49 protein-coding genes and 1 tRNA gene (1 of these 50 running past the window's edge) are annotated in these 57,671 nt (G+C 58.0%); 19 read left to right on the top strand and 31 right to left on the bottom strand.

The window, feature by feature from the left end; translation table 11 throughout:
- Positions 1 to 146: the 3' portion of an RNA-binding S4 domain-containing protein gene (locus tag OPU96_RS23920; protein WP_192298469.1), read on the top strand. The gene continues 262 nt to the left of window position 1, outside the view; only the last 146 of its 408 coding nucleotides appear in the window; its start codon lies beyond the left edge, outside the window; it ends in the stop codon at positions 144 to 146.
- A 24-nt stretch (positions 147 to 170) separates the two neighbouring features.
- On the opposite strand, the gene OPU96_RS23915 is transcribed toward OPU96_RS23920, so the two are convergent.
- Positions 171 to 968 (bottom strand): phosphatase PAP2 family protein, encoded by a 798-nt coding sequence (locus tag OPU96_RS23915; protein ID WP_226456725.1) that lies wholly within the window; start codon positions 966 to 968, stop codon positions 171 to 173.
- Between the two features lie 103 nt (positions 969 to 1,071).
- Here OPU96_RS23915 and hslO point away from each other — a divergent pair, with 103 nt between their 5' ends.
- Both hslO and OPU96_RS23905 read left to right on the top strand, forming a co-directional pair.
- Positions 1,072 to 1,974, top strand: a complete 903-nt coding sequence (gene hslO, locus OPU96_RS23910) for an Hsp33 family molecular chaperone HslO (protein ID WP_498559809.1) — start codon at positions 1,072 to 1,074, stop codon at positions 1,972 to 1,974.
- Between the two features lie 179 nt (positions 1,975 to 2,153).
- Positions 2,154 to 3,695, top strand: a complete 1,542-nt coding sequence (locus tag OPU96_RS23905) for a phosphoenolpyruvate carboxykinase (RefSeq protein WP_226456727.1) — start codon at positions 2,154 to 2,156, stop codon at positions 3,693 to 3,695.
- A gap of 57 nt (positions 3,696 to 3,752) precedes the next feature.
- Here OPU96_RS23905 and OPU96_RS23900 read toward each other — a convergent pair whose 3' ends face one another.
- The 6 genes from OPU96_RS23900 to OPU96_RS23875 form a co-directional block, all read right to left on the bottom strand.
- On the bottom strand, positions 3,753 to 4,604 hold the full coding sequence (locus tag OPU96_RS23900; protein WP_498559814.1) for an EamA family transporter: 852 nt from the start codon (positions 4,602 to 4,604) through the stop codon (positions 3,753 to 3,755).
- A 186-nt stretch (positions 4,605 to 4,790) separates the two neighbouring features.
- Positions 4,791 to 5,147, bottom strand: a complete 357-nt coding sequence (locus OPU96_RS23895) for a DUF1493 family protein (RefSeq protein WP_226456729.1) — start codon at positions 5,145 to 5,147, stop codon at positions 4,791 to 4,793.
- Between the two features lie 277 nt (positions 5,148 to 5,424).
- The gene (locus tag OPU96_RS23890) at positions 5,425 to 5,895 is read right to left on the bottom strand and encodes a hypothetical protein (RefSeq protein WP_226456730.1); all 471 of its coding nucleotides are present in this window, start codon (positions 5,893 to 5,895) and stop codon (positions 5,425 to 5,427) included.
- A 273-nt stretch (positions 5,896 to 6,168) separates the two neighbouring features.
- On the bottom strand, positions 6,169 to 6,489 hold the full coding sequence (locus OPU96_RS23885) for a hypothetical protein (protein ID WP_498559808.1): 321 nt from the start codon (positions 6,487 to 6,489) through the stop codon (positions 6,169 to 6,171).
- A 301-nt stretch (positions 6,490 to 6,790) separates the two neighbouring features.
- Positions 6,791 to 7,390 (bottom strand): putative adenosine monophosphate-protein transferase Fic, encoded by a 600-nt coding sequence (locus OPU96_RS23880; RefSeq protein ID WP_226456732.1) that lies wholly within the window; start codon positions 7,388 to 7,390, stop codon positions 6,791 to 6,793.
- A complete protein-coding gene (locus OPU96_RS23875; protein ID WP_017737561.1) occupies positions 7,390 to 7,560 on the bottom strand; it encodes a YhfG family protein in 171 nt (56 codons plus the stop codon). The genes OPU96_RS23880 and OPU96_RS23875 overlap by 1 nt, the downstream gene beginning before the upstream one ends.
- 175 nt (positions 7,561 to 7,735) lie before the next feature.
- Between OPU96_RS23875 and OPU96_RS23870 the strand changes: the two genes are divergently transcribed.
- The 3 genes from OPU96_RS23870 (at position 7,736) to OPU96_RS23860 (ending at position 11,536) form a co-directional block, all read left to right on the top strand.
- Positions 7,736 to 8,911 (top strand): tetratricopeptide repeat protein, encoded by a 1,176-nt coding sequence (locus OPU96_RS23870; RefSeq protein ID WP_192298459.1) that lies wholly within the window; start codon positions 7,736 to 7,738, stop codon positions 8,909 to 8,911.
- A 232-nt stretch (positions 8,912 to 9,143) separates the two neighbouring features.
- Positions 9,144 to 11,081 (top strand): RecQ family ATP-dependent DNA helicase, encoded by a 1,938-nt coding sequence (locus tag OPU96_RS23865; protein WP_498559807.1) that lies wholly within the window; start codon positions 9,144 to 9,146, stop codon positions 11,079 to 11,081.
- 23 nt (positions 11,082 to 11,104) lie between these two features.
- The gene (locus OPU96_RS23860) at positions 11,105 to 11,536 is read left to right on the top strand and encodes an acyl-CoA thioesterase (RefSeq protein ID WP_226456735.1); all 432 of its coding nucleotides are present in this window, start codon (positions 11,105 to 11,107) and stop codon (positions 11,534 to 11,536) included.
- A gap of 149 nt (positions 11,537 to 11,685) precedes the next feature.
- On the opposite strand, the gene OPU96_RS23855 is transcribed toward OPU96_RS23860, so the two are convergent.
- From OPU96_RS23855 to OPU96_RS23840, 4 genes are all read right to left on the bottom strand, one after another.
- Positions 11,686 to 12,159, bottom strand: coding sequence for a glycine zipper domain-containing protein (locus OPU96_RS23855; protein ID WP_017737565.1), 474 nt, complete (start codon positions 12,157 to 12,159; stop codon positions 11,686 to 11,688).
- Positions 12,160 to 12,501: 342 nt separating this feature from the next.
- Positions 12,502 to 14,850 (bottom strand): FdhF/YdeP family oxidoreductase, encoded by a 2,349-nt coding sequence (locus OPU96_RS23850; protein ID WP_226456736.1) that lies wholly within the window; start codon positions 14,848 to 14,850, stop codon positions 12,502 to 12,504.
- Complete coding sequence (gene fdhD / locus OPU96_RS23845) at positions 14,847 to 15,686, bottom strand: formate dehydrogenase accessory sulfurtransferase FdhD (RefSeq protein ID WP_226456738.1); 840 nt, start codon at positions 15,684 to 15,686, stop codon at positions 14,847 to 14,849. The genes OPU96_RS23850 and fdhD overlap by 4 nt, the downstream gene beginning before the upstream one ends.
- A gap of 97 nt (positions 15,687 to 15,783) precedes the next feature.
- Entirely contained in the window at positions 15,784 to 16,671 is an 888-nt protein-coding gene (locus OPU96_RS23840; RefSeq protein WP_226456740.1) for a LysR family transcriptional regulator, read from the bottom strand.
- A 131-nt stretch (positions 16,672 to 16,802) separates the two neighbouring features.
- Here OPU96_RS23840 and lysM point away from each other — a divergent pair, with 131 nt between their 5' ends.
- On the top strand, positions 16,803 to 17,243 hold the full coding sequence (gene lysM, locus OPU96_RS23835) for a peptidoglycan-binding protein LysM (protein ID WP_226456741.1): 441 nt from the start codon (positions 16,803 to 16,805) through the stop codon (positions 17,241 to 17,243).
- A gap of 109 nt (positions 17,244 to 17,352) precedes the next feature.
- Here lysM and yrfG read toward each other — a convergent pair whose 3' ends face one another.
- A complete protein-coding gene (yrfG, locus tag OPU96_RS23830) occupies positions 17,353 to 18,015 on the bottom strand; it encodes a GMP/IMP nucleotidase (RefSeq protein WP_192298452.1) in 663 nt (220 codons plus the stop codon).
- Positions 18,016 to 18,102: 87 nt separating this feature from the next.
- Between yrfG and nudE the strand changes: the two genes are divergently transcribed.
- Positions 18,103 to 18,669, top strand: a complete 567-nt coding sequence (gene nudE / locus OPU96_RS23825; protein ID WP_192298451.1) for an ADP compounds hydrolase NudE — start codon at positions 18,103 to 18,105, stop codon at positions 18,667 to 18,669.
- The gene (cysQ, locus tag OPU96_RS23820; RefSeq protein ID WP_226456743.1) at positions 18,666 to 19,502 is read left to right on the top strand and encodes a 3'(2'),5'-bisphosphate nucleotidase CysQ; all 837 of its coding nucleotides are present in this window, start codon (positions 18,666 to 18,668) and stop codon (positions 19,500 to 19,502) included. The genes nudE and cysQ overlap by 4 nt, the downstream gene beginning before the upstream one ends.
- A gap of 128 nt (positions 19,503 to 19,630) precedes the next feature.
- Here cysQ and OPU96_RS23815 read toward each other — a convergent pair whose 3' ends face one another.
- Genes OPU96_RS23815 through rfbB form a run of 7 tightly spaced genes read right to left on the bottom strand, consistent with a single transcriptional unit; the run spans position 19,631 to position 26,699 of the window.
- Positions 19,631 to 20,086, bottom strand: coding sequence for a YiiD C-terminal domain-containing protein (locus OPU96_RS23815; RefSeq protein ID WP_192298600.1), 456 nt, complete (start codon positions 20,084 to 20,086; stop codon positions 19,631 to 19,633).
- A gap of 20 nt (positions 20,087 to 20,106) precedes the next feature.
- A complete protein-coding gene (locus OPU96_RS23810; protein ID WP_192298449.1) occupies positions 20,107 to 21,483 on the bottom strand; it encodes a sigma-54-dependent transcriptional regulator in 1,377 nt (458 codons plus the stop codon).
- Complete coding sequence (locus OPU96_RS23805; protein ID WP_192298448.1) at positions 21,480 to 23,288, bottom strand: sensor histidine kinase; 1,809 nt, start codon at positions 23,286 to 23,288, stop codon at positions 21,480 to 21,482. The genes OPU96_RS23810 and OPU96_RS23805 overlap by 4 nt, the downstream gene beginning before the upstream one ends.
- A 36-nt stretch (positions 23,289 to 23,324) precedes the next feature.
- Positions 23,325 to 24,206 (bottom strand): dTDP-4-dehydrorhamnose reductase, encoded by an 882-nt coding sequence (gene rfbD, locus OPU96_RS23800; RefSeq protein ID WP_305391878.1) that lies wholly within the window; start codon positions 24,204 to 24,206, stop codon positions 23,325 to 23,327.
- Positions 24,203 to 24,748 carry a dTDP-4-dehydrorhamnose 3,5-epimerase gene (gene rfbC / locus OPU96_RS23795; RefSeq protein WP_305391879.1) on the bottom strand — a complete coding sequence of 182 codons (546 nt, stop codon included), beginning with the start codon at positions 24,746 to 24,748 and terminating at the stop codon, positions 24,203 to 24,205. Before rfbC ends, rfbD begins: the two co-directional genes overlap by 4 nt.
- Positions 24,745 to 25,620 (bottom strand): glucose-1-phosphate thymidylyltransferase RfbA, encoded by an 876-nt coding sequence (gene rfbA / locus OPU96_RS23790; protein ID WP_498559806.1) that lies wholly within the window; start codon positions 25,618 to 25,620, stop codon positions 24,745 to 24,747. Before rfbA ends, rfbC begins: the two co-directional genes overlap by 4 nt.
- Positions 25,617 to 26,699, bottom strand: coding sequence for a dTDP-glucose 4,6-dehydratase (rfbB, locus tag OPU96_RS23785; RefSeq protein ID WP_463983812.1), 1,083 nt, complete (start codon positions 26,697 to 26,699; stop codon positions 25,617 to 25,619). Before rfbB ends, rfbA begins: the two co-directional genes overlap by 4 nt.
- A gap of 151 nt (positions 26,700 to 26,850) precedes the next feature.
- On the opposite strand from rfbB, the gene OPU96_RS23780 reads away from it, so the two are divergent.
- From OPU96_RS23780 to OPU96_RS23770, 3 genes are all read left to right on the top strand, one after another.
- Positions 26,851 to 29,751: an aminotransferase gene (locus OPU96_RS23780; protein WP_498559805.1), complete on the top strand. Its 2,901-nt coding sequence runs from the start codon at positions 26,851 to 26,853 to the stop codon at positions 29,749 to 29,751.
- A gap of 121 nt (positions 29,752 to 29,872) precedes the next feature.
- Positions 29,873 to 30,979: an agmatine deiminase gene (gene aguA / locus OPU96_RS23775; RefSeq protein WP_192298442.1), complete on the top strand. Its 1,107-nt coding sequence runs from the start codon at positions 29,873 to 29,875 to the stop codon at positions 30,977 to 30,979.
- 234 nt (positions 30,980 to 31,213) lie between these two features.
- Entirely contained in the window at positions 31,214 to 31,426 is a 213-nt protein-coding gene (locus tag OPU96_RS23770; protein ID WP_192298441.1) for a hypothetical protein, read from the top strand.
- Between the two features lie 129 nt (positions 31,427 to 31,555).
- On the opposite strand, the gene OPU96_RS23765 is transcribed toward OPU96_RS23770, so the two are convergent.
- Complete coding sequence (locus OPU96_RS23765; protein ID WP_498559804.1) at positions 31,556 to 33,631, bottom strand: TonB-dependent receptor; 2,076 nt, start codon at positions 33,629 to 33,631, stop codon at positions 31,556 to 31,558.
- 410 nt (positions 33,632 to 34,041) lie between these two features.
- Between OPU96_RS23765 and OPU96_RS23760 the strand changes: the two genes are divergently transcribed.
- Positions 34,042 to 35,337, top strand: a complete 1,296-nt coding sequence (locus OPU96_RS23760; protein ID WP_192298439.1) for an OprD family porin — start codon at positions 34,042 to 34,044, stop codon at positions 35,335 to 35,337.
- 73 nt (positions 35,338 to 35,410) lie between these two features.
- Here the strand turns inward: OPU96_RS23760 and OPU96_RS23755 are convergent, their stop codons facing one another.
- Positions 35,411 to 37,540, bottom strand: a complete 2,130-nt coding sequence (locus OPU96_RS23755; RefSeq protein ID WP_498559803.1) for a M48 family metallopeptidase — start codon at positions 37,538 to 37,540, stop codon at positions 35,411 to 35,413.
- A gap of 1,197 nt (positions 37,541 to 38,737) precedes the next feature.
- Between OPU96_RS23755 and OPU96_RS23750 the strand changes: the two genes are divergently transcribed.
- The 5 genes from OPU96_RS23750 to OPU96_RS23730 all read left to right on the top strand — a co-directional run bounded on the left by OPU96_RS23750 (position 38,738) and on the right by OPU96_RS23730 (position 42,089).
- Positions 38,738 to 38,974, top strand: a complete 237-nt coding sequence (locus tag OPU96_RS23750; protein WP_498559802.1) for a colicin E3/pyocin S6 family cytotoxin — start codon at positions 38,738 to 38,740, stop codon at positions 38,972 to 38,974.
- A 9-nt stretch (positions 38,975 to 38,983) separates the two neighbouring features.
- On the top strand, positions 38,984 to 39,295 hold the full coding sequence (locus tag OPU96_RS23745) for a hypothetical protein (RefSeq protein WP_401328801.1): 312 nt from the start codon (positions 38,984 to 38,986) through the stop codon (positions 39,293 to 39,295).
- On the top strand, positions 39,268 to 40,224 hold the full coding sequence (locus OPU96_RS23740) for an ImmA/IrrE family metallo-endopeptidase (protein ID WP_498559801.1): 957 nt from the start codon (positions 39,268 to 39,270) through the stop codon (positions 40,222 to 40,224). The genes OPU96_RS23745 and OPU96_RS23740 overlap by 28 nt, the downstream gene beginning before the upstream one ends.
- Positions 40,225 to 40,486: 262 nt before the next feature.
- The gene (locus OPU96_RS23735; protein ID WP_498559800.1) at positions 40,487 to 41,383 is read left to right on the top strand and encodes a DUF2971 domain-containing protein; all 897 of its coding nucleotides are present in this window, start codon (positions 40,487 to 40,489) and stop codon (positions 41,381 to 41,383) included.
- Positions 41,384 to 41,459: 76 nt separating this feature from the next.
- Positions 41,460 to 42,089: a hypothetical protein gene (locus OPU96_RS23730; RefSeq protein ID WP_498559799.1), complete on the top strand. Its 630-nt coding sequence runs from the start codon at positions 41,460 to 41,462 to the stop codon at positions 42,087 to 42,089.
- Between the two features lie 305 nt (positions 42,090 to 42,394).
- Here the strand turns inward: OPU96_RS23730 and OPU96_RS23725 are convergent, their stop codons facing one another.
- From OPU96_RS23725 to OPU96_RS23680, 10 genes are all read right to left on the bottom strand, one after another.
- On the bottom strand, positions 42,395 to 44,944 hold the full coding sequence (locus tag OPU96_RS23725; RefSeq protein ID WP_498559798.1) for a DEAD/DEAH box helicase: 2,550 nt from the start codon (positions 44,942 to 44,944) through the stop codon (positions 42,395 to 42,397).
- Positions 44,941 to 45,915 carry a HamA C-terminal domain-containing protein gene (locus OPU96_RS23720; protein WP_498559797.1) on the bottom strand — a complete coding sequence of 325 codons (975 nt, stop codon included), beginning with the start codon at positions 45,913 to 45,915 and terminating at the stop codon, positions 44,941 to 44,943. The genes OPU96_RS23725 and OPU96_RS23720 overlap by 4 nt, the downstream gene beginning before the upstream one ends.
- A 188-nt stretch (positions 45,916 to 46,103) precedes the next feature.
- Positions 46,104 to 46,379, bottom strand: coding sequence for a hypothetical protein (locus OPU96_RS23715; protein ID WP_498559796.1), 276 nt, complete (start codon positions 46,377 to 46,379; stop codon positions 46,104 to 46,106).
- A complete protein-coding gene (locus OPU96_RS23710) occupies positions 46,376 to 47,347 on the bottom strand; it encodes an integrase domain-containing protein (protein ID WP_498559795.1) in 972 nt (323 codons plus the stop codon). The genes OPU96_RS23715 and OPU96_RS23710 overlap by 4 nt, the downstream gene beginning before the upstream one ends.
- An 896-nt stretch (positions 47,348 to 48,243) precedes the next feature.
- Positions 48,244 to 48,573 (bottom strand): hypothetical protein, encoded by a 330-nt coding sequence (locus tag OPU96_RS23705; RefSeq protein ID WP_498559794.1) that lies wholly within the window; start codon positions 48,571 to 48,573, stop codon positions 48,244 to 48,246.
- Position 48,574: 1 nt separating this feature from the next.
- Complete coding sequence (locus OPU96_RS23700; protein WP_498559793.1) at positions 48,575 to 49,909, bottom strand: tyrosine-type recombinase/integrase; 1,335 nt, start codon at positions 49,907 to 49,909, stop codon at positions 48,575 to 48,577.
- A 172-nt stretch (positions 49,910 to 50,081) separates the two neighbouring features.
- Positions 50,082 to 50,157, bottom strand: a tRNA-Thr gene (locus OPU96_RS23695).
- Between the two features lie 108 nt (positions 50,158 to 50,265).
- Positions 50,266 to 51,642, bottom strand: coding sequence for an HlyD family type I secretion periplasmic adaptor subunit (locus tag OPU96_RS23690; protein ID WP_226456766.1), 1,377 nt, complete (start codon positions 51,640 to 51,642; stop codon positions 50,266 to 50,268).
- The gene (locus OPU96_RS23685; protein WP_192298430.1) at positions 51,632 to 53,785 is read right to left on the bottom strand and encodes a type I secretion system permease/ATPase; all 2,154 of its coding nucleotides are present in this window, start codon (positions 53,783 to 53,785) and stop codon (positions 51,632 to 51,634) included. Before OPU96_RS23685 ends, OPU96_RS23690 begins: the two co-directional genes overlap by 11 nt.
- 45 nt (positions 53,786 to 53,830) lie before the next feature.
- Positions 53,831 to 55,183 carry a TolC family outer membrane protein gene (locus OPU96_RS23680; protein ID WP_192298429.1) on the bottom strand — a complete coding sequence of 451 codons (1,353 nt, stop codon included), beginning with the start codon at positions 55,181 to 55,183 and terminating at the stop codon, positions 53,831 to 53,833.
- 341 nt (positions 55,184 to 55,524) lie between these two features.
- On the opposite strand from OPU96_RS23680, the gene OPU96_RS23675 reads away from it, so the two are divergent.
- Positions 55,525 to 57,671: retention module-containing protein (locus tag OPU96_RS23675; protein ID WP_498559792.1), on the top strand; the 2,147-nt coding region annotated here is incomplete at its 3' end.

Here is a 57,671-nt window from a genome sequence, read left to right as displayed (position 1 = left end):
TCGAGACCGAAGCCAGCATCGCCAAGCGCGAGAATGCGGCGGCGATGCGCAAGGCCGGGGCCATGGGCCTGAGCACCGATGGCAAGCCGAGCAAGAAGCAGCGCCGCGATCTGTTCAAGTTTCGCGGCAGCGGCAATGACGACTAACCCCGGCTCGGGCAATCCTACGTATTACGGGTGCATGACGCTCAGGCGGCTGATCAGTGGCACGCGCTGAAACAGTCTGAAAACCGGCGCCGTCACCCGTAGCAACCCCTGCGATACTTTCGCCGCAAACGGTGTGTAATACCCCCACCCCAAAGCCAACAGCGCCAGCAATACACCACCGATGTAATCGTCCTGCCCCCAATGCGCGCCCGCCACCAGGCGCGGCATCATGAACAGCAGCGCCAGGCCCCAGATCACCAGCAGCTGGCCGATACGCTTGGTGAACACCGTCATGAACATCGCCCAGATCAACAGTACCGAGGCATGGTCCCCCGGAAAACTCTGGCTCGAACGGTCTTTGAGCTCCCAGGTCTTCTCCAGCCCGGGAAAGTAGTCGCTCATCTGAATGGCCCCGCTGATCACCATCGACGGGCTACTGTGTTGCCAGCCCATGTGTGCCGCGAGTTTGGAAAACAGCATGCGGATAAACAGCAACAGCAACAAAATGCCGACAAAACCTAACAGCGCCTGGCGTACCTGCACGGCGTTGAAGACCCAGTCGCCGCGAATCAGCAGCATCAGCAGAATCACGCCGACCACTGCATCAAACGGTCGCAAACTGGCCACGGCCCATACGTGCAGCCAGCTTGAGTGGGTTGCCAGCGGATCATTGAGCAGATGAAACAGCCATTCGTCGAAAACCACACACAGCATCTGGCCCGTGGGCCACAGCCAAAAACACAGCAGTCCGATTGCGAGTAGATTGCAAACGGCCCATCGCCCGAGGTTCCACTTGGCTTGGAACAAACCCGGATTGTTCATAAACTGTCCCCCATCGCTCTAAAAACCGCACCAAATTGGTGCTAAAGCGTTTAATTCTATAAACCTTGTAATCAATTTGTCATCAATTCAGATACCCAGACCTATGACTGATCTACCGGATACCGACTTCACCCAACGCTTCATCTTCGACGAGACCGACGCCCGTGGCGAACTGGTCTCGCTGGAGCGCAGCTACGCCGAAGTCCTCGCCAAGCACCCCTATCCGGAGCCGGTCGCGCAATTGCTCGGTGAGCTGATGGCGGCGGCTGCGCTGCTGGTGGGCACCATGAAGTTCGACGGCTTGCTGATCCTGCAGGCCCGTTCCGAAGGCCCTGTCCCATTGCTGATGATCGAATGCTCCAGTGAGCGCGACATCCGTGGCCTGGCCCGTTACGAGGCCGACCAGATCGCCCCGGACGCGACCCTGTCCGACCTGATGCCCAACGGCGTATTGGCGCTCACCGTCGATCCGACCGAAGGCCAGCGCTACCAGGGTATCGTCGACCTCGACGGCGAGACCCTGTCGGACTGCTTCACCAACTATTTCGTGATGTCCCAGCAAGTGGGCACCAAGTTCTGGCTCAACGCCGACGGCCATCGCGCCCGTGGCCTGCTGCTGCAACAACTGCCGGCTGACCGCATCAAGGACGACGACGATCGCGCCGAAAGCTGGCGCGGCCTCACCGCCCTGGCCGGTACGCTCACGGCTGAGGAACTGCTGGGCCTGAGCAACGAAACCATCCTGCACCGCCTGTACCACGAAGAAGCTGTGCGCCTGTTCGACGCACAGTCCCTGCGCTTCAATTGCAGCTGCTCACGCGAGCGCTCGGCCAATGCGCTGGTCAGCCTGGGCCTGGAAGATGCACAGAGTCTGGTGGTGGAACACGGCGGCAATATCGAGATCGACTGCCAGTTCTGCAATGAACGTTACCTGTTTGATGCCGCCGATGTAGCCCAATTGTTCGCTGGCGCAGGCATCGACACCCCTTCCGATACCCGCCACTAAAACGTTTAAGCACAGGTAAATCACCTGACAAACGCCGGATTAGCGCAGTTCTGACGGGAGGGCCCTACTTTTTTTGGGCTTTTCTGGCATAATCCGGCCCACTTTTTTCGCGGTAGTAGTGCGCAACTTTCTACTACAAAACGTTTGGAGCACTCGGCCATAGGCCGACGGGGAACCTCATGACGCAAGCCAATAACGCCGTATACACCGATCTGAGTGTTGACGATCTGGTCAAAGAAGCCCTGCAGCGCGGTGAAGGCGTGCTTGCCGATACTGGCGCGCTGGTCGTAGAAACCGGTCACCGCACCGGTCGTTCGCCAGTCGATCGTTTCATCGTTGAAGAGCCAACCACCCAGGACGCCATCGCCTGGGGCCCGATCAACCGCAAGTTCCCGGCCGACAAGTTCGATGCGCTGTGGGCTCGCGTCGAGGCCTTCAACAATGCGCAAGAGCATTTCGTTTCCCACGTTCACGTAGGGGCTGCCGAAGACCACTACCTGGCCGTGAAAATGACCACCCAGACTGCCTGGCAGAACCTGTTCGGTCGTTGCCTGTTCATCAACCCGGCCCAGTACAACCCTGCCGGTCGCGATGAATGGCAAGTGCTCAACGTGGCCAACTTCGAGTGCGTGCCAGAGCGTGACGGCACCAACTCCGACGGTTGCGTGATCCTCAACTTCGCACAGAAGAAAGTGCTGATCGCCGGCATGCGTTACGCCGGTGAGATGAAAAAAGCCATGTTCTCGGTGCAGAACTTCCTGCTGCCGGCTTCCGACGTGCTGCCTATGCACTGCGCCGCCAACATCGGCGAAGCGGGCGACGTAACCCTGTTCTTCGGTCTGTCGGGCACGGGTAAAACCACCCTGTCCGCCGACGAAAGCCGTTACCTGATCGGTGACGACGAACACGGCTGGGGCGAAGGCGTGGTGTTCAACATCGAAGGCGGTTGCTATGCCAAGTGCATCGACCTGTCCGAGAAGAACGAGCCGGTCATCTGGAAAGCCATCAAGCACGGCGCCGTGCTGGAAAACGTTGTCATCGACGACGCCAAGCACGCGGACTACACCAATGTCAGCCTGACCCAGAACAGCCGCGCAGCCTACCCGCTGGAGCACGTTGCCAAGCGTTCCGAGAAAAACCTGGGCGGCGAGCCAAACGCGGTGATCTTCCTGACCTGCGACCTGACCGGCGTTCTGCCGCCCGTGTCGATCCTCAGTGAAGAACAAGCGGCCTACCACTTCCTGTCCGGCTACACCGCACTGGTGGGCTCGACCGAAATGGGTTCCGGCGGCGGCATCAAGTCGACCTTCTCCACCTGCTTCGGCGCGCCGTTCTTCCCGCGTCCGGCTGGTGAATACGCCGAGCTGCTGATCAAGCGCATCCGCGGCTTCGGCTCCAAGGTCTACCTGGTCAACACCGGCTGGACCGGCGGCGGCTACGGCGTTGGCAACCGCTTCAACATCCCGACCACTCGTGGCGTGATCGCAGCGATCCAGAGCGGCGCGTTGGTCGGTGCACAAACCGAACACCTCGACACCATCAACCTCGATGTGCCACTGGCCGTACCGGGCGTTGAGACTGGCCTGTTGAACCCACGTAACACCTGGGCTGACAAGGCTGCCTACGACGAAGCAGCGAAGGCGCTGGCTGGCCTGTTCATCGAGAACTTCAAGAAGTTTGACGTGAGCGATGCGATCAAGGCTGCCGGTCCTCAGTTGTAAGATTCGGTAGTTGTGAAAAAGCCGCCTCTTGTAGGCGGCTTTTTTGTGCGCGACAGGTCAGTCGGCGATGTGCAAAACCACGGCCCCGACCAGCACCAGCACGACCCCCAGAATTTGCACGGCCGACAAGCGCTCCTTGAAAAACACAAACCCCAAAACTGCCGCAATCCCCCCCGACAACGTACTGATCACCGTCACCACCGACACCGACCCTGCCATCGCCCCCCACGAAAACGCCGAGAACCCACCCAGGTTCATCAAGCTCGCGCCGGTCAGCGTCGCACAGTTTTTCAGCGGCGGGATTTTCAGACCGTCCTTGATCTTCAGCACCATCACCACCAGCACGCACAGGCCCACCAGGTAACCCAACCACAACATGGTGATCGGCCCCAGCGCCGGTAATGTATAGCGGCCTTGCAGCCAGAAGCTGGTGCCGTACAGCGTTGCCGCGAGCATGGCGTAGATGATGGACAGCCGCGGGTTGTTGTGAGGGACGTCGTTGTCCTTGTGGATGCTGGAGAGGATCACGCCAATCACGCACAGCGCGATGCAGCCCAGTTGCGTCAGGCTGATGTGTTCACCGCTGGCCCAGGACAGCAGCGTGGTGACTACGCCGTAGGACGTCACCAGCGGTGCGACGATGGCAGCCTTGCCCAGGGCGAACGCCTTGGACAGTGCGAGAGCGCCGGAGACGGTGAGCAGGGCGGCGGTGATGCCCAGTAGCCAGACGCTCAGCGCTGCATCGAGGGATTTGACGAGGAAGGTCGGGAAGATGACCAGCAACAGGGTCATGATCAAAAAGCCCAGGGCCTGGCCGAAGTACACCGCGCGCTTGACCCCGACGGCACGGGCGTTGAGGCCCACGAGAAAGTCCGTGCCGCCCCAGAGCAGGGCGGCCAGCAGGCCCATTGTTACGTCCATGTAAGGTCCTTGTTGGTTCGTGCGCGGCTTGCCAGATTAGCGCAGATCGAATGTGGGAGCGGGCTTGCTCGCGAATGCTGTATTTCAGTTGGAGGTGTATCGGCTGACACTCCGTATTCGCGGGCAAGCCCGCTCCCACATTGGAACGTTGTTGTGCTTTGGGTCTGCGCTCAATCAGCTCAGGTTTTCCAAGGTCTGTGTGTCCCATCTTTGCGTCTTGATCGCCAGGTACAACATGCCGATGGTCAGCGGGATTTTGTCGCCGCGACCCTTGGCGCGATGCTTCAGGAATACATCGAACACCGGCGGGTTGAAGTAGCGATAGGCGTCGTAGTCGCCCATATCGAGAGCAAATTCCTCTTCAACGGCTTCCATGAACTGCTTGGCCTCTGCACCGTCGCAACCGAGGTCGAAGTTGATCGCGGTTTGCAGGCGCAGGGTCTTGTGTTTCGGCAAGCCGATTTCTTCGTGCAGCAGTTGCAGGAGTTGCTGCATCGCGAGGTCTTCGGGGAAGTCGGGGGCGAGGTTCATGGTGGGGGCACGCAGGAGTGGGTGAGGGGGATGGTCGCGTTGCAGGCGGTATTTGTTTCGGGTGATGAAGAGGGCCAAGCCTATCAAGAATACGAAGACAGGTAGAAAGGGCATTCTGAGAATCACCGCCACGTAGGGGAGTAGGAACGTCAAAGTGAGCCCGGTCACGAGAAATGTGAGTGCGAAACGCTTTCTGAGGGTGGGGTCTGTGATTTGGTAATGCAGCACCAAATACGTGATGAAAAAAAATACGGATTGAAGGTACATGGCCATGCAACTAAGGCTCTTCCGAGTAGATATGCATCGAGAGTGTTGAGTGCTGAGGGCCTATCCCTCCTTTCACGCTGGCCTCAAGACCTATGATGATGTCACCCGTGTGATATTTGCGAAGCTTGTTCGAAATCGTATCGCCAACAAAGCCAGCAGTTACCGCTGAAATGACAATTCCTGGCGTTGAAATAGCTCCGGAAATTATTTGTTTGATGAGGATGTTTTGGTCGTTTAACCGATCAGCTTGATTTCGTCTCAACGGATTCGAAATTGCGACTGTGATCTCGCATGGAAAATCCTTAGCCAGCATTTTTTCGTACAGATTGCGTATTTGATCGCGAACTTGCTGGGCTGCTGTTTTGGCTTCCGGTAGGCAAAGGTTGGCTAAAGCGTGTCGATTGCCAGGCAAAACAGTGAAGCGAATCACCTTGAAAATGACGCCATAGTGACCGATGTGTTGAGTCTTTTCGATGTGCATGAGGCCTTGCCCCGAAACTTTATAAGGCGCTAGTTTCGGTCAGGCAAAGGTGATTTTTGTAGAGCTAAGGAAGGGTGTTTTAAGCAGTTTCGGAGGAGGATGGCACGGCATTTGGCGGTTTCTTACAGGTGTTTCCGATTGCATGGTTTGACGTGAATCGTTTGGACGAAATTGGTTATTTGTGGGAGCCGAGTTTGTCCACGATGACGGTGGGACAGTTGGGGAAATACGGACCGATACACCGCCATCGCAGGCAAGCCAGCTCCCACAGATTTAGCTGTGTGGCTGGTTAGGTTGCTTTGGTGTTTCGGCCGCCGGTTGCAGCTGTACATGCTGTGCAGCTTCCAGCAAATCACAGCCATCCTGGACGAGGAGGTATAGCGCGTTTGTGATGTGGGATATGTCTTTGAGGTCGGCGTGTTCGAAGGTCATGCAGGAGAAGGTTTCCAGCAAGTCGGTGGCAGCGCGGATGCGTTGGTGGGCGGCGGACTGAATGTCTTCAGCGGTAGCTTGGGTGTCTATGAGTAGCGGATGAGTATCTGTGAAATTGGTACGCAACTGACGATAGCGGTCCATCGTTTCAATTATTTGCATTTGAAGGTACTCGGTTTGCTGTTGGGTAACCGACATCACCGTGGCCAAACGGTGGGTGGCGGACTGTGCGCGGGTTGGCCAGCCGGAAACAGCACTCCGACACGTCCGAAGACGTCCCCCACACAGCCGCCATAGCACTGCGATACGAGACGATAGACGTTCGAAGAGTAAGTAATGGCACTTATGTGTGCTGTTTTTCGGGTGACCAAACCCGGTCGCTGATTTGGCAGCGACGAAGCGAACCTTAGAAGTGAGTCAGTTTCCGGGCAATAAACAGATGGTTTAACTGGGCGGGGTTCGATCAGGCGCCAACAGGCCTGCTGATACACCGCTCAAAAATCGCCTCCAACCCCCGGTAATCACACGCCACCGCATCAATATTCGCCGGCACCCATGCGGCATGTTTCACCAGCCACCAGTTCACTGAAAACCCCGCATTCACGATGATCTGTTCAAACAAAATCCGCTGCGCCCGCCCGTTGCCTTCGCGGAAGGGGTGAATAACGTTGAGGTCGCCGTACGCCTCGGCAATCTGCGTCACCAGCTCGGACTGAGTCGCGCCCACGTACCAGTTGGCCGCTTCCATATGCCGGATGATTTTCGCCGCTTCCGGTGGGATACGTTCCGGGGTGCAGAACAGGGTGTCGCCTTTCTGGATGTTGACGCTGCGCAACTCGCCGGCCCAGTCGTAGAGGTCGTCGAACAGGATGTGGTGGATGTGCTGCAGGCGATCGAGGTCGTAGGGCGGAGGGAAGAGCGGGAGGTTGCCTACGGCGATTTCGGAGAGTTCCCGCTCAGCCTGGTGCAGGCGGGCTTCGTCGTGCAAATCGAGGCGGTTGCGCAGCACGCTGCTACCGGGATAGCAGTACGGGTCCTGGCCGACGCCATATTTGTCGAGCATCAGCGTGGGGTGTCGCGGTACTTGGCAAGGACGGCTTCGCGGGTCGGCAGGGGTTTGTCGACGTCGGCCGGTTGGGTGTCGAACCCTTCCAGGCGCAGGCTGGCCAGGTAATTGGAACGGCGGATCTTGTGGTAATGATCCTGTTTTTGCTCAAACGTCAGTTCGCTCATCGCAGCGTACTCCTGGGTAGCAAGGCTTGATTGTAGCGCAATGCTTCCGAGGGCAGGCGCGATAAAAACCACGTCACATTTTGTACAAATAAACTGCCAGCTCGCTGAATTCAGCGTATGTTGCAGCGCAAAATCTTGTAGGGCGATTCCGCCCACTACTTAAAGGGAGTTAAGCATGGGTTTGCTGCGTGTCGCTTCGGCGATGTCATTGTGTGCGGTAGCGTTTTCCGTCCAGGCCGAACAGTTGCCGATCGAAGTGCTCAGCGCGGTGGTCAAGGATCAGAAAATCGCTGACGCCGAAGTGCTGCTGCAACGCAACGGCGCACAGAACGTGGTGGGTCGTACCAACGCGCAAGGCCAGGTGACGCTCACCAGCGAAGGCGCCGATGATGGCAGCAGCCTGCTGATCATCAAGAAGCCTGGCTATTCCAACCTGGTGGTGAAGTGCCCGTGCAAGGGCATGACCTATGCGGTCAGCCCGGTGATGGAAAACCTCGACGGCCTGCGTGTGGTGCTGACGTGGGGCAAGACCCCGGAAGACCTCGATTCCCACATGATCTTCCCCGGCAACAATATCTACTTCGAAAACAAGCAAGGTACCGACGCCGAGCTGGACGTGGACGACGTTGACAGCTACGGCCCGGAAACCATCACCCTGCAGAAAAAACACTACGGCGAAAGCTACGTGTATGCGGTGCATGACTTCACCAACGGCAGCAATCCAAGCTCGCGCCAGCTGTCCAACAGTGAGGCCAAGGTGTTTGTGTATATGGGCCAATCGCTGGTACGTACCTACTACGTGCCGCAGAACCGCACCGGCAACCTGTGGACAGTATTCCGCATGACCGGCAGCGGCGACTTCCAGGACATCAACACCTTCACCGGCGTGACTGTGGACGCGGCGAACGTGCTGAACGAAGTCAAGCCGTTGCTGGATGACAGCGTGGCGGTCTCGGCAGTGGCGGTCAGCTCCTCCGCACAAACCGATGCGAAACGTCTTAACCTGCAAGGTGAAGCGGCCTACCAGGCTGGCAAGCTGGACCAGGCGATCGACCTGTTCCGCCAAGCCATCGAGCTGGACAATGGCTTCGGCAAGGCCTACGGCAACCTGGGCCTGGCCTATCAGAAGGCTGGCAACACCGCCGAGTCGATCTGGGCCAACCGCAAGGCCATCGCTTTGGCGACTGGTGCGAATGCCCCTACCGTGCGTGCAGGGTCTTACTACAACATTGCGCGGATCTATGAAGCGGCCGGGCAGTTCCAGGATGCGTTGCGTCACTACCAGTTGGCCAAGGAACAGAAAGCCAATCCGGTGTATGACACGGCGATTGAGCGGGTGAAAAACCGCTGATTCACCGGTAATACAGAAATACAGATCTAAACAATGTGGGAAGGGGCTGGCCCCCTCCCACATTTGGTTTGCGGTGCTCCTGCAAAACCTGGTGAAACATCCCACTTCGGCCCTGCGCCATCCCCGCCCTGTGTATCATCCTGTCTCTTTTTTCCATGCGACCTTTCTCGATGCGCTGAGATTTGCGGGCTATGTTTTTGAGCCTACTCAGCGGTCAATGGAGTGACAGCTTATGCACGACACCCTCCAGCAGGTCTTTGGTTATCCACAGTTTCGTTTGGGCCAGGAACAAACGGTCAGCGCCGTGCTGGCCGGTCGTTCTGCTGCCGCGATTTTCCCCACGGGCTCCGGCAAGTCCCTTTGTTATCAGCTGTCGGCAGTGCTGTTGCCGCACCTGACGCTGGTGGTGTCGCCGCTGCTGGCGCTGATGCAGGACCAGCTGGGTTTCCTGCAACGCCATGGCATTTCGGCGGGCAGTATCGATTCGGCCCAGAGCCGCGAAGACGCGAATGATGTGATGGCGCGTGCGCGTTCGGGTGAGTTGAAGATCCTGATGATTTCCGTGGAGCGCTTGAAGAACGAGCGTTTTCGCAACTTCCTGCAAAGCGTGCAGATCTCGCTGTTGGTGGTGGATGAGGCGCACTGTATTTCCGAATGGGGCCATAATTTCCGTCCGGACTATTTGAAGCTGCCGGACTACCAGCGTCAGTTCAATATCCCACAAGCCCTGCTGTTGACGGCTACGGCGACGCCCAAGGTGATTGCCGACATGCAGGCGAAGTTCGCCATTGCTGCAGACGATGTGGTCACCACGGGCTTCTACCGGCCCAACCTCAACCTGTTGGTGGAACCCGTCAGTGGTGCAGACAAGCGCCGCCGACTGGTGCAGTGGATGAGCGAGCGGGTGGGCCAGCCGAGCATCGTTTACGTCACCTTGCAAAAAACCGCCGAACAGATTGCCGAGCATCTCAATCGCCATGGTATCCAGGCCGAGGCGTATCACGCCGGTTTGCCCCACGATAAGCGCGAGGGTATCCAGCAGCGCTTCATGGGCGGGCGCTCCAATTGCATCGTCGCCACCATCGCGTTTGGCATGGGCATCGACAAGAGCGACATCCGCAATGTGGTGCATTTCGACCTGCCCAAGTCCATCGAGAACTACAGCCAGGAAATCGGCCGCGCCGGGCGTGATGGTCAACCGTCCGATTGCCTGGTACTGGCCAACCGCGACAGCCTCAACGTGTTGGAAAACTTCGTCTATGGCGACACGCCGGAGCGGGACGGCATTCGCCGTGTGCTCGACGAGCTGCAGGCCGCGCGGGGTGACGGGCAGTGGGAGTTCCTGCTGCGCTCGCTGTCGGACCACAGCAACATCCGCGAGCTGCCGCTGAAAACGTTGCTGGTGCAGTTGGAGCTCAAGGGCGTGATCGCGCCGCGCTATGCGTTTTATGCCGAATACCGCTTCAAGTACCTGATCGAACCCGAAGCCCTGCTGGCGCGTTTTTCCGGCGAGCGGCAGCAGTTTGTCGCGGCGATTATCCAGGTGTGCAAGCGGGCCAGGACTTGGGCGACGGTGGACTTCGACGCGCTTTATCAACAGCACAACGCCGGGCGCGACCGCGTGGTGAAGGCGCTGGATTACTTCCAGGAACAGGGCTTGGTCGAGCTGGAAAGCAAGCAGATGACCGAGGTCTACAGCCTGCTCGATACGGATTTCGACCCACAGGCCTTGAGCGCCGAGTTATACACAGGCTTCAAGCAGCACGAGATCGGTGAGGTGGCACGGATTCACGCCATGCTTGATCTGTTCGCCACCGAACGCTGCCTGGGGCAGCGCCTGGCGCAGTATTTTGGCGATGAAAACGCGCCGCAGCGCTGTGGGCATTGTTCGGTCTGCCACGGTGATGTGGCGCACTTACCGCCGCCGCCGGCCTTGCCGCCGCTTGTGGATAAAAACTTCATGGGGCTGTGCGGTGATTTTATCCACAGGCATCATCAGCACACCGGCCAATTGCCCGAAGCGGAACGCCTGACGCGGTTCCTCGGCGGGATCAGCGTGCCGTTGTTTACCAAGTTGAAAGTGCGGGGTATTCCGGGCTTTGCTGCGCTGGAAGATTATCCGTATGCCGAGGTACGCGAGTGGGCCGAGGTCCATTTGAATGCGCTTTGAACCCTTCTTTAGAGGTGAGCCCTATGCCTGATTCCGTGCCACAACGTGCCGATTACCTTCACTTCCAGCCGATCATCACGCGCTGGCACGACAACGATGTGTATGGCCATGTGAACAACGTGACCTACTACAGCTTTTTCGACACGGCGGTGAATACCTACCTGATCGAACAGGGTGGGTTGGATATTCACGACGGCGAAGTGGTGGGGTTCGTGGTGAGTTCGGCGTGTGATTACTTCGCGTCGATTGCCTTTCCCGAGCGCATCGACATTGGCTTGCGGGTGGGCAAGTTGGGCAACAGTTCGGTGCAGTACGAGTTGGCGGTGTTCAAGGCAGGCGAGGACGAAGCCTGTGCGGCGGGGCGCTTTGTGCATGTGTTTGTGGAGCGTGGGTCGAACCAGCCGGTGCCGATTGCGGGGGTGTTGCGCGAGGCGTTGCAGCGGTTGGTGGCCTGATCGCAATCTCGCGATCCGTGGAAATCAAATGTGGGAGCTGGCTTGCCTGCGATAGCGGTGGGTCAAGTCAAGCCGTATTGCCTGACTGTTTGCTATCGCGGGCAAGCCCGCCCCCACATGAATCGTGCTGTGTGCTCTAGGTCGCGGGCTTAGCGGTGACGGTAGTGATGCTTGTTCTTGCGATGCCCGTAAGCATGCCCACGGCCACGATGGTCATCACGATCATAACGACGGTTGTCACGCGAACGACGATCATCGTCATCGCTCTTGTTGCCCATGTAGTTGCCCAGCGCACCACCCGCGCCACCGCCGGCGGCTGCGCCGATCAGGCTGCCGGTGCTGCCGCCGACACTGCGACCCACAACGTTGCCGCCCGCTGCGCCCAACGCACCGCCGATGGCGGCTTCGCCACGGCTGCGTTTGTCGGCGCCGACCGCACTACCACCGGCGCCACCCAGGGCTGCGCCAATGGTCGAGCCGGTGTTGCCGCCAAGCTGCTGGCCAACAACCGAACCTAGAACCCCGCCCAATGCGCCGCCTACACCGGCTTCGGTGGTGCCACCGGCCATGGCTGCGCCACTGACCAGGCCAAGGGACAACAAGAGAATCGAGGAGAACTTCATTCAGGGAAACCTCAAGGGGATGACGGCGCGATCCTGAGGCTGTATCGGTATTGTGACAATAGAAATCCGACCAGTAACACGAGTTGTGCACAATTCGCTAAGTTACTGTTTTGACTAGGGAACTTAAGCTGGTTTTATGGGTCTTTAGCTACTTCGGAACGGCCGCTTTTATGCAAAAGCGGCCTTTTTTTTGCTCGCAATTGTAGTGAGCGGGCTTGCCCGCGCTGGGTGGCGAAGCCGCCCCAAATCCATACACCTGAGTCTTTCTGATGCACCGCGGCGTACCGTTTGGGGCGGCTGCGCCGCCCAGCGCGGGCAAGCCCGCTCACTACGAGGTGATGGTCAGGCGCTGCGGGCCATGATCAGGCCGTTGTCGCTCGCGGCTTCCAGCCGGATCGCCACGAATTTCGACGTCGGCGTATGGCTGCCATCCCCAGTGCTTTCCAGTGGCACCAGTGGGTTCACTTCCGGGTAGTAGGCCGCCGCCTGTCCTGCCGGAATATCGAACGCCAGCAAGGTAAAGCCTTTCACACGGCGTTCACGGCCGTCCTCCCACAGCGACACGATGTCGGCCTTCTGCCCCGGCTTGAAGCCCAGGCGGATGATGTCGGCTTCGTTGACAAACAGCACGTCGCGCTGGCCCTTGACCCCACGGTAGCGGTCGTCCAGGCCATAAATGGTGGTGTTGTACTGATCGTGGGAGCGCATCGACTGCATGATCAAGTCCGGCACCTTGCCGGTGGCGTGGGTGCGTTCGTGGATCAGGTCCTTGGGCAGGATATTAGCGCGGAAGTTGGCGCGGCCCGACGGAGTGTTCCAGCGCCGTGAGCCGGCGGAGTTGCCGAGGTAGAAACCGCCCGGGTGCTTGATCTTCTCGTTGAAGTCCTTGAAGCCCGGGATGGTGTCGGCGATCAGTTCACGGATGCGCCCGTAGTCGGCCACCAGCCAGTTCCAGTCCACTGGTTTGCTGCCCAGGGTGGCGGCGGCGATACCGGCCAGGATCGCCGGCTCGGATTTCATCAGTTTCGACAGCGGTTGCAGTTGGCCGTTGGAGCCGTGGACCATGCTGAACGAATCTTCCACCGTCACCGCTTGCGGGCCGTCGGCCTGGATGTCGATGTCGGTACGGCCCAGGCACGGCAGGATCAGCGCGTCTTTGCCGTGCATGAGGTGGCTGCGGTTGAGCTTGGTGCTGATCTGCACGGTCAGGTCGCAGTTGCGCAGCGCTTCAAAGGTGCGCGGGCTGTCTGGGGTGGCTTGGGCGAAGTTGCCGCCCAGGCCGATAAACACCTTGGAGCGGCCTTCGAGCATGGCGTGGATCGCTTCGACCACGTTGTGGCCGTTGGTGCGTGGCACCTGGAACTGGAAGCGCCGTTCCAGGGCGTCGAGGAACGCCACCGGTGGGCGTTCGTTGATGCCCATGGTGCGGTCGCCCTGCACGTTGCTGTGGCCACGCACCGGACACAGGCCGGCGCCGGGGCGGCCGATGTTGCCGCGCAGCAGCATCAGGTTGGCGATTTCCTGGATGGTCGGCACCGAGTGACGGTGCTGGGTAATGCCCATGGCCCAGCACATGATCACGTTCTTGCCTTTGGCGTACATGCGCGCCGCCTGCTCGATCTCGACCAGCGTCAGGCCCGATTGCTCGGTGATTTCATCCCACGAGGTGTCGTCGATCCTGGCCAGGTAGTCCAGCACGTTGGCGGTGTGTTCGTTGAGGAAGTCGTGGTCGAACACCGCTTCCTTGCCTTCGGCCTGGGCCTGGCGTTCCCACAGCAGCAGGAACTTGGCCATGCCGCGCAAAATGGCCATGTCGCCACCCAGGGCCGGGCGGAAGTAGGCGGTGTTGGTCGGTTTGTCGCCGTTGGTGAGCATTTCCAGCGGGTGTTGCGGGTGCTGGAAGCGTTCCAGGCCGCGCTCTTTGAGCGGGTTGATACACACCACCTGGGCACCACGGGTCACCGCTTCGCGCAGGGGTTCAAGCATGCGTGGGTGGTTGGTGCCAGGGTTCTGGCCCCAGACGAAAATCGCGTCGGCATGTTCAAAGTCGTCAAAGGTCACGGTGCCTTTGCCCACGCCCACGCTTTGCGCCAGCGCGACGCCGCTGGCCTCGTGGCACATGTTCGAACAGTCCGGGAAGTTGTTGGTGCCGTAGGCGCGCACAAACAGTTGATACAGGTACGCCGCTTCGTTGCTGGCGCGGCCCGAGGTGTAGAACTCGGCCATATCCGGGCTGGGCAGGGCGTTGAGGTGCTTGCCCACCAGGTCGAACGCGGCTTCCCAGCTGATGGGCTGGTAGCGGTCGGTGTCGGCGTCGTAGCGCATCGGCTCGGTCAGGCGGCCCTGGTATTCCAGCCAGTAGTCGCTTTGCGCCAGCAGCGAGGTGACGCTGTGCTTGGCGAAGAACGCCGCATCGACACGGCGCTTGGTGGCTTCCCAGTTCACCGCCTTGGCGCCGTTCTCGCAGAACTTGACCATGCCGCTTTCCGGCGAGTCGCCCCAGGCGCAGCCTGGGCAGTCGAAGCCGCCGTTCTGGTTGGTCTTGAGCATCATGCGCAGGTTTTTCAGCGCGTTGTCGCTGGTCAGCCAGGCCTGGGCCACGCTGATCAGTGCGCCCCAGCCGCCGGCTGCGCCCTTGTAGGGCTTGTAGCGCGGGGTTGGGGTTTGGTCGGCTTGATTATGGTTGCTCACGGCTGGTTCTCCATCGCGGGGCTGTAGACCCGCGGCGCACTTTTCTGCGGCAGGTGAATGAGATTGAGGTTATGCCGGCGCGCCCATTGCAGGGCCAGGCCGGTGGGCGACGACAGGCTGACCAGGGTCTGGATGCCCGCGCGCAGGACTTTCTGGATCAGCTCCAGGCTGCAACGACTGGTGACAATCGCCAGGCCGCCTTCGGTCGGAATCTTTTGGCGGATCAAGGCGCCGATCAATTTATCCAGGGCGTTATGCCGGCCGATGTCTTCGCGGCCCAGCAGCAACTCGCCCTGGCTGTTCATGAATACGGCGGCATGCACCGCGCCGCTGTACTGCCCCAACGGCTGGAACGCGCTGATGCGTTGGCGCAGGCCATCAAGCCATGCGGCAGGCGGCAAGGGTGCGCCGGGCAGCACTGGCAGGTCGGGCAGGGCTTGTTCCACCGCCTCCACGCCGCACAGGCCACAGCCGCTGGTGCCGGCCAATTGGCGGCGCTGCTGCTTGAGGTTCCAGAACGCGCGGCTGGAGATTTGCACCTGAGCATACTGCGCTGAGCCAGATCCGCTGAGTTTAAGATCATAAATGTCGCTAACGTCGGCGATAATGCCGCTGCCAATGCTGAAGCCGACGATAAAATCTTGCAGGTCGGTGGGCGTTACCAGCATCACCGCCTGGCTGATGTCGTTGTAGGCAATTGCCAACGCCACTTCTTCCGCCAGCGCGGTGCTGGCGACTTCCGTGTGTTCGAGATTGCAAAACTGGTAGCTCTGGCTGGCGGCCGGCGCGGGCGTATCAAGGGCGGGCGCCGCGCAGACTGGGCGCTTGGCGTTCATGGGGCAATACCACCGGCGGATTGATCAGTGTTTAGACTAGGCGCGACAAAGCGTCGCGTCTAATTGCCAGTACTGATCCGCCGATAGATGACGTCGATCAAGACTCGATTTGCGATTTCTGAAACAGCGCGAAGCACGCCTCGGCCAACGCCGAACGCGGCGCGCTACGGCGCATGATCAACCCCAGGCGCGCCAGGGTGTGCGCGTCTTCGATGGGTTGCAGACGCAGGTGCTCGGTGAGCGCATCGAGGCCGCCATCGAGCGGCATCACCGCGCAACACAAACCGCCATGCACCGCTTGCAACAACTGATGGACGGCATCGGTTTGCAGCAGCGGCTGCGGGTTGAGCCCACGGCTGTGGAAGTTATGGTCGATGGATTGGCGAAAGTGCATGCCGCTGGTGAGCATGCCCAGGGGCAGTTCGGTCAGCGCTTCCCAGCTCAACGGTTTGTCGCCGAAGCTGAAGAAGCGTTGGTCATAGAGTAGGCCCATGCGGGTTTCGCCCAGGGCCAGGGAGTCGAAACGCTCGGTGTCCAGGCGCTCCAGATAGGACACGCCGAGGTCCAGGCGGTTGCTGGCCAGCTGTTCGAGGATCTGTTCGGAGCTGAGTGCCGACAGCTCGAAGCGCAGGCTCGGGTGCTCCTTGTGCAGTTGCTGCATCAAGGCCAACGGATCAAAGCTCGACAGTGGCACCACGCCCAGGCGCAACGTACCGACCAGGTTGCCGCGACAGGCGGCGGCTTCAGCCTGCAAGCCGTCATAGGCGGCCAGGACTGTTCGGGCCCAGGCCAGCACGCGTTCACCGGGGGCGGTAAAGCCTTCGAAGCGCTGGCCGCGATTGACCAACGGCAGGTCCAACTCTTCTTCAAGACTGCGCAGGCGCATCGACAGGGTCGGCTGGGTAATGTGGCAACGCGCCGCCGCCTGGCCAAAGTGCCGGGTTTCGTCGAGGGCGATGAGGAATTTCAGCTGTTTGATGTCCATCTTCGCTCCGGGCTTATTCCAATGGCGGGGGGATTCTAGCGCGTTTGGGTCTTTGGCCGGGCTGGAACCCAAATCCTCGGGACTGGTCTAGTCTTGGGCATCTGGAACTCAAATCCCAAGGAGAGCGCACTATGAGCATTTTCAGCTTTATCAAGGAAGCCGGCGAAAAGATTGTCGACCTGTTGACGCCGGGTAATGCAAACGCCAGTGAGCAGTTGAAGGACCACGTGTCCAAAGTCGGTCTGGGGAATCCGAATGTGCAGACCACGGTGGACGGCGACAAGGTGACCGTGACCGGTGAAGTGGCCACCCAGGAAGAGAAAGAGAAGATCCTGCTGGCGCTGGGCAATATTGCCGGTGTGGCCAGTGTGGATGATCAGATCAAGGTAACCGGTCCGGTAGTGGCTGCCGCCCGTTTTGTCGTGGTGAAGAAGGGCGACACGTTGAGCGCGATTTCCCTGGCGGTATATGGCAACGCCAATCAGTACAACAAGATTTTCGAGGCGAACAAGCCGCTGTTGTCGCACCCGGACAAGATCTATCCAGGCCAGACACTGCGTATCCCTGAGTAATACGCACAGCAAAATGTGGGAGCGGGCTTGCCCGCGAAAGCGGAGTGTCAGTCACTGAATGTGTTTCTGATCCACCGCCTTCGCGGGCAAGCCCGCTCCCACATTGGGTTTAGAGTCCGGCAATGAGATCGCGGTAGTCGTCGACGGCCTCGAATTCCCCTGTGTCTTTGGCCCCTTTTTTACTGTCCGGCTCTTTGACCGCCAACAAATGCCCCACACCAAACGCCCGCGCACTGCGCAAAATCGGCAAGGTATCGTCGATAAACAGGCTGCGCGCCGGGTCGAAGCCGATGTCGGCTTGCAACGCATCCCAAAACTGCGGGTTTTCCTTGGCAAAACCGTAGTCGTGGGAGCTGATCAGGCGTTCGAAGTACGGTGCCAGCTCAATCCGTTCCAATTTCAGTGACAGCGAATCACGGTGCGCGTTGGTGATCAGGATCACACGCTTGCCGGCCCGTTTGATCGCCGCGAGGAAGGTGTCTGCATCCGCGCGCAGCGCTATCAGGTGGGCGGTTTCCAGCTTGAGTTCGCGTACCGGGAGCTTGAGTTCGGCGCTCCAGAAATCCAGGCAATACCATTGCAACTGCCCGGCGTTACGCTCGAACAGGGGCTGCAACTCCATCTCGGCCATGGCCCGGCTCACGCCGTGCAGTTCGGCGTAGCGTTGGGGCAGGTGCTCCATCCAGAAATGGTTGTCGTAATGCAGGTCGAGCAGGGTGCCGTCCATGTCCAGCAGGACGGTGTCGATGGCGTGCCAGGGCAAAGAGGGCATGGGGCGGTCTCTTGTAAGTTGAAATATCCGACACAGACAATCGGAAAAGCCACGGTATAGTAACCCGATCACGCCAAGGAGCCGCTTATGCGCCAGAAACCCACCGTCCTCGCCCGCGAAATAGTCGCCAGTAGCCGTTTGTTCCGCGTGGAGGAAGTGCAATTGCGCTTCACCAATGGCGTTGAACGGACCTACGAGCGCCTGGTGGGTCGCGGTGCCGGCTACGGCGCGGTGATGATCGTGGCGATGCTCGATGACGAGCACGCGGTGCTGGTGGAAGAGTATTGCGGCGGCACCGATGAATATGAACTGTCCTTGCCCAAGGGCCTGATCGAACCCGGCGAAGATGTTCTGGCGGCTGCCGACCGTGAGCTCAAGGAAGAGGCGGGCTATGGCGCACGGCAGTTGGAACTGATTACCGAGCTGTCGCTGTCGCCCGGCTACATGAGCCAGAAAATCCAGGTGGTGCTGGCCACCGATCTCTACGAAGAGCGTCTTGAAGGTGATGAGCCCGAGCCGATGCGGGTGGACAAGGTCAACCTGCGTGAGCTGTCGATGCTGGCGCAAAACGAGCAATTCAGCGAAGGCCGCGCCCTGGCCGCGCTGTACCTGGTACGAGACCTGTTGACCCAGCGAGGAGCGTTTAACGCATGAGCGAATTGTTTTTAGGCCACCCGTTTATCGCCCCCGTTATCGAGCTGGCTCGCCAGGCCGGTGAAGTGATCCTGCCGTACTGGCGCGCCGGGGTGGCCGTGACGTCCAAGGCCGATGATTCGCCGGTGACGGCGGCCGACCTTGCCGCTCACCACCTCATCCTCGCGGGCCTGACCGCGCTGGACCCGAGCATCCCGGTCCTGTCCGAAGAGGATGCCGACATTGACCAAAGCGTACGCGCCGCTTGGCAGCGCTGGTGGTTGGTGGACCCGCTGGACGGCACCAAGGAATTTATCGCCGGCAGCGAAGAGTTCACCGTCAACATCGCCTTGATCGAGCAGGGCCGCGTGGTGTTTGGCGTGGTGTCGATGCCGACCAACGGGCGTTGCTACTTCGGTGGTGCGGGCCTGGGCGCATGGCGTTCGGATGTGAATGAAGCGCACAAGCCGATCCAGGTGCGCACGGCCCCGGCGGCCGGCGAGGCGTTTACCGTGGTCGCCAGCCGTCGGCATACCAGCCCGGAGCAGGAGCGTCTGCTGGACGGTTTGAGTGAAGGCTTGGGAGCGCTGAAGCTGGCGAATATCGGCAGTTCGCTGAAGTTCTGCCTGTTGGCCGAAGGCAGTGCCGACTGTTATCCACGACTGGCGCCGACATCGCAGTGGGACACCGCCGCGGCCCAAGGCGTGCTGGAAGGCGCGGGTGGCGAAGTGTTGGAGTTGAGCGGCGTGCCGTTCAGTTATCCGGCGCGGGCGTCGTTGTTGAATCCGTTCTTTTTGGCATTGCCGGCCAAAGCGCCGTGGCGCGAACGCTTGCTGAGCCTGGCTCGGTCTTAGAACTACAGCAGATCAAAAGTGTGGGAGCGGGCTTGCTCGCGATAGCGGTAGATCAGTCAGAAATGTTCTAGCTGATACTCCGCATTCGCGAGCAAGCCCGCTCCCACAATTGTTTGGTGTTGTTGCGGTTAGCGGTGCAGGACGTACTGGCCGGTAAAGGCAACGGCGCGGTCCTCGCTGCCCTCATTCACAATCCACGTCTGCAGCGTCAACCGTGCACGACCATAGCGCTTGTAGGTCGCCACAAACCGCTTCCACACCTTCTCCTCCGGCGCCTGGCACACCACGGTCGCGTCGCGGGTGACGGGCAGCGGATAACTGATCTGCCCCTCCTGAATCACGATGTGCCCGTCTTCAATCCCTTCTTCACGCAACTGCAAGTGCAGCCAACCCCAACCCGCCAGTACTGCGCCGCAGTACAGGCTGCCGCCAAACATGGTGCTCTTGTGGTTGATATTGGCCTGCAACGGCAGGTGCAATTCCAGCCGCCCGTGCTGCCAGCCGCGCACCTTGAGGCCCATTTCCCGGGTCAGGGGGATGTCGTGGTGCAGGACGGATTCGAGGTATTGGCTGTCGCGGCTCATGGCGGTCTCTTTGGCGTGGGTCATTCGTCGTCGCCGCTTTGGTTGGCGAAGTTCAGGCCGTGCTTGCGCAGTTTGTCGTGCAGGGTCTTGCGCGGCACGCCGAGGGCTTCGGCGAGGCTGCGCATGGAACCGTGGGGGCGCGTCAGTTCGGCGGCGATCAGGCTTTTTTCAAACTGTTCGACCTGCTCGCTCAAGCCGCCCGGGGTGGAGGTCAGTACGCTGGCGAACGGGTTGTCGGGCGTGGCGTCCAGGGCCAGCTCAAGCCCCAGGGCGAAGCGTTCGGCGGCGTTCTGCAGTTCGCGCACGTTGCCTGGCCAGTTGTGACGCAACAGCAGGGCGCGCTGGCCTGGTTGCAGTTCGTGCAGGGGCAGGCCATGGCGGCTGCTGGCTTCGTCGGCGAAGTGCTGGAACAGCATCAACGCATCTTCACCGCGCTCGCGCAGTGGCGGAATGCGTAGCGAGGCGACGTTGAGGCGGTAATACAAGTCGGCGCGGAAACGGCCCTGGTCGGCGGACTGGCGCAGGTCTTCCTTGGTGGCGGCGATGATGCGGATGTCCAGCGGGATCAACTGATTGCCGCCCAGGCGTTCCACCACGCGTTCTTGCAGCAGGCGCAGCAGCTTGACCTGTACGTCCAGGCTCATGCTCTCGATTTCATCGAGGAACAGCGTGCCGCCGTTGGCGAATTCGAACTTGCCGATGCGGCGCTTCTGCGCGCCGGTGAACGCGCCCGGCTCGTGGCCGAACAGCTCGCTTTCCACCACCGATTCGGCCAGGGCGCCGGCGTTGATCGCCACGAACGGCCCGCTGCGGCGGCTCGACAAATCGTGCAGTGCACGGGCCACCACCTCTTTGCCGGCACCGGTTTCGCCCAGGATCAGCACATCGGCCTTGGTCGCCGCCAGGGCACCGATCTGCTCGCGCAGGCGCAGCATCTGGGGCGAGTGGCCGACCAGTCGGGTACTCAATTGCTGGCGATCGCTGAGGGCCAGGCGCAGGCTGCGGTTGTCCAGTACCAGGCGGCGCAGGGCCAGGGCGCGGCGCACGCTGTCGAGCAGGGCGTCGCTGGCGAAGGGTTTTTCGAGGAAGTCATAGGCCCCGGCACGCATGGCCTGCACCGCCAGCGGCACATCGCCGTGGCCGGTGATCAGCAGCACTGGCAGGTCCGGGTCCTGGCCGTGCAGTTCGGTGAGCAGCTCCAGGCCGTCCATGCCGGGCATGCGGATGTCGCTGACCACCACCCCTGGCCAATCCCGCGACAGGCGTGCGGTGAGGCCGTTGGCTTCGCCCAGGGGCAGGACTTTCAGCCCGGCCAGGTCCAGGGTCTGGCACAGGGCCTGGCGCAGGTGTGGATCGTCGTCGATCAACACCACCTGAATGCCGTTCTCGATACTCATACACTGCGGTCCTCGGACGGTTGCAGACTGACGCCCGGCGAGCCGGCACGCAATTTCAAGGTTAACAACGCGCCGCCTTCCTTGTGGTTGGCGAACAGCAACTCGCCACCAAACGCCCGCATCAGGGTGTCACAGATCGCCAGGCCGAGCCCCAGGCCCTGGGTGCGCGTCTTGGTGGTGTAGAACGGCTCGCTGGCGCGGCCCAGGGCTTCCATGCAAAAGCCCGGGCCGTTGTCGCGGATGTACAGGTTGACGCCCTGTTCGGTGGTTTCGGCACTCAGCCAGAGCTTGCGCGGCGGGCCTTTTTCGGTGAGGGCGTCGAGCGCGTTGGCCAGCAGGTTGCCGAGCACCTGGCGCAGCCGGGTTTCGCCGGCTTCTACCCACAACGTCGCTTCCGGCAAATCGCGGATCAGCTCGACTTCCATCGAACGGCGTCGCTTGGCCAGCAACGCCAGTGCATCGTCCAGCGCCGGTTGCAGGCCGACGCTCTCCGGCGCATGCCGGTCGCGACGGGCGAAGGCGCGCAGGTGGGCGATGATCGAGGCCATGCGCCCGGTCAGTTCGCTGATCAGCTTGAGGTTGCCGCGGGCGTCGTCGGTGCGCTGGTGGTCGAGCAGGATCTCGGCGTTTTCCGCATAGCTGCGAATCGCTGCCAAGGGCTGGTTGAGCTCGTGGCTGATGCTCGCCGACATGGTGCCCAGCGCTGACAGTTTGCCGGCCTGCACCAGGTCATCCTGGGCACGCACCAATTCCTGCTGCGCGTGTTCGCGCTCCAGCACTTCCTGTTTCAGGCGCCGGTTGAGGCCTTCCAGATCGCTGGTGCGCTCGATCACGCGGGCTTCCAGCTCGCGACGCGCCTTGGCTTCAAAGGCGATGCGCTCCAGGTAGTGGCGACGGCGCTGCATCATCAGGCCGAGCAACAGCATCAGCACCAGCAACGTCGCGCCGCCGACGGCGACCACGGTGCGCACCGGGCGGTTGATCAGGGATTGTGGCGCGAGGATCTCCACGTTCCAGCCGGTTTCGGCAATGGCCGTGGATTGGCGCAGCCACGCGGTGGAGCTGAGGGTCAGTGGCTGCGGGTCGCGGGTCGGGTAGGGCTGGATGGCGGTGATTGCCTGGCGCTCTTCGGCTGTCAGCGGGCGGGTGGCGCGGAAGCGCCATTGCGGGCGTGAGGTGAGGATCACCACGCCGTTGTGGTCGGTCACCAGCAGTTGTTCCGGGGTCTTGCCCCAGAGGCTTTCGGTGTGGTCCAGGTCGACCTTGACCACCAGCACGCCGATGATGTTTTCGCCATCGCGCACGGCGGCGGCGAAGAAGTAGCCGCGCTTGGCCGAGGTGGTGCCCAGGCCGAAGAAACGCCCCAGGCGCCCGGCCATGGCTTCGCTGAAATAGGGACGGAACGAGAAATTGCGCCCGACGAAGCTGTCCTGTTTATCCCAGTTCGACGCGGCGAGGGTCTTGCCGTGGGTGTCCATCAGGTACATCACTTCCACCCCGGCCTGGGCGGCGACGTCCTTGAGCAGCTGGTTGGCATTGGCCAGGTTGGTGCTGACCTGGGGCGCCGCCAATGCGGTGCGCAGGGCCGGCAGGTCGCCGAGGATCTGCGGCAGTACTTCGAAGCGGTGCAGGGTGCCGAGCAGGTTGGCGACGTACAGGTCGAGGGTCTGGCGGTTCTGCCCGGCCAGTTCGCTGCGGTAGTAGCGCTCGGCCAGGTGCTCCAGCGGCCACAGCAGCGGTGCCAGGCACAACGCCAACAGGGCGAGGCTGCGCCAGCGGGGTCTTCGCGGGAGAGGTGGAGTCATGGGAGTCGGGCGCCTGTGAGTACAGGCGCATTATGCCTAGTGCTGCTGTGCAAGACACTCGCGCAATGCGTCTTGCCACTGCGGCTGGCTGACCTGCCATTGCTGTTGCAGGCGGCGGCAATCGAGGCGCGAGTTCAACGGGCGCTGCGCGGGCGTCGGGTAGGCGCTGGAGGGGATCGCTTCCAGCTCGGCACAGGCTTTGCCCTCGGCGCGCAAATGTTCGCCAATCGCCTGGGCGAAGCCGAACCACGAGGTTTCGCCCTGGGCCGTCAGGTGATAGACGCCCCATTGCCCCGCATCACCGGCCTGCCAGCGCTCGATCAAGGCGCGGGTGCTGCTGGCAATGCTGCCGGCCCAGGTGGGTGCGCCGATCTGGTCGGCGACAATGCGCATCTGCGGCTTCTCCTGCAGCAGGCGTTGCATGGTCAGCAGGAAGTTCTTGCCATGGTTGGAGTACACCCAACTGGTACGCAGGATCAGGTATTCGCCCCCCACCGCCGCAATCGCCTGCTCGCCGGCCAGCTTGCTCTGGCCGTAGACACCGAGCGGGTTCGGCGTGTCGGCTTCGGTGTAGGGCGCCGGTTTGCGGCCGTCGAACACGTAGTCGGTGGAGTAGTGGATCAACGGGATGCCCAGGGCCTTGGCCTCTTCGGCGAGGATGCCGGGGGCGCTGGCGTTGATCGCGAACGCGACGTCCGGTTCGCTTTCGGCCAGGTCGACGGCGGTGTGGGCGGCGGCGTTGATGATCAGGTCGGGACGCTGGGCGCGCACCTGCTGACGGATTTGCTCGGGGTTGGCCAGGTCGAGTCTGTCGCGGCCCAGCACAATCAGTTCGCCAAGGCCCAGGAGCTGCTGTTGCAGGGCCTGGGAGACTTGGCCGTGTTGGCCGGTGATGAGGATTTTCAGAGGGCTGGTCATGGGAACAGGTCGGCTTCTTTCAGGCTTTTGCCATTCTGGTCCTTGGCGGACAGGGTCGGGGTTGCGGTCAACTGCCAATCGATATTGAGGTCTGGATCGTCCCAGCGGATGCAGCGCTCTGCCGACGGTGTGTAGTAATCCGTTGTCTTGTACAGGAACTCGGCGTGGTCACTGAGCACCACAAAACCGTGGGCAAATCCCGGTGGAATCCACAGTTGGCGATTATTGTCGGCAGATAGCCGTACGCTGGCCCATTGGCCGAAATGAGGCGAGCTGCGGCGAATGTCCACGGCCACGTCCAGCACTTCACCGGCCGTCACGCGGACCAGTTTTCCCTGGGCGTGCTCGACTTGGTAGTGCAGGCCGCGCAATACGCCTTTTTGCGAGCGAGAGTGGTTGTCCTGCACGAAATGCTGTTGCAGCCCGGTGGCCTGGGCAAACGCCCGGGCATTGAAACTCTCATAGAAAAAACCGCGTTCATCGCCAAAAACCTTTGGCTCGATGATCAATACACCGGGCAACTCAGTGGCGGTTACATTCATAGGTTTTCCCCGGCAAGAGAGTAGAGGTATTGGCCATAGCCGGTCTTGCCGAAGTATTTGGCACGCGCCAGCAAGTGATCCCGGTCGATCCAGCTATTCTCGTAGGCGATTTCTTCCAGGCAGGCCACCTTCAGGCCCTGGCGATGTTCGATGGTCTGCACGTAGGTGGAGGCTTCGAGCAGGCTGTCATGGGTGCCGGTATCCAGCCAGGCAAAGCCACGACCGAAACGCTCTACGTGCAGGTCGCCACGCTTGAGGTAGGCGTTGTTGACGTCGGTAATCTCCAACTCGCCACGGGGCGAAGGCTTGACGGCCTTGGCGATGCTGATTACGTCGTTGTCGTAGAAGTACAGGCCGGTCACGGCATACGATGATTTGGGCTTGGCCGGTTTTTCCTCGATGGACAGGGCGCGACCGTCTTTGTCGAAGTCGATGACACCGAAGCGCTCCGGGTCCTTGACCCAGTAGCCGAAGACGGTGGCACCCGAAGGGCGCTGCGCGGCGGTACGCAACTGGTCGCCGAAGTGTTGGCCGTGGAAGATGTTGTCGCCCAGGATCAGGCAGACCGGGTCATCACCGATGAACTCCTCGCCGATGATGAAGGCCTGGGCCAGGCCGTCCGGCGACGGCTGCTCGGCATAGCTGAAGTGCACGCCGAACTGGCTGCCATCGCCGAGCAGGTTGCGGTACTGCGGCAAATCCACCGGCGTGGAGATCACCAGGATTTCCTTGATCCCCGCCAGCATCAGCACCGAGATCGGGTAGTAGATCATCGGCTTGTCATACACCGGCAGCAGTTGCTTGGAGACACCCAGGGTGATGGGGTGAAGGCGGGTGCCGGAGCCGCCGGCCAATACGATTCCCTTCATCATGCGATCAGATCCTTTAGATTGGTGTTGCCGAGTCGTTCACCTTGATAGCTGCCGTCCTGGACCCTGCGGCACCATTCCAGGTTATCGAGATACCACTGTACGGTTTTGCGCAGGCCGGTTTCGAAGGTTTCTTCGGGGGTCCAGCCCAATTCGCGTTCGATCTTGCCCGCATCGATCGCGTAGCGCTGATCGTGGCCTGGACGATCCTTGACGAAGGTGATCAGGTCGGTGAATTTTTCGACACCCGCCGGGCGTTGAGGCGCCAGTTCTTCCAGCAGGCCACAGATACCGCGTACCACGTCGATGTTCTTTTGCTCGTTATGCCCGCCGATGTTGTAGGTCTCGCCCACCGCACCTTCAGTCACGACCTTGAGCAGCGCACGGGCGTGATCTTCGACGAACAGCCAGTCGCGCACCTGCAAACCATCGCCATAGACCGGCAGCGGCTTGCCCGCAAGGGCGTTGAGGATCACCAGCGGGATGAGCTTTTCGGGAAAGTGGAAGGGGCCGTAGTTGTTCGAGCAGTTGGTCAGCAATACCGGCAGGCCATAGGTGCGCTGCCAGGCGCGGACCAGGTGGTCGGACGCTGCCTTGCTCGCGGAGTAAGGCGAGCTGGGGGCGTAGGGCGTGGTTTCGGTGAACAGATCGTCCACGCCGTGCAGGTCGCCGTACACTTCGTCGGTGGAAATGTGGTGGAAACGGAACGCACTGCGGGCCGGCTCGGCCAGCGTCTGCCAGTAGGCGCGGGTGGCCTCCAGCAGGCTGTAGGTGCCGACGATATTGGTCTGGATAAAGTCCGATGGGCCGTCAATCGAACGGTCGACATGGGACTCGGCAGCCAGGTGCATGATTGCCTGTGGCTCGAAACGTGCGAGCACGGCGCTGACTGTGGCCTGGTCAATGATGTCGGCCTGGACGAACTCATAGCGACTGTTGGTGGCAATACTGGTCAATGATTCCAGATTGCCAGCGTACGTCAGCTTGTCCAGGTTGAGCACTTCGTGCTCGGTGTGTTGAATCAGGTGGCGGATCAGGGCGGAGCCAATAAAACCCGCTCCGCCGGTGATGAGAATGCGCATGTCGGAGGGCCTTTTTCTAAGACGGGTGTTTTGCGAATGGAGCATAGCTTGAGTTGTGGAGCCGGGCGGCGCAAGCACGGTATGCGCAGGGGGTTGCCTAAACCCCCCGAACAGTGGCGAGATACACGTCTAAAAAATAGAGGATGCCCCCATGCTGCTCGCCACGTTGATTCACCGCGCCAGTCTACCCTGCCCGCAAGTGGGCCTCGACCAGGCGGCACAATTACTTGAGCAGCATTACGGGCTAACTGGCACCTTGCAATCACTGGGCAGCCAACAAGACCTCAATTACAAGGTCGACAGCGCCCGTGGCCGGTTCGTTCTGAAAATCTGCCGGGGCGACTACGCCGCTGTGGAGTTGCAGGCCCAGCATGCCGCACTCAACAGCCTGCACGCCGTACGCGTACCACAGGTGATAAAGGCGCTCAATGGCGAAGAGTTGCTGACCATCACCCACGCCGGGCAAACCCTGCACCTGCGCGTGCTGGACTACATCGATGGCCAGCCGCTGACCCATCTGCCGCACCTGGGCCGCGAGGTGATCGCAGGCTTCGGCGACCTGTGCGGGCGCATGAGCCTGGCCCTGGCGCCGTTCGGGCACCCGGGCCTGGACCGCACGCTGCAATGGGACCCGCGCCACGCGCCTGAGTTGATCACGCACTTGTTGGCAACCCTGGAAAACCTGCCGTACCGCGCCGAACTGGAGCGGGTCTCCGAGCAGGTCGAGGCGCATATCCGGCCGCTGGCGGAGCACCTGCCTTGGCAGGCCGTGCACATGGACATCACCGACGACAATGTGGTCTGGCAGCGTGACGCCCAGCGGCATTGGCGGGTTGAGGGCGTGATTGATTTCGGTGATCTGGTGCACACCTGGCGCATTGCCGACCTGTCGGTGACCTGCGCGGCGCTGCTGCATCACGCCGAGGGCGACCCCTTTGCGATCTTGCCGGCAGTGCAGGCGTTTCATGCGGTTACGCCGCTGCGCCGTGAAGAGTTGCAGGCGCTATGGCCGCTGATCGTGGCGCGGGCGGCGGTGCTGGTACTGAGCAGTGAGCAGCAACAGCGGCTGGACCCGGATAACGCTTACCTGCTGAAGAACGCTGAACATGAGTGGGAAATTTTCCACGTGGCAACGTCGGTGCCGTTCGCGTTGATGGACGCGGCGATCTTGCGCAGCGTCGGCGAGAACCTGCTGCCGTTTGCCAGCCAGGATTTCGCGCCGTTGTTGCCGGAGCTGGTGGGGCGTGAGTTTGCGTTGATCGACCTGGGCGTGCTCAGCCCGCATTTCGAGGCGGGCAATTGGGAGCAGCCCGGTATTGATCGCCGGCTGCTGGACGAAGCGGCGGCGGTGCATGGGTTGGCGGCCAGCCGCTACGGCCAATATCGGCTTTCGCGCACCAACCCGGACAGTGCCGCGGAGCCTGAGACATTCGCGCTGCATGTTGAGCTGCATCTGCCCCACGGCACGCTGTTGGAAGCGCCTTTCGCCGGGACGCTGCATCACGACGCCGACGGTCTTGTGAGTGTGCAGGGCGTCGAGTTGAGCCTGCGGTTGTGGGGGCTGACAACCGGGTTGAAACCGGGGGCGCTGCTGGTTGAGGGCCAGGTGCTCGGCGAGGTGCATGCGCCGTTGATCGTGCAACTGTGCCGGGCGGACGTTACGCCACCGCTGTTCTGCACGCCGTCGCGCGCCATGGCCTGGCAGGCCCTGTGCCCGTCGCCAGCGGCGTTGCTGGGGCTGGCCTGCGATGCCGAACCCGAGCTGGACTCCGAGGCCCTGCTGGCCCGACGCGACGCCAGTTTCGCCCGTTCGCAAAAACACTATTACGTCGACCCGCCGCGTATCGAACGCGGCTGGCGCAACCACCTGATCGACATGCAGGGCCGCTCCTACCTGGACATGCTCAACAACGTCGCGGTCCTCGGCCACGGCCACCCGCGCATGGCGGCGGTGGCGGCGCGGCAGTGGTCGCTGCTCAATACCAACTCGCGCTTCCATTACGCGGCGATTGCCGAATTTTCCGAGCGCTTGCTGGCGCTGGCGCCCAAGGGGATGGACCGGGTGTTCCTGGTCAACAGCGGCACCGAGGCCAATGATTTGGCGATCCGCCTGGCCTGGGCCTACAGCGGCGGGCGCGACATGCTCAGCGTGCTGGAGGCGTACCACGGCTGGTCGGTGGCGGCGGACGCGGTGTCCACCTCGATTGCCGACAACCCCCAGGCGCTGAGCAGCCGCCCGGATTGGGTGCATCCGGTGACTGCGCCGAACACCTATCGAGGCGAGTTTCGCGGGCCGGACAGTGCGCCGGACTACGTACGAAGTGTGGAGCACAACCTGGCGAAAATCGCCGCTAATCAGCGCCAGCTGGCGGGTTTCATCTGCGAGCCGGTGTACGGCAATGCCGGTGGCATCTCGTTGCCCGCGGGGTATTTGCAGCAAGTGTATGGGCTGGTCCGCGCCCAGGGTGGCGTATGCATCGCCGACGAGGTGCAGGTGGGTTACGGGCGCATGGGCCGCTTCTTCTGGGGCTTTGAAGAGCAGGGCGTGGTGCCGGACATCATCACCATGGCCAAGGGCATGGGTAACGGCCAGCCGCTGGGCGCGGTGATCACCCGGCGGGAGATTGCCGAGGCGCTGGAGGCCGAGGGGTATTTCTTCTCGTCGTCGGGGGGCAGCCCGGTGAGTTGCCGGATCGGCATGGCGGTGCTGGATGTGATGGAGGAAGAAAAGCTGTGGGAAAACGCCCAGGTGGTCGGCGGGCATTTCAAGGCACGCCTGGAGGAATTGATCGAGCGGCATCCGCTGGTCGGGGCGGTTCACGGTTCCGGCTTTTACCTGGGGCTGGAGCTGGTTCGCGACCGTCAGACTCTGGAGCCGGCCACCGAAGAAACCACGCTGCTGTGTGATCGCCTGCGCGAGCTGGGGATTTTCATGCAGCCAACCGGCGACTATCTGAACATCCTCAAGATCAAACCGCCGATGGTCACGTCCAGGCGCAGCGTGGATTTTTTTGTCGACATGCTGTCGAAGGTGCTCGACGAGCAACTGTAGTTAATCGATTGTTATCGGTTATTTCTTGTCATATTTATTGGCTAGCATCATTGCTTGCTTTTAAAGCCGATTTTTATCCGTTATAAAGTCGGCCTTTGCCCCATTCGGAGTCCTGATCGCCATGACCACCCTGCACAGCACACCTCGCGCCGATGGCTTCTACATGCCTGCCGAATGGGCGCCACAGACCCAGACCTGGATGATCTGGCCCGAGCGCCCGGACAACTGGCGCCTGGGCGGCAAGCCGGCGCAAGCGGCGCATGTGGCGGTGGCCAAGGCCATTGCGCGTTTTGAACCGGTGACGGTGGCGGTGTCCGCCGGCCAGTACGAAAACGCCCGTGCGCGCCTGGATGTGCCGAATATCCGTGTGGTGGAAATGTCCAGCGACGACGCCTGGGTGCGTGACACCGGGCCGACCTTCGTGATCAACGACAGCGGCGAAGTGCGCGGTGTGAACTGGGACTTCAACGCCTGGGGCGGCTTTGATGGTGGCCTGTACGCGCCGTGGAACCGCGATTCGCAAGTGGGCGGCAAGATCCTCGAGATTGAACGCGCGCCGCGCTACCGCACCGAGGGTTTTGTGTTGGAAGGCGGTTCGATTCACGTCGACGGCGAAGGCACGTTGATCACCACCGAAGAGTGCCTGCTCAACCGCAATCGCAACCCACATCTGGATCGCACGGCAATCGAAGCGGTGCTCAGCGCCAACCTGGCTGTGGATAAGATCATCTGGTTGCCGGATGGCCTGTTCAACGATGAAACCGACGGCCATGTGGATAACTTCTGCTGCTACGTGCGCCCTGGCGAAGTGCTGCTGGCCTGGACCGACGACCCGCAAGACCCCAACTACGCGCGCTGCCACGCCGCCCTGGACGTGCTGCAAAGCAGCACCGACGCCAAGGGCCGCCCGTTCACAGTGCACAAAATGCCGATCCCGGGGCCGTTGTACGCCACCGAGGAAGAGTGCGCCGGTGTCGACCCGGTGGACGGTTCGCAGGAACGTAATCCGAGCGTGCGCCTGGCCGGTTCCTACGTGAACTTCCTGATCGTCAACGGCGGCATCATCGCGCCAAGTTTCGACGATCCACTGGACGGCCAGGCCAGGGTCATCCTGCAGAACCTGTTCCCACAGCATGAAGTGGTGATGGTGCCGGGCCGCGAACTGTTACTGGGCGGCGGGAATATTCATTGCCTTACCCAACAGCAGCCGGCTCCACAGAAAAACTGAGTGCAGTTGTAACAGCAGCGTGACGGTGACTGGCGCCCCAACGCGGCCATCACCCACAGCAAGCCCGCGGCCCAGCAAGGCCGCGGGCTTTTTTGTGTGCGCCTGGCGATAAAACGCCGACATTGGCATAGCTCTTGTATCGCTGTTGCGACAGTGATCCAGGTTTATGGCTGTGCAGTTCTGTCATAAACCTTGAGTAAGTTGGCCGCTCACGCAGTAGGAGAGAGCGCTGAAATGAGTCCTCAAATCAACCTGATGTACACGCGCACGTTTCACCCTATGCGGGTTGACGGCGACGCGATCCAAGCACTGGGGCTCTGGTTGAAGGAAAACGGCTCACGGAAGAGCAGGCTGCCGGATTTGCGCAGCATGATGAGCCAACGGTATCCGGTGGGGCTGTTCAGTGAAGATGAAGTGCACGCGTTGTGTGATTTGCTGAAAAATTAAAAGAACACTGCATTCAAAAAATGTGGGAGCGGGCTTGCTCGCGAATACGGTGAATCAGTCAATACATCTGGTGACTGGCACTCCGTATTCGCGAGCAAGCCCGCTCCCACATTGGGATGGTGTTCTGTCTTAGAAGCTGTAGGTGCCGGTTACGACCAGGCTACGCGGCTCCCCCGGCTGGATCTGCGCCACACTCGTCGCCGAGGCGTAGTAGGTCTTGTCGGCGATGTTGTTCAGCGCTGCACGCACATCCCATTCCTTCTGACGGAACCCGGCCAGCGCATCCCAGCGGCCATATCCCGGTAGGACCACGGTGTTCAAGCTGTCGGCATAACGATCGCCCACCAGGGTCAAGCCGGTTTCCGCGTACCAGCCCATTTCCGGTTTCCAGGTGATGAACAGGCTGCCATTGCGCTTGGCCACGTCGCTGACCCGCTTGCCTTCGAAGCCGTTGTTGTCCTTCACGACCGTGGCGTCCTGCAGGCCGATACCTCCGCGCACGTACCAGTTGCCGACGATCTTGCCGCTGGCGGTCAGTTCCACGCCGCGCGAGCGTTGCAGGCCGCTGAGCAGGGTGATGGAGCGGTCCTGCGGGTCGGCGGTGCGGCGGTTGTAGAGTTCCAGTTCGTATACCGCCAGGGTGGTGCTCAGGCGGTCGTCGAACCAGTCGCTTTTGACGCCGATTTCTTTTTGCTTGGTCAGCTCGGGGCTCAGGTCGTTGACGCTGCCGGCGGCATTGGGGGTGATGCCGATCACGCCGCCGCCCGCTGGCGAGAAGGTCTTGCTCCACGAGGCGTAGAACGAGTGGTTTTCCAGCGGCGTCCAGACCAGGCCGAAGCGCGGGCTGGTGCTGTGGCTTTCGACAGCTTGCTGGCGGTTGAGCAGCTTGTTCTTGGAGTCCACTTCAAACCGGTCGTAGCGCAGGCCGGCGAGCACTTGCCATTGATCGTTCAGGCGCAGTTGGTCCTGCACGTAGACGGCGCGGCTTTCGACTTCGGTGTGGGCGTTGCTCCACACGTTCATTCGCCCGGTGTGGCGCTGGTTGCGATTGGGCTGGTTGAGGTCGAGGCTTGGCACGGTGCGACTGACCGCCGCGGTGTACAGCTTCGGATCGCGGCGCTGGTTGCCCAGTTCAAGGCCTGTCAGCAAGCGGTGTTCCAGGCCGTAGGTGCTGAAGCCACCTTCCAGTTCGACGTTGTTGAAGACGTTGCGGGTGGTCAGGTCCTGCTGCCAGCGCTGGCGCGTGACGCTGTTGGTCGCCGGAACGTAGGCGGTTTGATAGGTGTTGTCGAAATCGCTGTCGAGCTTGAACACGCCCAGGGTCTGGCGCAGCTGCCAGTTGTCGTTGAGTTCATAGCTCAGCTTGGAGCGCAGCGACTGGGACTTGTCGTCGATGTAGTCGCGGCTGTCGCCGTAGGTGGTGCTGCGGCTCACATCGGCCGGGCGGCCGTTGACGCCGGGGACGCCGCGATCCGGTGTGCGGTTGTAGCGGCTGTATTCGTATTGCACCAGCCAGTTCAGGTCCGGCGTGAGCTGCCAGCTCATGGACGGCGCAAACAGTTGGCGGTTGCCACTGACACCGTCGCGAAAACTGTTGTTGTCCTGGTTGCCCATGTTCAGGCGCAGGCTGATGTTATCGCTGGGGTCGGTGCTCAGGTCGGCATACAGACTGCGCAGGTCGTTGCTGCCGCCCTGGGCTTCGATGCTGGACTTGTGCCCGGCGATCGGCAGCTTGCTCACACGGTTGACGATCCCTCCCTGACCGCCTCGCCCGTAGAGTACGGCCGCCGGGCCCTTGAGCACTTCGATGCGCTCGATGTTATGCAGGTCGCGTACATATTGGCTGTCGTCGCGAATGCCATCGAGGTAGAAATCGTTGCTCGCGTCGAAACCGCGAATGCGCAGGCTGTCGAAGCGTGTGTCGGCGCCGCTGCTGACGTTGGGGATACCGCTCAAGGCCTGGCCCAGGTCGTTGGTGCCGTAGGAGCGCAGGCTTTCAGTCTTTACCGAGTCGATGGCTTGGGGCACATACCGCACCGGGGTGGCAGTGCGTGTGGCGGTGCTGGTTTGCTTGATGCGCGGGTCGTCTTCATCCGCTTCGGCGCTGATCGAGGTGGCAGGCAAGGTGGTGGTGGCACAGGCAAAACCGGCAGACAGCAAGACGGAAAGCCCAAGTGTGATGGGCGACAGGCGTGGGGCAGGCATGGGGGAAATGTATCCGGATTATTGGGGAGGAAAACTGCGCGTTAATGGTAATGCTTTGCATTTGCGCGCGTTATCCAATACCAAATGTATCGGCTTTGAAATATGTTACGAAATGTGTGTTTTTCGTCGTTGGAAGGGTTTTTTGGTCGTTTTCAGAAAGGCTGTAGGCCTTTGCTTAGAATTTTTTCGCCTAAATACAGACGATTCGCGAAATTGACACATAGTTCCGGGCGCGACTAGGATTGCGTCCAACGCCTGTGGCTAACAGCCATGACTCCTCCAATAAAAAAAGGCCCGCGGCAGACTCGTCGTCCGCGGGCCTTCTTTTTTCCGGGAAAAGTCGACGCCAGAAAGCAATACGGAGCCTGGTGTCATAGCGCGTACTCAACCAGTAATAAGGAATATAAGAAATGTTGAAGCAACGGATGAGTCTGATCGCTCTGGGGATTTTGAGCGCATCGACAGCAATGGCTAACGATCAAGCGGAATCGAAAGGTTTCGTCGAAGACAGCCACCTGAACATCGCTGCACGTAACGCGTACATCAGCCGTGACTACAAAGACCACAACCAGGACAAAGCGGAATGGGGCCAAGGCTTCATCGGCAAGTTCGAGTCCGGTTTCACCCAAGGCACCGTCGGTGTGGGTGTGGACGTGCTGGGCCAATACGCTATCCGTCTGGACGGTGGTAAAGGTCGCAGCGGCGGTGGCGGTATCGATTTCTTCAAGCAAGGCGACAGCGGCTCGGCCGCCAATGACCTGGCCAAAGGCGGCGCAGCGGTCAAGGCACGTATCTCCAACACCGTGTTGAAATACGGTCAGCAGCTGCCGAACGTACCGGTCCTGGCCTACGACAGTGGCCGTCTGTTGGCGGAAACCTACGAGGGCACCTCGATTGTTTCCAAGGAAATCGCCGGTCTGCAACTGGACGCTGGTCACTTCACCAAGCAAGGTCGCAAGAGCGCCGAAGGCAGCGACAGCGGTCACCTGAAGAGCATCGACTACGTCGGCGGTAGCTACAAGTTCACCGAAAGCCTGTCGGCCGCGCTGTACGCTTCCGATATGCAGGACGTGCTGAAGAAGCAATACGTCAACGTCAACTACGTGCTGGCCCTGCCAGAAAAGCAATCGTTGACCTTTGACTTCAACGGCTACAAAACCAAGCTGGACAAAGATTTCGCCCAGCTGACCCAAGGCGACCAAGACGCCCGCGACAACAAAATCTGGAGCCTGGCCGCCACTTGGGCTGTTGGCGCACACAGCTTCACCCTCGCTCATCAGCGCAGCACCGGCGACACCGGCTACCTGTACAGCGGCTACCACCAGGACAACAAGAACAGCGGCATCGGCGACGGTGGCAACACCATCCTGCTGGCCAACTCCTACTGGTCTGACTTCAACGGCAAGGACGAGCGTTCCTGGCAGGTTGGCTACGGCCTGGACTTCAGCGCCTACGGCGTGCCTGGCCTGAGCTACAACGTGGCGTACGTGCGCGGCACCAACATCGACGACGGTTCCAACCGCGGCAATGGCACCGAGCGGGAGATCTTCAACCAGTTCAAATACGTGGTTCAGAGCGGCCCGGCCAAAGACCTGAGCCTGCGCGCTCGCGCCTCGTGGCTGCGCGTTTCGAACAACGCCAGCAACTACAACATTGGCGGTAACGAACTGCGTCTGTTCGCTGACTACCCGATCAACGTTTTCTAAGTGATCGTGTGTAGCGCCTGATTCAAGGCGATAAAAAACCCCGACTGGTTCGGGGTTTTTTTATGCCGCCGGATCAGTCCTCGCGCTGTTGCAAGATCCTGCGCGCCAGTGCCGCGTTTTTGTAGTTGAGCATCATCGACAGCCCTTCATAGGGTTCGATCTTCTTATTGTCGACACACAGCTGCGCCATGTGCAGCAGCACCTGGCGCTTCTTCCTGTTGACCCGTGCGCCGGGTACGCCGAACGCGGTTTTGCGCGTTGCCGGCAGCGGCGCTTCGGGTGTGAGGTGCACGGTTACCCAGATGCCCTGGACGAACTGCAAGCTGACCTCGTCGATATGCTCGATCGGCAGCGGTTGCGCGAGGTTGTTGAACACAAAATGCTCCGGCGTCAGGCGCAACGCAGTCTGGGGCGCACGCTTGAAGCGGCGGATGCCCAGCCACAGCAGGGCCAGCCCGATCAGACTGAGGCTCGCACCTGCGCCAAGCGCCGACAGCGGCGTGCCCTTCAAGCGTTCCGGGGCGAGCCAGGGACGGCTGATGGCAAACAACCCGGCGAGTACAAAAGGTGTCGACGCCAGCGCCATCAGCGCACCGCGCCAGCGACCGCCTTCATGGAAGGTCCGTTCGCCCTCGACCGAGTCCACCATGGTTTCCAGCAACTGCATATGCGCCGACTCTTCAGACACCATCACGGCGGTCAGGTCGCGGGACAGGGCTTCACGCAGGGCCTGCGGCGCGCTGAAGCACGCGTCGATCTGTGTGTTGGCTGCCCCTGCATCCACGGCACGTGTGGCGCTGCGCACGCTGTCATCGACGGTCACTTGCAATGCCTGCAGGCGCTCGCCATTGGACGGGTGGGTATCGGTGGGGTGCGGCTGCTGGCTCTCCAATGCCTCGGGTGGCAGTTGCAACTCCATGCCTTGCAGCGCCATGAGTACGGCGTTTGGCAGATCGCGTTCAGCGGCGTTTGCGCCCTTGTCCATCAAGGTATCGTCCAGCGCCGCGTGTAACACCGACACCCGCAACAACGCCGATGCCATGGCGGCACTGCCCACCAGCCGCGCGCCGGCGGCGTCGGCAAGCAACTCGCGCTCGCGGCGCCAATGGTTTACGGCGTGGTCGAAACGCTCCATGAAAAACACGCCAAGCATGAACGACGGGCGCATCAGGCGACCCTGGAGCGGATCGCTGGCCAGTATCGTGTCAGCCAATGCGCCAAGGCTGCGGCTGACCCCATCGTAGATCGGCAAAAAACGCAGGCTGTACTCGGTGTCTTCACCGGCAAAGTGCGCCAGTTCGTGCCCGATCACCGCGCCGATTTCTTCACGGTCCAGCAGCCCCAGGTACAGCAGCGGGACATGCAGGGTGCGGCCGTGCAAGAGGGTTTCGGCGGGCATCACCAGGGCTGCGCTGGAGGTCACGTAAAAGTCCTGGGTCAGGCTCGCCACGATATGCTCCGGTGGCAATGCACCCAACCTAGCGGCCAACTCATCGACATGGCGCCACAACCCCGGAGCCTGCTCGGGCGTCACGCGCTGGCCAAACATCTCCAGCGGCGTGGGCTCGAACATCGCCAGCATCGGGCGCAATTGCTTGAGCAGCAGCCAGATCGAATACAGGCACAACGCCGCGACTATTCCCAGCATGCCCATCAGCTTCATTACGCCGCTGCCGAGCTTGCCCACATGCCACAGCGCCAGCCCCTCGAAGACCAGCACCAGCGCTACCGTCGCGGCCATTGCCACCACATGACTCACCAACACGTAGGGCAACAGGCGGCTGCCCAGGCTGAACACGCGCAGCAACTGTTCGCGGGACTGCTGCGCGCGGCGTCCGGCCCAATGCGTGCCAGCGAGTGCGGCCAGGCCGATCAACGTCGCGAGCAGCCCGAGGCCGATCACCCAGGGGGCCAGTGCGCGCAAGACGCGGTTGATGCGGTGGGCGGTGGGAAACTCGGCTTCGACCTTCTCCAGACGCGCGAGGGCGGCCTGGACGGTGATCATGCCTTCCGGCGGCGCGACATCGGCCTCGGGTTGCCTGGCCGCCACGGCTTGCAGGGTTTGTTTGTAGAGGTCGGTACTGATGTGCTGGTCGATCATCGCCGTTGTGGCGCGGTCCGCCCGCTGCAACTCCCAGCCGCCGAGGGCGGCCAGCAGCAGCGGGAAAATGACCAGCAGAAAGATGAGTTTCAGGGCGTTCATGGGAGTCCGTTCGCGACGCGTTAAATTTGGGTTATACCGAAAAACGCGCGGGCGGGAGGCCAAAATTTGCCGTGATGTGATGCAAAACGCCTCGGTTGATCAGTGGCCGAGGCGTTGTCGGTGATCGGGTAGCGGGCCATCAGGTCCACCTGCCACAGTGGGGCCTGGGAGACATTATCCTAGGCGCCGGATCGGCGCCCAAGTCGTGATAACCGAACTGTTAAAGAACCGCATCGCCCGTGCTCAGTGTCATTTAACAGCCTCGTAGATCTTCTTACCTATCCATCCGCTAAATGCGTTGCCCAAGGCACCTCCTGCGACAGAGCCTGCCTCAGCACGACGAGGCATGCATCGTTGGTGATGGCGATGAAGAATGCGCATTTCAGCTCTGGGCATATGGGAGAGGTAGTTTTGTTGAATCAGTTGGCGGGTGTTTTTTTGAGAGGAAGAGGGCGGAAGGAAAGCTGATAGTAGGAAAGCGTCCAAAAAATGAAATTGGACGAATTTTGGACGGAGTGGGGTTTTTGGTGGTTTTAGGCGGAGTGTTTTTCTAAACCCCAGAAACCACAAAGCCCCGCATTGCGGGGCTTTGAGATATGGTGCGGCACCAGACGAACGGTATGTTTCGGCGGGGCTAGGTTTTTCGGGCGTCTGGAGTTCGTTGGAAAATTCGGCGTACCCCAACTAGTAACTATAAATAAATCAGCTAGTTATGGCGTTCAGTGGAGTCGAACCCGGAATTCATAGCTTATCAGCACTCTTTACCAGCATTCGACAACCCCCGATCGCGGAATTTGGCCGTGCGTTTTGCAGGTCGCTAAGGGGATTGATGGGCGTTGCATATGGCGTGCGGTCCTGCTGCTATGAGCAGCGGGTGCTGCTGAGCCGGAGGAGAAATCGGGCCGAATACCTAGCGTGTACCTTCCGTGACGGGATCTTCAATCGCCTCAGTCCATTAACCTTGAGCTACGTTGAAGTACGCAATCGAGAGCTAGCTGGCACATTGATTTTGGACATACAATCACGGACTGTTGAATACCTCTTCCGCTATTATTTTCTGTGGAGGGACGGCTCTGGTGACCTGGCGCTCCTTTTTGAGTACCAAGGAAGCTGAAATAGGTGTTGGCTACTCCAGAATAGTGCTATGAAATAAATTAGCACTGTCTGTTTCTAATAGGGATTGATTAAGAGAGCAAAATGGGCGGACTACCTAGACCTAAACCTTCAATTCTGGATAATCTCAAGGTCGCCTTTATTGAGGGGGGCCGAAAAGTTTACTTTGAATCTATCGAAAAACTATATTACACATGGGACTCGCTTCACGGGGAAGTTGAAGTTTTCAATCATCAAGGCCGTCATCTTGGCGCCGCATGCCCAATTACCGGAACTATGCTGAAGCCAGCAGTGCGCGGTCGTAGAATTAATCCAAACTAAGAGGCATTTATGAATTTTATCGAGCAGTGTTTAGCCGGTGATGTCCTCTTAGAGGAAATTGACGAGTATGTGGGGAAATGGCACGACGGGGAAGAAGGAACTGATCAAGAATTGCACGAGTATCTCGGAATGTCTTGGGAGGAGTATTCCTTGTGGGGCACTACCCCTTCGATAATTTCGTACATCATTGCAGCGCGAAGAAAAGGTTGTACTTTTGACGAGGAGTTGAATCGTGAGAGATTTGCACTTGCCGCGCGTGCCAGTACGCCAGAAGAGGCAAAACGGATAGAAAAATGGCTTCGGCAGATAGGGAAAATTTGATGGCTCCCGAAGAGAAGATGGCGGCGCGGGTATTGGCACGTCATTCTTTGACACCACCTTATGATTTGATGGCTCTTGCATGCATTTATGGTGATGTAGAAATCATTCCATTTCCTATCGTTGCCGACGGAGTTACCATTGGAATTGGAGGGGCGGAAAGACCGCAGATTTTGGTTAACTCTTTAGCGCCAGAAGCTAGGAAAAATTTTACCCTAGCTCACGAGCTAGGACATATTATTATTCCTTGGCACACCGGAACCATTGTTTCACACTTAGATGCCGACGCTGATGATTATGAATATTTACAGATGGAAAGCGAGGCAAATAAATTTGCTGCTGAACTATTGATACCGAGTTTATGGCTGAAAGAGAAACATGACAGCTATGAAGAATTTAGTAGTTATCTGAAATACTTAATTAAGGCATCCAATGCTTCTCGTGAAGCTGTTTTGATTAAGGTGTTCAAAACCCTTCAGGTCCCAATAGTTTGTTGTCAAATTGATAGCGATGGATCGCTTATAAAGTTTTATCGAACCGCTACTGCACCTAACACTCCGTCTTTTGAGGGGCGGGATCTTATGAATGATACTATTTTTAGGACAGAGCATAGCTTTGAGTCATTCAAGTTGAATGGGTACTCGTATGTAGCTTGGTGTTTTAATAATAGAGATATTGAGGAAAGCGATTCTCGTCCCTGGCGTGAAGTTCTAGAGCAGATTTTGCTTGAAAGTGGAACTAAGCACCTGAAACCAAGCATCAATGCAATACTTCCGGCGAGGTTTCAGAAGTGCAAGGAGTTAAGTGAGTCAGAAATATGTAGCGCGATCATGCGTACATATGATGGTAGAGAAGGCATTGAAGAGGCAGTTAATCACCCATTATTTGAACAGTATGTCATAAAACGTGTGAAGGAACTTCTCTCAAAGTAATGTCGAATCTGTGTTAGGTTAATATCTCACTAATTATATGTCGGAATGGGCCCAGGCCCAACGCCCTACCTTAGGAAAAGAGGACAGATTTATTTTTGCGCGATTTCAACATGCAAGATTATGGGGGTAAATACGTAACAGTGTTTTCGCAGAACGCGACGTTAAGAGCCTAGGGAGCTCCAAATGATAGTGGTCTATTGCTTAGGTATAGAAAGGGAAATGAATTGGTTATTGGTAGTTTGTCATAAAGAGTATTAACCAAATGAATCTTCCTTCGATATTTTACAAGTACACATCTTCAGAAGTAGGCTTGATCAATCTCAAAACATTTAGACTTCGCTGGTCAGACCCTAGTACATTTAATGACACTGCTGAATTCCAACGCATGCCTTGCTTCAAACCTACAGCAGCTGATGCTCAACGAATGCTCCCTCAGATATTAGTTGAAGCTGCCCAAGCGAAGCGCCAGATCAATGAAAACAATTTGCTTCCTCTGAGAGTAATGCAGCTCGCGGAAGCTCGGCGCCAACTGAAAGTTGGTATCAGTTCTACAGAAGTCATTCAGAATTTAGTCAAGCTGATACCTGAAATCCCTAATGCTGATGTAATTATTACTGATCTACTAGCCCAGATTTACAGTAAGACTCGCCTTGAGACAACCAGAGTACTATGCGTTACCACAAAACCAGATAACCAAGTTTTGTGGGGGAACTACGCCGAGAACCACAAAGGTCTTGTCCTCGGTTTCAGGCACATTGAAGAGTACTCAACGCCGTTACTTGGGGCTGAAAAAGTAATTTACAGCGACGAAGTTTCAGTCGTCGGCTCTGGTCTGGACTTTTTACTTTATGGACCGTCTACAGAACTCAAAAAAAATGCAAGAATTGCGATTACATGCTCAAAAACCAAAGAATGGGAGTATGAGGGAGAGTGGAGGGCAATTACTTACAGGCCGATGGAAAGTGGTAATCAATACAACGACTACTTGTTTTATCCTGAGGAGTTGGAGTCGGTGACTTTAGGAGTTAGAGCGTCTTCAGAGTTGCAAGCTGAGGTGCGGGCTCTTGTGAGTGAACATTACACAGACTGTGTAGTTTATCGCATGCAAGATAATCGGGGCGTTCTTTCCCGACATGTCGTGAGTGAGAAAGGAGCATAACTGAAGGCGACTTACAGGCAGCCAAAGCGAGTGGTCCGTTTTTCTATAGGTTTGTATATTTTAAAAGGAGATAAAATTGAAGTCTAGAGAGCTAAAAACAACACCGGTGCTGATTGTTAGTAATTATGTTATATGTCCGGATTCTTCCGGGAGATGGCTGCACAAGTTTACGCCTGAGAGTACTTCAACTGTATATCAGATGATCGCAAATAAAGAACCTATTTTTCTCGTGGGAGAGCGATACAATATCGGTTACGAATCGGAGTCTGGAATAAATTGGGTTGATATTTCAGCGACTTCTAGAGCAGATGTTGTTGAACCTGCTGTTAGTCACTACGTTGCAAGTAAATTAGGTGAGCAAAGAAGGCATACTGAAACCCAGAAGTCTAATGATCGAGTTGTACACTCTGCAATCGACGGTATGTATCTCGGTAAAAAGTATGCTTGGCGGATTTATGGTATGGCGTTGGCGAGAGATACATTCGATGAATATTTAAACGCAATAGATCATCCAAGAGTCAGCTGTTTGACAGATGGATCACCATCGATAGCTTTCAAAGATGAAGGGATTAGAGTTGCAATGGATGCTTTGATCGCTTCCTGTATTAGAGTTGGAAATGTAGGAAACCGATTTAGCTCGTCTTTGCTACCAAGGAAAAAATGGTTTATGGTCAAAGGACTAGAAGCTATTACTGATAAAAAATAAAGAGAGTTAATTTTATGTTTGTAGGGGCTGCGCACCAATTTGAGAATACCATCGCCCTCTGACGCAGCGGCTCGGCTGGAACAAGGGGTGAGATTCTCGATCAGTTAGGGCGCGGTCTCATCTACACGCTGTAGTGCTTCAACGTGTTCCTGCCTGTTGCGACGAATCAATTCCGGAAGAATCGTAGTTTCCGGTAGCCATAAACCGGCTCTCGCTTGTGAATTCGAGCCTTTGTGTAATGCGCAATATAGATTGCTTTATAATTCGTATTCGGTTTGCATTGCATTAATTTAAGGTGGATTGAGCTATTGCTCATATAAGTGGAGTTCGCTTAACTCCTTATGTTCATCAGCAAAATCTGCCATCAGTGAAAGTATTTTCTCCTTGTTGAAAGGGACGGTGGTTTTGTCGGTGAAATTCATCAAATCTGAAAAATTTATAATTAAAAACTGGGCTAGATGGCGAGGAATTCCATAGTTTTGAAGCTCGATTATTCTCAGATCGGTAGTGCCATACTCTAGAAACTCCGACCAGTTCGGCCCAGACGCTTCCTCTCCAAATCTTGCCTTCAATAGCATGTTGTAGTTTTCAAAATAGCTTCTTATTTTAAATCTAATAAAATTATCGATGTCGGATATTAATCCATTGATCACTATATTCAACTGGCGCTGACTATTTTTATCGAAAGGCTCCAGCTTATCCACCACCCAAATCTCACCTTTTTTGTCGTGATAGTTTAGTGCGCTTTGAATCATCAAGTGGAGTGGCTTAGTGTTTGCCCATTCGGCTATAAGTACGGCGTAATATTTTAAAGTATCCTTTGATCTGTATAACGGGTCTCTGCCAGAAGACTCTTCATGTTCCCAGTTGTACAAAGCACTGAGTGAATTAAGTGCAAATAGGGCGGATTCATAGGTGATATCTTGAGAGAGAATAGATTTATTCAATTCGGTGTCGCTGTAAATATTGTTCTGGTATTCTGCCTTTATTCCAGACGACGACTCTAGTATTTTTTGCGGGACAGAGTTTGAAGAGCTTTTCGATCTTAAAACTGCTTGGGCAGCGTCAGTATTCAAAATAATGTTAGAGCGAAGAACGGAGTCGTCACCTCGAATTTCATGAATCAAAGCAATATTTGCGTAATGCTTCCAGATTCTAACTTGGTCGGCAGATGGACTTTTTATGCTAAAATTTTTACCGGTTAGTGCGGATTCTACGTTTTTAAAGAAATTTCCTTTTCCAGAGATAATTTGTGGTTCTAACTTTGTAATTTCCTTTTTTCTAACAACATTTAAATCGGTAACAGGCTTGTCCCATCTATTTTTTCTTTGTTCGGCTCTAGTACAGATTATATTTCCTGATAACTCTTTGGTGAGTCTGCCTGCCCGACCACATAAATTCCAGAAATCGATATCGGTAAACTTTGTCAAACCTATTGCATTGCTCAATATAAATATATTTTTCGCAGGAAGGTTAACACCTTCAAGGAGGGTAGAAGTACAAAAAATGAAGTCAATTTTTCTATTTTCGAATAACCACTCTACCCTCTCTCTAATACGTTGCGGTAAGTTGCCGAAATGAAAAGCAACTCCTTTTTTTAGACAGTCTATTAGATAATATTTTTTATGAAGATGTTCTTCTATAAGAGAAATAACCTCATTCACCTCAGGGACGTTCTTTGTTGGTAAGGTTCTTGAGAACTCCAATGCTAACTCAATGGTGTCAGACTTAGAGTTGCAGTAAACGATGCTCTTCTCTCCATTGGAAAGTTTACTTATCCAGTGGTTAAGATTGCAGTTGTTAAAATCAACGTCTAAGCCGACTTCAGTCCCTGAGTCGGATAGAAGAATACCTCTTCTCTCTATTAAATCTAGGAAGTATCGATTTTGTGAGACCGGCGAGCTTTTAATACAAAGCGACTCGTCTGAGCTTTTTTCGAATAGTCGCAGAAATATTTCAGGATTCGGTATGTTTGGCGATGCGAAGTAGAGTTTAACGCTTTTTCTTTCTGCTTGGAGAACCGCATGGTAATAAAGTGGGCTTCTCGTATCTTTCTCCGAAACGATCTTGTGCGCCTCATCTATGAATAGATAATCTATCTTCGGATTACTTGGTTCGGAAAGGTAGGAGATAAGGCGTTCTGGTGTGAAAATAAATATGAACTTGTTGGATTCTTTTCTAAATGCACCTGGAATTATTGGGTGCGTTAGTACTTTGTACTGCTGGTACTGTGAGAATTCGGTTTTTATTTGGTTCGCTGCTTGGTTTATGAGTGCCCTGGTTGGTACGAGGAGAGCGATATTATCCGTTCCTTTGTGCTCAGAAATTAGGTGGTGTATGAACGCTTTAATTATAAAAGATTTCCCTATTGAAGTAGGTCCTGAGAAGCTGTAGTGATTGTTTCTTTTTAGATTTTCATAAATTTCATACTGAGAATCAGTAAAAGTGTATTCGCTATTTGGAATTGCGTGAAAGGTTTCCTTTATAATCCTCTCGAACACAACTTCTCGTGGTGAAAGAACTTCATAATTCGAGCTGTCTTCTAAAAATTTTAGCGCGGGAAAGTTTCCCAGTCTTACTAGAATTGGCTTTGCAAAGCTTAGATATGTTTGGTCCTGGTGATTAGTCTCTGATAGAAGACTGACGATCTTATAAGCTTTGTTTTTTGCTTCTGGGTTTTCAGAGCGAGAGAGTATGTCTGCGAACCTTAATGCATCAGTCAGCTCTTTTGGTTGAAGTTCGATGCGAGCCAACTGGAAGAATTTTTGCGCTGAAAGTACCTCTAATTTTACTAAAAGATCAGTAAAGTATTCGTCTTGCAATGCCTGCTGCGAAAGCTCTTCGAATAATTTCACCGTGTTATCTCCTTTTGAATCTCTCTCCTGGTTTTTGTTAGATTGGTGAAAGGAACTACATAAATATAAAAGTCATGCCCGACGAGCTTATACTCATCAATTTTTCTTTCAATATGTTGCAGCCTGTTTGAGATTTCTCCTCTGATCTGTGACTGGATTTTTGTTCTAAATTCTGAGTTTGATAGACTTTTGTCGCTCTGGTCGATGCAAATTTCGTATGCGATAAAAATCCCAAATGCGTCATCTACCTCAAAAGAATTATCTCTTTTAGGGTAAATAATGCTTTTGATAAAATCTTTTTCCTCTGTGTTAAAAGTTTCTTTTTCTAAATGATCGCTAATCAAGCCTTTTTCGTAAGGTAGACCACTTTTTTTTACCCCGGCTGAATTGATTTCGTTCTTGAACTCGTAGATTGATTTGAATGCATGACTGAGTGCTGTAGTCAGATCTTTTTCTGTCTTTGATTCGCCGAAAATTAACTGAAAATTTCCGTCTTTCAGCTTGGCAAAATGCACCCCGTCAGCGCCATTAACGTAGTGGCTTGTAGATGTTTTTAGCTCTAGCTTCGATAGAATCTTTGGGGCTTTTAGATGTGATTCCAAAAAACAGTAGAGCATCAGCTCTCCCAGTTCCCCTTTATTTTGAATGTAGTCTAAGAATTTATCTCTAGCCTTGCGCGAGAGAGCCCCTGGTTTTCCTTGGTATTCAGCCTTAACTTTCCTCGATAAAGAGTAATTAATGAGCGGGTCAATCAGGCTTTCTTGTAACGTAGAATAATTAAATTCGTTAGCATTAATTTTTAGCGAAAAAATATCAACACTGTTTTTGCTGATTTTATAATTTTCTAGATGATCGAACCCGTCTAGGAAATCATTGTTTTCGAGGCTCAAATCCATTCCAAATACCACATCCATGAAGTGAAGTACTGATGCGCATTCCGACCATGCAATGCCTCTGTTGTGTGGCAGCATGCCATCACTGTGCTGAATTATCCAATCCTTCGGTTGGATCAGTATGACGATTGGATGGCTGTGCCTACGCATTGGTCTCGTTCGCACTGATTCAAATCGAATCCCCCGCGAAGTTCTTCATATCTCCGCCCCGCGGGCCTGTTTCTACTGGTAGCCAGGATATGGTTTTGTCGGTTGTTAGCCTTCGCCTAATGGTTGAACTGCCACGACTTTCCTAAGCAACTGGTGAGCAAGCGCACAGTAAGCAGATAGTAATAGCGCGTCGACTTTCCGCGCTTGCTCACGCGATGATCCAGAAACCAGACGAGATGTTTTCGCTGCCAGGTCCATGGATTGTCCTGTTGCCAGCGATCGCTGATCGCTGCTTGAATGGCCATCGCTTGACGAAGGTGGCGCTGGCGGGTGGCATACGAGCCGGTCAGAACTCTCACGAGGAACAGTTCCATATTGAATGGCTTGCTCATGCTCGCCCTCCTATGTAAGCCGACACCACGTCGATACGTCCATGCCCCAGCTCATAGCTGATTTGTGCTCTTGCCTCTCGATCAAAGTTTTGATCAAGGCGGTAACCGTTGATGGGCGCGAGATGCTGGGTGATTTGCTCATAGCGTTCGCAGGCATAGGCTGCGCGCAATTCGTGGAAGCCTTTGAGGCTGTGCTGATGGAGGATATCTCGTGCTGGGCGGACGACAGCCTGTTGGAAGTTTCGGTAGCTTTCATCCGGTGCCAACAGATTGCGGCTACCATCGGGCGAGACACGCTCGGCATAAATCAGTGCATCGCGAACGTGATCATCTACCCTGATCCAGCGAGGTGCCGATGCACCTGAGCGGCCGCCTTTGGTGCCCTCCTGGATGTTGATTTTGCCGAGTTGTTCGGCTTCACATTTCAAGCGTGGCAGGTCGGCCAAGATGGCCTCGCGCAAGCGCATGCCGGTGGCTCGGGCCAATTGCACAATGGCTGCGGCGCGCGGCAGTTGGTATTCGCACAATGCGTTGAGGGCCCCCTTAACCTGTTCACGATCCTGGCCTTGCGGAGTTGTTGAGCGGACGGTGGTGCGCTGCATTCCCAGCGCCCTGCTCGGGCTCGGCACTTTCACATACTGATCACCGCGAAGCGCCGCCATGGTCCGGTTCACGCTGGACAATCGGTTTTGCGCGGTGGCGATGCATATAGCGCCTAGTTCAACTTGCTGACGCAGATGCCCGGCGTAGTTCAGCAAGGTCTGCCGATCAATTTTTCGCGCATCGTTAACCCCCGGCCCATCCTCCGACCGACACCAGCGCACAAACGCCTGCCAACGATCACTGTGCGCCTTGACCGTGCCGTAGTGCCCACCGCCAAACAGATCTTTCAATGCCTGTGGTCCGGCATAACTCAATTGCCGACCATAGCCAAAATTACGCCCGTCCCGTCTACCGACCAATGCCATGACCAAACTCCTCTCGAAGCCACACTTGTAAAACCTTCCCCACGTCATCCCGCCACAAATGTTGAGTGTTATCAGGGATCAAGGCCCCTGCGACCTGTGAGGGTTGTCCACTAACGCGGGACTGGCGGCTCTTTACGACCGGGAGCTTGGGCATCTCATGATCTGGCCTTCTGAGCACTTCCGAGGAAGTGGGCGGGTGGAGGCTGCACTGGCTGACGAGACCGGCACCGCGAGATCCTGAGTCGGGTGAAGGCAGTGAAGCGATGACCGGGGCATGCCTGACTGTCAGTCAGGTGCAGTCCATTCCGTGGGCTGCGGCACCATCATCTGCATCGCTATTGCTGGTGACTTCGGTGTTTGTCGCGCCGATTGTCGCGAGGGGAAATGCCGCAAAGCCTTGTACGAGTTGGGCTGCAGCAGCGGTAGGAGCGCCCGTCTCTTTCCGGAAGAAAGAGACGGGCGCAGGTTGGCGCAAGGAAATGGCCAAGCGGGTAGGTTGCTGCAGGGCAGCTATGAAAGGGGATGAGTTGCCGCAGTGGGCACACTGGTAAAAGTAGGCATCCATCACATCGCTGTGACCGTGCGAGCCGCCGGACGCTAATCGCACTTTGGGAGAACCACCATGATGTGGCGTAGCCTTAAAGGTTCTGGCTACCTGGGTTGCTGTCAACGACAGCGCTTTGCCCGATCTTTTCTACGCCTGTGGATAATTTGGGTCAAGGCTCGAATTTTCGGCAGTTCTGGGGCTGTGGATGAAATTATCCACCGGTGGAAATATGTGGTTTTCCACAGACAGTTGCGTGGGCTTTAGATTTTTTAAGGGAGGTCCATCCAAACAGGGCGGCTTTGCAGCCCTGTTTGGATGGACCCGCGTGGCAGAGCAGATTGCGAATGTCTTACGGATGTACGCTTACTTTGCTGCGGCACTTTAAAAGCCAAAGCAGTGTTAGCGCCGTCGGCCAAAACAGCGTGTTGAGAACGTCGTGAGCGCTTGCCTGCCATCGCCAGTATCCGAAGCTTCCAATATCGTCTCGCCGATCCACCCACTCGCCTGCACACGCAATGATGAAAACAACCAGCCAGCCAAGGTATGGCCTGAATCGTCGGGTGCCGATGATCAACGTTAAATAGATCGCCATGCCCAAATATATATGCAACGCGTCTTTTGACAGTCCGGTTGCCGACACCATGACGAGCTTGATGCTTTGTGCGGTTGAGATATCCATATCAATTCCTCCTCTCTGCGCCAATGCCAGGCTTCGCCTTTATCCGAGTAACGTTATCTCCAATCTGGTTGGCAAATTCGTGCGGAGTGACATGCTCCTGCCGGTTGGCCTCTAGGTACCGGCTCCACCAGTTCATGATCAGCCTGCGCTCCTCGATGAACTCGGCCTTGTGGATGTAAGCGGCGCGGACGTTGTTGCGCTCCTTGTGGCTCATCTGCCGTTCAATAGCCGTCTCCGACCACAATCCTGACTCGATCAGTGCGCTGCAGGCCATCGAACGAAATCCATGCCCGCAGATATCGGTTTTGGTGTCGTATCCCATCGTCCGAAGCGCGTTGTTCACGGTATTTTCGGACATGGGCTTCCAGGGTTTGGCATCCCCTGCGAAGACCAATGCGAATTTGCCTGTGAGTGCATGGATTTTTTCGAGTAGCGCCACTGCTTGCGGCGATAAGGGTACTAAATGGATGTCCCCTGCCATCTTCGTACCCCTTGTGGAAAAGGGTACGCCCTCCAACGCGGGCCGAGTGTCCGGTATCTCCCAGACGCCGCGCTTGAGGTCGAACTCGCTCCAGCGGGCGAAACGCAGCTCGCTGGATCGTACAAACACATGCAGCGACAGCATGACCGTCAGCCGTGTAAGTGCCCGGCCTTTGTAAGTGTCGATCCGTTCCTGTAGTTCCGGCAGTCGCGATAAGGGTAGAGCGGGGCGATGTACCACCCGCGGGGCTTTGATCAAGCCTTCGAGGTCGTAAGCAGGGTTTGCGGTGATAAGCCGGAGGCGTTTTGCCTCGCGCATGATGCTCTGCAGGTAGTTTTGTACCCTTAAAGCTACGTCTATCGTTCCGCGCTTCTTGATCGCTTCCAAGGGCTGCATGAGGTCATGGGTGTCGAGGTCGACAATGGCGCGGGCGCCGATCAGCGGGAACACGTGAGTTTTGAGGCGGCTCATCACTGTCTTGGAATGGCCTGGTGCCCACTTGGCCGACATTTCCGTATGCCAGTCGAGGGCAACGCTTTCAAAGGTTCTGCCTTTGATTACGGCTTCCGCCTTGGCTTGGTGCTTGGTCTCTATAGGATCAACGCCATCCGCCAGCATTCGCTTAACTTCCAAGCGCTTGCGGCGCGCATCGGCGAGGCCAACGACGGGGTAGTTGCCGAACGAGGTCAGTCCTTCGCGTCCGTCAGGTTTGACGTAACGGAGCCGCCAGCCTTTGCGGCCATTGGGTTGGACTAGGAGGTAGAGGCCATCGCCGTCGAAAAGCTTGTAGGCGCGGTCTGTAGGTTTTGCCAAGCGGCAAGCTGCGTCGGAGAGCGGAGCTGTGGTGCGCGACATAAGGGTACTCCCTTTTATCGAAGTGACCTGTATCCCAAACTCTACCCTTAAAACGGTTGGAATCCACCAGTTTCTGACGGAAACCGATGGAACGCCAAAACGAAAAAACCCGCCAGAAGGCGGGTTTTTCGGGGGTTCCAGAGATTTTGAAAGCATTCTCTGGAACCTTGTATGGTGCCGGCACCAGGAGTCGAACCCGGGACCTACTGATTACAAGTCAGTTGCTCTACCAACTGAGCTATACCGGCGTGTTGGGCGACGATTATAGCGACTGCCAAGGTTCTGTAAACCCCTGAAATCTGACTATTTTTGCGAAAACCCCAGTTTTCCCATCGTCCCCCTGTATTTCCCCGCAATCACCGCTCGTGCATCGCCTCGGCCCGGGACTTGATGATCGGTTTGAGCAGGTAGCTCAAGATGCTCTTCTTGCCGGTGATGATGTCCACCGAGGCCACCATGCCGGGGATGATCAGCAGTGGCTTCTCGTCCGTGCCCAGGTGGCTGCGGTCGGTGCGCAGTTTGATGATGTAGAAGGTGTTTTTCTTCTCTTCGTCCATCACGGTGTCGGCGCCGATCTGTTCGAGTTTGCCTTTGAGGCCGCCGTAGATGGTGTAGTCGTAGGCGGTGAATTTGATCATGGCTTCTTGGCCGGGGTGCAGGAAGGCGATGTCTTGCGGGCGGATTTTTGCTTCTACCAGGATCGTGTCGTCCAGCGGGACCACTTCGGCCATGTCGCTGCCAGGCTGGATCACGCCGCCGACGGTGTTGACCAGCATCTGCTTGACGATGCCGCGCACGGGCGAGGTGACCATGGTGCGGCTGACGCGGTCTTCCAGGCCCTTGGAGGTGGCTTGCGCCTTGCTCAGCAGGGTGCGCGCTTCGTTCAGTTGGGCGAGGGCCTCGCTGCGGAATTTGCCGCGGGTTTCGTCGATTTTGCGTTGCACTTCGTTGATCGCCGCCTGGGCACGGGGGATGGCCAGGGTGGTGCCGTCGAGCATGCCGCGGGTTTCAACTTCCGAGCGCTTGAGGCGCAGGACTTCTACCGGAGAAATTGCGCCCTGGGCGACCAGCGGTTCGGACATGCCGATTTCCTGGCGCAGCAGGTTCAGGCTGTTGCGGTACTGTTCCTGCTTGGAGCTGAACTCGCGTAGCTCCTGCTGGCGTTGCAGCAGCTGTTGTTGCAGCCCGCCCACTTCATCGGCCAGTTGCTGGCGGCGGCTGGCGTACAGCGATTCTTCGCTCGACACCTGATTGGGCACGGCCTTGCGCGCGGCGTCGGTGATCTTCAGCGGGCGGTCGTCGACTTCCGCGCTGAGACGTTCCACACGCAGCTCCATGGATACGCGTTCGGCTTCGGTTTCGCCGACGTTGGAGGCAAAGCGCGTGTCGTCCAGGCGGATCAGCGGCGCGCCGGCTTCGACGATCTGGCCTTCGTGTACGTAGATCTGGGCGACGATGCCGCCCTCCAGGTTCTGGATCTTCTGGATGCGCGAGGACGGAATCGCCTTGCCTTCGCCCTTGGTCACTTCGTCGATGATCGCGAAGTGGGCCCACAGCAGCAGGAACACGAAAAAGCCGATCACGCCCCAGATGGTCAGGCGCACGATGCGCGGGGCGTCGTCGATCAGGGCTTTTTCGACTTCGGGCAGGGGCTGGCCATCAAGCGAGGCGCTGCCCTTGAAGTAGCGGAAGATCACATCTTTCCAACGGCCTGGGCCGGACTTAAGCAACACTGATCTGCCCCTTTTTCAGCGCTTCCATAACGGCCGCTTTTGGACCGTCCGCGAGTATCTGGCCACGGTCGATCACCAGCAGGCGATCCACCAGGCTCAACAGCGAGGCGCGGTGGGTGACCAGAATCACCGTCTTGTTTTCGATGACGGCTTGCAAGCGCTGTTTCAGGCGCTCTTCGCCAGTGTTGTCCATGGCGCTGGTCGGTTCGTCGAGCAGCAGGATCGGTGGGTTCAGCAGCAGCGCACGGGCCAGGGCGACGTTCTGGCGTTGACCGCCGGAGAGGTTCTGCCCGCGCTCGCCCACCTGCAACTCATAGCCTTGCGGGTGCAGCCTGGCGAACTCGTGCACGCCGGCCAGTTCGGCGGCTTGCAGCACCATTTCGTCGTCCACGTAGCGCGCACCCGAGACCAGGTTGTCACGCAGGGTACCGGCCAGCAGCTGGATGTCCTGGGCGACGTAGCCGATGTTGTGGCGCAATTCGCTGACGTCGATCTGGCGGATGTCTACGCCGTCCACCAGCAACGAGCCGGAGTCCGGCTGGTACAGGCCCACCAGCAGCTTGGCCAGCGAGCTTTTGCCCGAGCCGCTGCGGCCGATGATGCCGATTTTTTCACCGGGACGAACGTTCAGGTTGATCCCGTGCAGGGCCTGGTTCTGCTGGTCCGGGTAGGTAAAATTGACGTCGCGGAAGGTCATCGCGCCTTGCAGCGTTTTACGGCTGAGGGGGCGTTCGTCGAAGTTGCGTTCCTGCGGCAACTCCATCATCTGGTCCACCGAGACCATCGTCACCTTGGCTTGCTGGTAGCGTGTCAACAGGCCCGACAGCTGGGCCAGCGGGCCGAGTGCACGGCCGCTGAGCATGTAGCAGGCCACCAGGCCGCCCATGCTGAGGGTGCCGTCGATGATCTGGTACACACCAAAGATGATCATCGCCACGCCGGCCAGTTGTTGGATCAGCAGCGTGATGTTCATCGCCAGGCCGGACAGCACCTTGACCCGCAGTTCCAGGCGGCTGAGGGTGCCAATGGTTTGTTCCCACTGGTACTGGCGCTCGCTTTCGGCGTTGTTGACCTTCACCGCATCCAGCCCGGCGAGGGTTTCGATCAGGCTCGACTGGCGCTCGGCGCCCAGGGCCATGGTGCGTTCAAGTGTCGCGGTCAGCGGTTTTTGCAGGAAGTGCCCGATGCCCAGGGCCAGCGGGAAGGCGACGATGGGAATCCACACCAGGTGGCCGCCCAGCAGTGCGATCACCGCGAGGATGATCAGGGTAAAGGGCAAATCGATCAGGCTGGCGAGGGTCAGGGACGTGAGGAAGTCACGCATCCCCTGGAACTCGTGGATGTTGGACGCATAGCTGCCGACGCGCGCCGGGCGCATTTTCATCGACATGCCGACGATGCGTTCGAACAGCGTCGCGGAGATGATCAGGTCGGTTTTCTTGCCCGCCAGGTCCAGGCACAGGCTGCGCATGCTCTTGAGCAGCAGGTCGAACAGGTAGGCGCCGCAGATACCGATGGCCAGTACCCACAAGGTGGCGGTGGCCTGGTTCGGTACGACGCGGTCATACACGTTCATCACGAACAACGGCGCGGCCAGGGCGATCAGGTTGATCACCAGGCTTGCGGCGATGGCGTCGGCGTACAGCCAGCGTGAACGTTTGAGGGTGTCTTTGAACCACGAGCGTGCGCGTGGAATCAGGGTGCCGCTGGTGACGTCAAATTTGTGCTGTGGCTGGGCGAAGAACACCCGACCACTGTAATCCTGGCTCAGCACTTCTCGGCTGACTTGCACCTCACCGCCGTCGCTTTCGCTGAGCAGCAGGCGGGCGGTATCACCCTCCCAACCCAACAGCACCGCACTGCGGCCTTCCTTTAATAGCAGCAAGGCCGGCAAGGCGATGGACGGGATCTGCTCCAGCTTGCGCTGTAGCAACCGCCCCTGCAAACCCGCCCGGGCTGCTGCACGCGGCAGCAGATCGGCGCTCATGCGTTGGCCTGCCAGAGGCAGGCCGGTGGTCAGCATGGCCCGGCTGGCGGGCTTGTAATGCAGGGAGCAGAGAGCCAACAACCCATCTAGCAATGGGTCGTCGTGCTGAGTGCGCGGGTCATGGTTGAGTTGCGCCACACCAATTTCAGGATCCAAGCTGACTCTCTCTTAAGCGGTTTTGTGGTTCAACGCCGTCAAGAATCAGTTCATCCCTGGCAGGTTTACCGACGGTTTAATATCGTTTTGCACAACTGATGCCATCGGAGCCACCACGCCCTGACTTCTCAGCAGTTGGCCCATGTCGGCCTTGATACGGTACTGCGTGTAAGTTTGCAGGCTTTTGATCTGTGCCAAGCGCTGCTGGGCGGTGAACAATTCGTTCTCGCTGTCGAGCAAGTCGAGCAGTGTACGCTCACCGAGGCTGAACTGCTGCTGGTACGAGGTCCGTACTTTGGTGCTGCGGTCAACATACTGCTGCGCGATCGGCACTTGCTGGGTGGCGTTGTTGTAGGCGTTCCACGCCAGGCCCAGCTCTTCGTTCAGTTGGCGCAGGGCGTTGTTGCGGATGTCCAGTGCCTGGCTGGCCTGGGACGCCTTCGATTGCAGGCTGGCCTTGTCGCTGCCGCCGTTGAACAGGTTGAACTGCATGTTCAGCATCGCGGAGTAGCCATTTTCATGACCTTCCTGGCCGCCGATGTTGTTGTTGGCCGAACGCTGCAGCACCGCATCAAAACGTGGGTAGAAGGTCGACTTGGCGGCTTCGTACTGCTTCTCCGCAGCGGCGATGTCCGATTCGGCCGAGCGCAATACCGGGCTGTCGGCAACCATCTGGCGGCGTGCTTCTTCCAGGCTGGCCGGCAATTCGGTCACCACGCCCGTAGGCCTTTCAAGCTGGTCCGGTTCCTTGCCGACAACACTGAGGAAGTTGGTGTTTGCGTCAGCCAGGTTGGTCTGCTCGGTGATCAGGTTGTTTTGCGCTTGAGCCAGACGGGCTTCGGCCTGGTCCATGTCCGCCATTCTTCCGACGCCACGGCTGGTGCGCAGTTTGATCTGGTCAAAAATACGTTCGTGGCTCTTCAGGTTGTCTTCTGCCAGTTGCACCATCTCGCGACGGGTCAAGACATCCAGATAAACCTGGGCAACGGTCAGCGCGGTGCGCTCGGAGGTGTTGAGCAGCGCATAACCACGGGAGTTGGCGGTGGCTTGTTGGCGGCCGACTTCATTGACGGTGCCAAAGCCCTGGAACAAATTTTGTTGCAGGCGAATGGTCGACTCGCCGCGGTTCAGGTTCTTCCAATCATGGCTGTTGCTGTTGGCGCGCGTCGTGGTGTTGTCGGAGCTTTCACGGCCATAGCCGCCCAACAGGTCGACTTTAGGCAGGTAGCCGCCCTGGGCTTCGCGTACCTGATAGTCGGCAGCAATGCGTGCATTAATAGCTGCCTGAATCTCCGGGTGATTTTTCACCGCATCTTGCATGGCTTCAGGCAGGGTTTGGGCCTGGACGAAACTGGCGGCTAAAGCAAACGGCACAGCTTTAAAAAGGTGCAAACGCATTCTGATTCTTCCCCGGGGATGGTTGCCTGAAAAACGCAACAGACGTGAAATATTGCATTGGAATTGGCAACCGAAATGACTGCTTGTCATAGGAACCTGGTAGTCCAAACAGAAAGTCGCGTGCCGATTAAATATCAATGTGACATTACTGGGCGGATTGTTTAGGATGGCGCCAAATAGGTCAATACCTTGACGGAAAAGTAATTTGCTGAATCAAACAACAAATTATTGACGCCAAATTTATCACATACAGTTAAGTACTCCAGCTATCGAATCGGCATAGGTAATGAGGCCGGTCTCCATGATGGATACCTCGAACGGTAATACACGGAGAGTCTTTTATGAGCAGCGTTGCGGTCGTCAAAAGCATTGTCGGTCAAGTGTTCGCGGTATCCCCGGAAGGGATTCGTCGCCTGCTTGTAGAAGGGGATCGCCTGCTCTCGGGTGAGCAAGTCGATACCGGCGCATCGGGCGCTGTCTCCCTGGAACTGGCCGACGGCCGCACCATTGACCTGGGGCGTGACACTCAGTGGAGCGCAAACGCTCCTGACTCGGTCACCGACCTCAGCGCCGCCACTGCCCAAGCCGCACCGTCCGTTGCCGAACTGCAGCAAGCCATCGCCGCCGGCGCCGACCCGACCCAAGACCTCGAAGCCACCGCCGCCGGCCCGACCTCCGCAGGCGCAGACGGCGCCGCGGGCGGCGGCCACAGCTTTATCGTGCTGGAAGCCACCGCAGGCGTGGTTGACCCGACCATCGGCTATCCGACGAACGGTCTGAACGCCGCCAGCGCCACCACCGCCCTCGATACCGGTGCCACCAACAATGGTGTCGACCCGCGTAACGTCACGATCACTCTGACCGCCACGCCGACCATCACCGAAGCCGGTGGCGTCGTCGTTTACACCGTATTCATCACCCAGGCGCCGACCAGCGACCTGACCGTCACCCTGTCCAACGGCCTCTCCGTGGTGATCGCCGCCGGCCAGACTTCGGGCGCGCTGAACGTCACCTTCGCCGGTAACGACACGCCTTACCTGGACGCCTCGTCGATCTCCGCCACCATCGCCGGCACTTCCGGCGGCGGCAACCTGATCATCACCACCGACCCGGCGCCGGCTGTTACGCAGATCACCGACACCATCGACACCACCACCGTCACCCTGACCGCGACCGCCTCGGTGAATGAAGGCGGCCAGATCGTCTACACCGCGACCGTGACCAACGCGGCGCAGACCGACGTAGTGATCAAGCTGTCGAACGATAAGACCATCACCATCGAAGCCGGTAAAACCACTGGTACGGTCACGGTCGACACACCTGCCAACCTGGCCGACGGCAAAGACCTCACTGTCAGCGCCACCATCACCAGCGCGACCGGCGGTAACTACGAGAACCTTGCGATCAATCCGCAGGCGGCCACTTCGACGGTCGTTGCCGTGGATGATCCGAGCGTATTGAAGCCCGATACCAACACGATTGCCGAAGATACCCTCGCCACTGGCAACGTGCTGAGCAACGACAGCGACATCGACAACGTGTTGACCGTGGCCACCTTCCAGGTGGGCGGCAATACCTATAACGCCGGTCAAACCGCCAACATCGAAGGCGTGGGCAGCATCACGATTGGCACGGATGGCGCGTACACCTTTACGCCGATCAAGGATTACAACGGTGAGGTGCCAACGATTGGCTACACCACCAACACCGGGTCCAGCAGCACGCTGAACGTGACGGTGACGCCGGTTAACGATGCCCCAGTGATTCAAGTAACGGGCAACACCCTGGTCGAAAACACCGCGGTCGCCGGCAGTGTGGCGGGCACCTTTGTTGCCAGCGATGCAGAAACGCCAGCTGACCAGCTGAAAATCGCGTTCACCGGCGACAGCAACAAAGATGGCTACTACGCCATCGACGGCAACAACGTCGTCCTGACCCAGAAGGGTGCAGACTTCGTTAACGCCGGCAACCAACTGCCGCAGATCGGCCTGACCGTTACCGATGCTGACAACGTCAGCACCACCGCTACCGGCCAACCAACCGTCACCCTGCAAAACGATGTGCCGGTGATTGAAGTCACGGCCAACACCATTGTTGAAGACACCGCGACAGCGGGCACCGTCGCCGGTACCTTCACCGCCACCGACGAAGAGACGCCGCGTGATGGCCTGACCATCTCCTTCACCGGCAACAGCAACGCCGACGGCTACTACGCTATCTCCGGCAACAACGTTGTGCTGACCCAGAAAGGCGCGGACTTCGTTAACGCTGGCAATCAATTGCCGAAGATCGACCTGACGGTTACCGACCCTCAGGGCGCGAACTCCACAGGTTCCGACCAACCGACCGTCACCCTGCACAACGATGTGCCGGTGATTGAAGTGGTCGCCAACACCCTGGAAGAAAACTCTGCCACTGCGGGCACCGTGGCCGGTACCTTCACTGCGACCGACGAAGAGACGCCGCGTGATGGCCTGACTATCTCCTT

The sequence above is a fragment of the Pseudomonas sp. RP-B7 genome, assembly GCF_059803535.1.
Note: the sequence above shows the minus strand (reverse complement) of the source record. Positions and strands in the feature narration are given on the sequence as shown.

Coding starts and splice junctions, on each gene's coding strand:
- aguA (WP_192298442.1), top strand. CDS start 29,873: ATGACCACCCTGCACAGCACACCTCGCGCCGATGGCTTCTACATGCCT.
- OPU96_RS23735 (WP_498559800.1), top strand. CDS start 40,487: ATGAATCTTCCTTCGATATTTTACAAGTACACATCTTCAGAAGTAGGC.
- OPU96_RS23680 (WP_192298429.1), bottom strand. CDS start 55,183: ATGCGTTTGCACCTTTTTAAAGCTGTGCCGTTTGCTTTAGCCGCCAGT.
- OPU96_RS23915 (WP_226456725.1), bottom strand. CDS start 968: ATGAACAATCCGGGTTTGTTCCAAGCCAAGTGGAACCTCGGGCGATGG.
- OPU96_RS23805 (WP_192298448.1), bottom strand. CDS start 23,288: ATGACTCCACCTCTCCCGCGAAGACCCCGCTGGCGCAGCCTCGCCCTG.
- cysQ (WP_226456743.1), top strand. CDS start 18,666: ATGAGCGAATTGTTTTTAGGCCACCCGTTTATCGCCCCCGTTATCGAG.
- OPU96_RS23700 (WP_498559793.1), bottom strand. CDS start 49,909: ATGTCGCGCACCACAGCTCCGCTCTCCGACGCAGCTTGCCGCTTGGCA.
- OPU96_RS23890 (WP_226456730.1), bottom strand. CDS start 5,895: ATGCACATCGAAAAGACTCAACACATCGGTCACTATGGCGTCATTTTC.
- OPU96_RS23770 (WP_192298441.1), top strand. CDS start 31,214: ATGAGTCCTCAAATCAACCTGATGTACACGCGCACGTTTCACCCTATG.
- nudE (WP_192298451.1), top strand. CDS start 18,103: ATGCGCCAGAAACCCACCGTCCTCGCCCGCGAAATAGTCGCCAGTAGC.
- yrfG (WP_192298452.1), bottom strand. CDS start 18,015: ATGCCCTCTTTGCCCTGGCACGCCATCGACACCGTCCTGCTGGACATG.
- OPU96_RS23875 (WP_017737561.1), bottom strand. CDS start 7,560: ATGAGCGAACTGACGTTTGAGCAAAAACAGGATCATTACCACAAGATC.
- OPU96_RS23720 (WP_498559797.1), bottom strand. CDS start 45,915: ATGCTGCCACACAACAGAGGCATTGCATGGTCGGAATGCGCATCAGTA.
- OPU96_RS23870 (WP_192298459.1), top strand. CDS start 7,736: ATGGGTTTGCTGCGTGTCGCTTCGGCGATGTCATTGTGTGCGGTAGCG.
- OPU96_RS23780 (WP_498559805.1), top strand. CDS start 26,851: ATGCTGCTCGCCACGTTGATTCACCGCGCCAGTCTACCCTGCCCGCAA.
- lysM (WP_226456741.1), top strand. CDS start 16,803: ATGAGCATTTTCAGCTTTATCAAGGAAGCCGGCGAAAAGATTGTCGAC.
- OPU96_RS23715 (WP_498559796.1), bottom strand. CDS start 46,379: ATGAGCAAGCCATTCAATATGGAACTGTTCCTCGTGAGAGTTCTGACC.
- OPU96_RS23705 (WP_498559794.1), bottom strand. CDS start 48,573: ATGGATATCTCAACCGCACAAAGCATCAAGCTCGTCATGGTGTCGGCA.
- OPU96_RS23860 (WP_226456735.1), top strand. CDS start 11,105: ATGCCTGATTCCGTGCCACAACGTGCCGATTACCTTCACTTCCAGCCG.
- rfbD (WP_305391878.1), bottom strand. CDS start 24,206: ATGACCAGCCCTCTGAAAATCCTCATCACCGGCCAACACGGCCAAGTC.
- OPU96_RS23710 (WP_498559795.1), bottom strand. CDS start 47,347: ATGGCATTGGTCGGTAGACGGGACGGGCGTAATTTTGGCTATGGTCGG.
- rfbB (WP_463983812.1), bottom strand. CDS start 26,699: ATGCGCATTCTCATCACCGGCGGAGCGGGTTTTATTGGCTCCGCCCTG.
- OPU96_RS23840 (WP_226456740.1), bottom strand. CDS start 16,671: ATGGACATCAAACAGCTGAAATTCCTCATCGCCCTCGACGAAACCCGG.
- OPU96_RS23765 (WP_498559804.1), bottom strand. CDS start 33,631: ATGCCTGCCCCACGCCTGTCGCCCATCACACTTGGGCTTTCCGTCTTG.
- OPU96_RS23900 (WP_498559814.1), bottom strand. CDS start 4,604: ATGGGCCTGCTGGCCGCCCTGCTCTGGGGCGGCACGGACTTTCTCGTG.
- rfbC (WP_305391879.1), bottom strand. CDS start 24,748: ATGAATGTAACCGCCACTGAGTTGCCCGGTGTATTGATCATCGAGCCA.
- OPU96_RS23755 (WP_498559803.1), bottom strand. CDS start 37,540: ATGAACGCCCTGAAACTCATCTTTCTGCTGGTCATTTTCCCGCTGCTG.
- OPU96_RS23745 (WP_401328801.1), top strand. CDS start 38,984: ATGAATTTTATCGAGCAGTGTTTAGCCGGTGATGTCCTCTTAGAGGAA.
- OPU96_RS23895 (WP_226456729.1), bottom strand. CDS start 5,147: ATGAACCTCGCCCCCGACTTCCCCGAAGACCTCGCGATGCAGCAACTC.
- OPU96_RS23740 (WP_498559801.1), top strand. CDS start 39,268: ATGGCTTCGGCAGATAGGGAAAATTTGATGGCTCCCGAAGAGAAGATG.
- OPU96_RS23750 (WP_498559802.1), top strand. CDS start 38,738: ATGGGCGGACTACCTAGACCTAAACCTTCAATTCTGGATAATCTCAAG.
- OPU96_RS23885 (WP_498559808.1), bottom strand. CDS start 6,489: ATGCAAATAATTGAAACGATGGACCGCTATCGTCAGTTGCGTACCAAT.
- OPU96_RS23905 (WP_226456727.1), top strand. CDS start 2,154: ATGACGCAAGCCAATAACGCCGTATACACCGATCTGAGTGTTGACGAT.
- rfbA (WP_498559806.1), bottom strand. CDS start 25,620: ATGATGAAGGGAATCGTATTGGCCGGCGGCTCCGGCACCCGCCTTCAC.
- OPU96_RS23815 (WP_192298600.1), bottom strand. CDS start 20,086: ATGAGCCGCGACAGCCAATACCTCGAATCCGTCCTGCACCACGACATC.
- OPU96_RS23865 (WP_498559807.1), top strand. CDS start 9,144: ATGCACGACACCCTCCAGCAGGTCTTTGGTTATCCACAGTTTCGTTTG.
- OPU96_RS23855 (WP_017737565.1), bottom strand. CDS start 12,159: ATGAAGTTCTCCTCGATTCTCTTGTTGTCCCTTGGCCTGGTCAGTGGC.
- fdhD (WP_226456738.1), bottom strand. CDS start 15,686: ATGAACGCCAAGCGCCCAGTCTGCGCGGCGCCCGCCCTTGATACGCCC.
- hslO (WP_498559809.1), top strand. CDS start 1,072: ATGACTGATCTACCGGATACCGACTTCACCCAACGCTTCATCTTCGAC.
- OPU96_RS23760 (WP_192298439.1), top strand. CDS start 34,042: ATGTTGAAGCAACGGATGAGTCTGATCGCTCTGGGGATTTTGAGCGCA.
- OPU96_RS23880 (WP_226456732.1), bottom strand. CDS start 7,390: ATGCTCGACAAATATGGCGTCGGCCAGGACCCGTACTGCTATCCCGGT.
- OPU96_RS23810 (WP_192298449.1), bottom strand. CDS start 21,483: ATGAGTATCGAGAACGGCATTCAGGTGGTGTTGATCGACGACGATCCA.